We start from the raw sequence: 57200 nt of genomic DNA, 5'->3' as shown, positions 1-57200 counted from the left end.
CACGCTGGTGGCGCGCATCGAAGAAGGTACCAGCGAGGCGCGCACCGCGATCCTCGCCTGGCGACGCGCGGCCGGCGGCCGCGCCTGACGACAAGAGGGAGAGGCGACGAACATGGCACAGGTAAAAAGACTGGCCTACATCCAGATCGAAACCGAAGACGTGGCGGCATGGACCGCCTTCGCGCGCAATGTGCTGGCCTGTGAAGTGGTGGACGGCAGCAACGAGGCCGAGGCCTGCCTGCGGGTGGACGACCGCCCGTGGCGCATCCACCTGACCCGCGGACCGCGCAACGACATCGTTGCGCTCGGGCTGGAAGCAGACACCCTCGCGGACGTGGAAGCCCTGCACCAGGGGCTGGCCGCCGCCGGGCACGCGGTGGAGGTCGGTTCGGCCGAGGCCTGCAAGGCGCGCGGCGTGCAGGCACTGCGCCGGTTTGCCGACCCCGCCGGGCTTGCCGTCGAACTGTCCTGCGGATCACTCGTGCGTCCCCAGCAGCCCTTCCACGCGCCAGTGGCACACGGGGGCTTCGTCACCGGCGGCCAGGGCCTCGGCCATGTGATGCTGGTGGTGGAGAACGTGGCCGAGGTGCACGACTTCTACTGCCGCCTGCTCGGCTTCACCACCAGCGACTTCGTCTCCACCGCCGACTACGGCGGGCGCAAGGGCGACTTCGTCTTCATGCGCTGCAACGAACGTCACCACAGCCTCGCAATCGGCTATCTTCCGATCGGCAGGCGGCTTGGCCACCTCATGCTGCAGGTGCGCGAATTCGACGATGTCGGCCGCGCCCTCGACCGTGTGCATCGCCACGGGGCCAGGCAGACGCGGGCGCTGGGCCGCCATATCAACGACCAGATGTTCTCGTTCTACGTGCAAAGCCCGTCGGGCGCGCAGATCGAATACGGCTGGGGCGGCCTGGAAGTGGATGAAGGCAGTCACGAGGTGCGGACCTACGACGTCACCAGCGCGTGGGGCCACCAGCACCTGAACACCTGATGCAGCACCGGGCCGTTCGCGGCCCCGCCGGCCCGGGGCCGGCTTGCAGATCGCGCCTCCGGCATCGCCAGACCCGCAACGAGCGGGCAGGGGGCGCGCCCCTCAGAGAGACACGAGGAGTCAGACGTGGATTTGCATGGATGGGATGTCGGCCGCACCGACCACGCCGCGATGGCCAGCTTCGAACGCTTCCATACCCGCGACATCGAGGAGGCAAGGCGCTGGGGCACCCGCGTCTTCTGTGAAAACCAGCTGCGCAGCCTGGACGCGCGCAAGCCGGTCGATGCGCGGATGTACTACCGCAAGCTCAAGGGCATCGGCATTGGCCGCATGAGCTACGGCGGCGAGGTGACCATCGACCCCGGCCAGCTCGACACCTTCTATCTGGTGCAGATGCCGTTGTGCGGTGGCGAAAGGGTGGAGAGCGCCGGCGCGGTGACGATGTCCTCGCCCAACACCGGCACCGTGCTCAACGCCCACTGTCCGATCCGCATCCGCCACGGCGAGCGCACCGAGAAGCTGATCGTGCGGGTAGACCGCGACCTGCTCGAACGCCAGTGCAGCCAGCACCTCGGCCGCACGCTGCAGCGGCACATCACCTTCGACACCGCGATGCCGCTGGATACCGGCGGCGGCATCCGCTGGATGCGCACGATCGCGTGGCTGCTGGAGAACCTGCGCGACGAGGACGGCCCCGCGTCGCCGCTGCTGTCGGCCCAGATCGAGCAGATGCTCGTGACGATGCTGCTGGTGTGCCAGCCCAACAACTACTCCGGCGCGCTCCATGAAGATGTCCGCACCGTCACCCCGGCTTTCGTGCGGCGCGCGGAACACTACATCGACGAGCACGCGCACGAAGCGATCACCGTGTGCGATATCGCCGAGCACGTCGGCGTCAGCAGCCGCTCGCTGTACACCGGCTTCCGCAAATACCGCAACACCTCGCCCATGCTGTACCTGAAGGAAACCCGCCTGAACCGGGTGCGCGAACAGTTGCTGAGCACCGAACCGGGGCGCACCACGGTGACTGCGGTGGCCTACCAGTGGGGATTCGGCCACCTCGGCCATTTCACCACCGACTACAAGCGCCGCTTCGGAGAAAGCCCCTCCGAAACCCTGGCCCGCTAGCGCCCCTTGCCGGCCGGCACGAACACTGCTTGGATGCGGGCCGACGGCAACGCAGGAACCGGGGGAGGGCGGAGGCTCAGGACGATGGACAAGGGTATGCAGCTCAGCGGGCCGGCACCGGCCACCTACTGTTCCCGCGATGTGGATGAAACACGCCGCATCGTCGCGGGCATCTATTGCGATCACCGGCTCGAACAACTGCGCGGCAGCGAATGCCTCGACTATCACCACGTCCACCAGCGCGTGGGCGCGGTCAGCTTCAGCCAGATGCGCTACGGCGCCGACGTGATGGTGGCGCCCGGCAGCCTGCAGTCCTTCTTCCTCATCCAGGTGCCGCTGTCGGGCCGCGACCGGATGCGCATCGACGGTGCGGAACTGGACAGCGACCCCCGCCACGCCACGGTGCACGCGCCCCATAGCGGACTGACGATGAACTGGAGCGGCGACTGCACCAAGTTCGTGGTCCGGATCGAACGCGACGCACTCGAACGGCACGCCTCCGCGCTCGCCGGCCGCGACGTGAGTCGCACGATCGCCTTCTGCAATCGCGTCGACCTGCAGGACCCGATGGCGCGCAGCTGGGTCAGCACCGCCCAGCACCTGTTCGGCGAACTGCGCAGCAATCCCGCGCTGGCAGACCAGCCGCTGGTCAGCAACCACATCGAGCAGCTATTGCTCACCACCGCGCTCAACTGGCTGCCCGGCAGCTTTGCCAACGCCACCTCGGGCGGGGCGCGGCTGGTGCTGCCGCGTCATGTCCGCCGGGCGGAGGAGTTGATGCGCGGCTGCCCCGAGCAGCCGATCACGATGGAGTCGCTGGCGGCGCACGTCGGCGTCAGCGCACGCACGCTCTACGACGGCTTCCGCAATTTCCTCGGCGTCAGCCCGATGCGCTACCTGCGCGACCTGCGCATGGAACGGGCGCGCGCCGACCTGCTGGACCCCGCCCAGCCCGCCAGCGTCACCACCATCGCCACCCACTGGGGCTTCTTCCAGCTCGGCCGTTTCGCCGCGGACTACCGTCGCCGCTACGGCGAGCACCCGCGTGAAACGATGGCGCGGCGCGCCTGAGCGGGGCCGCCGCCACCGCGGTTTCTCATTTCTGCAATTCGTGCACGTCGGCTGCACTCCGCGCATATTGCGCGGCGCGCCGCTGGGTGAAATTGGCACCGTCTTCGATAACGAAGCCGCCACTTTCAACCCACGGAGCAAAGCCAGATGCGCAAGATCACCATCATCGGAGCCGGGCAGGCCGGCCTGCAGCTCGGCATTGGACTGCTGTCCAAGGGCTACCACGTCACCCTCGTTTCCAACCGCAGCGGCGAAGACATCGCGCGCGGGCGGGTGATGTCCAGCCAGTCGATGTACGACATGGCCGTCGGCTACGAACGGGCGCTGGGCCTGGCATGGTGGGACGACACCTGTCCGCCCATCTCCGGCGTTCATATGCGCGCCGGCAACAGCGCGGGCGAGACCTTCGTCGACTGGCGCTCGCGCATGCGCGCACCGGGGCAATCGGTGGACCAACGCATCAAGATGCCGGCCTGGATGCGCGAGTTCGAACGCCGCGGCGGCACGCTGGTGATCGAGGAAGCGGACCTTGCCGCGCTGGAGCGCTACGCGGAGTCTGCCGACCTGGTGCTGGTGGCCAGCGGCAAGGGCGAGATCGGCCAGCTCTTCGAGCGCGACGCCGAACGCAGCACCTTCGACCGCCCGATGCGGACCATCTCGCTGACCTATGTGCACGGCATGAAGCCGCGCAGCGACTACTCCGCGCTCAACATCAGCATCAACCCGGGCATCGGCGAGTACGTGAACTTTCCCAGCCTGACGCTCTCCGGGCCCTGCGACATCATCAATCTGGAGTGCATCCCGGGCGGTCCGATGGACCGCTGGAACGAAGTCTCGACCCCGGCCGAACACCTCGAGCTTGCGGTGGAGCTGATCCGCGAGTTCTTCCCCTGGGAGGCGCCGCGCTGCGAACGCCTGAGCCTCACCGATGACCTCGGCACCCTGGTCGGGCGCATTCCGCCCACGGTGCGCAAGCCGCTCGGCAAGCTGCCCTCCGGCCGCAAGGTGCTCGGCATGGCCGACGTGCTGGTGCTGAACGATCCGATCACCGGCCAGGGCTCCAACAACGCGAGCAAGTGCGCGATGCTCTACCTGGACGCGATCCTCGCCCACGGCCAGCGCCCCTTCGATGCCGACTGGATGCAGCAGACCTTCGAGCGCTACTGGGAGTACGCGCAGTGGGTGGCGCGCTTCACCAACACCCATCTGCTGCCGCCGCCGGATCGCGTGATGAAGGTGTTCGGCGCCTGCGGCCAGAACCCCGCGCTTGCCGGCCGCGTCGCCAACGCCTTCGACGATCCGCGCAGCCTGTCGCCCTGGTACTACGACGACGCGGAGGCCGACCGCTTCCTCGAATCGTTCGCGCAACCGGCATGAGCACCGCGACCTACGGCCCGGCAACGGGCACGCCCGCCTTCCTCAGGCGCGCGGGCGAAGCGGACGGCCCCGGCGCGGCCATCGAACCCGGCGCGCTGCGCCGCGCCTTCGGCCACTTTGCCACCGGCGTCACCATCGTCACCACGCGGGACGCCGGGGGCGCGCCAGTGGGCGTCACCGCCAGCAGCTTCAACACGGTGTCGCTGGCGCCCCCGCTGGTGCTGTGGAGCGTGGCGCGCAACGCCTACAGCTTCTCCGCCTTCGCGCAGGCCGATCACTTTGCGGTGCACGTGCTGGCGGCCGGCCAACGGGATCTGTCGGACCGCTTCGCCCGCCCCGCCACGGACAAGTTCGGCGGCCTGGCGCTGGGGCAGGGCCACGGCGGCGTGCCCTTGCTGCCGGGCGCGCCGGTGGTCTTCGAATGCGCGGCAGAACACCGCTACGAAGGCGGCGACCACCTGATCCTGGTCGGCCGCGTGCTGCGCATCACCGAGTCCGACGCCGCCGATGCGCCGCTGCTGTTTCATCGCGGGCGCTATGCCGGGCTGGCGCAAGCCGCCGGCTGAATCGCCCCGGCGGTCCCCGGCCTACGCCCGCTCACCCGTTCCCGCCGCTTTCTTGCGCTGTCGGGATAAACCCGGAACGGATGGGAGCGCGGGTGGGGCAGGGGCTGCCTAGCATGGTTTCCAACGCTGCGCCCCGGCGCAGTGCGCTTTCCTCACCCCCCGGGGCCCAGCCCCGCACCCAGATCCAGGAGATCGAGATGTCAGACGAACCGGTCATCCGCCGGCGCACCGTGGCGCAGGGACACGCGATCAGCGAGGCCCGCGTCAATAACACCCGCACCCAGAGCCAGTACCAACCCTACAAGGACGCCGCCTGGGGTTTCATCAACCACTGGTACCCGGCCGTGTTCAGCAAGGAACTGGCCGAGGACGAGGTCAAGGGCATCCAGATCTGCGGCATCCCCATCGTGCTGCGCCGGGTCGACGGCAAGGTCTATGCGCTGAAGGACCAGTGCCTGCACCGCGGCGTGCGCCTGTCCGAGAAGCCGATGTGCTTCAACAAGAAGACCATCTCGTGCTGGTACCACGGCTTCACCTTCGACCTGAAGGACGGCCGCCTCTCCACCATCGTCGCCAACCCGGACGACAAGCTCGTCGGCACCACCGGCATCACCAGCTACCCGACCGAAGAAGTCGCCGGCATGGTCTTCGTCTTCGTGCGCGAGGACGGCTTTCCCGATTCGGACGTGCCGCCGCTGGCCGACGACCTGCCGTTCCGCTTCCCCGAGAACAGCGAGCGCTTCCCGCATCCGCTGTGGCCGGCCGCCCCAAGTCTGCTCGACGACAACGCGGTCGCGCTCGGCATGCACCGCACCGGCTACGGCAACTGGCGCATCGCCTGCGAGAACGGCTTCGACAACGCCCACATCCTGGTCCACAAGGACAACACCATCGTCCATGCGATGGACTGGGTGCTGCCGCTGGGCATCCTGCCCACCCGCGACGACTGCATCACCGTGGTCGAGGATGAAAAGGGCCCCAAGGGCATGATGCAGTGGCTCTTCACCGACCGCTGGGCGCCGGTGCTGGAGAACAAGGAGCTGGGCCTCAAGGTCGAGGGCCTCAACGGCCGCTTCTACCGCACCTCGGTGGTGCTGCCCGGCGTGCTGATGGTGGAGAACTGGCCGGGCGAGCACATCGTGCAGTACGAGTGGTACGTGCCGATCACCGATGACCTGCACGAGTACTGGGAAGTGCTGGTCAAGGTCTGCCCGGACGAGAAGGCGCGCGCCGACTTCGACTACAAGTTCGAGCGCGTCTACAAGCCGCTGTGCCTGCACGGCTTCAACGACTGCGACCTCTACGCCCGCGAGGCCATGCAGAACTTCTACGCCGATGGAACCGGCTGGGACGACGAGCAGCTCGTGGCCACCGACATCTCCCCGATCACCTGGCGCAAGCTCGCCTCGCGCTGGAACCGCGGCATCGCCAAACCCGGCAAGGGTGTGGCGGGGGCGGTGAAGACGCACAGCATCCGGTTCAAGGACACCGCCGCGGGGAAACCGCCGGGGTACTTCGTGGAGCAGATCGAGGACTGAGCGGCGCCGTCACTCCCTCCCCTTGAAGGGGGCGGAGGCGGGGTTTCGCAGAGCACTGCTCTGCGCCGCCGAAGCGAAGACTCCCGGTCGGTTCTGTCCCTCCCCCTTCAAGGGGGAGGCTAGGAGGGGGATGGGGTTCCGTTCAGAGCTGAACCAAGCCCTTAACGCCTCAACCCCATCCCCACCCTAACCCTCCCCTTGAAGGGGAGGGGACAAAACCGCGGCGCTCCATCGTTCAGCGGACGGCAAACGATGTTTGCCGAAACCCCAGCTTCACCCCCTTGAAGGGGAGGGGACAAACCCAGCGCTCCGTCCTCACCGCTTGAAGGGAAGGTCGCCTCAGCGCCTCCCCCACTACCCCCCAAGACCAGAGAGCCCCCCATGACCGCCACCCATACCGTCAAGCTCCGCTTCGCCGACGGCGCCATCCGCGCGCTTGAAGTCGGTGCGGAGCAGACCGTGCTCGACGCGGCGCTGGCCGCCGGCGTGCCCTTGTTGCACCAGTGCCGCTCCGGCAGCTGTTCCAGCTGTCTGTCCCATCTCGTCGAGGGCGAGGCGCTGCCCCGTCCCGGATCGAGTTCGACCCTGCTTGCGAGCGAGTTTGCCGCCGGCCAGCGCCTCCTGTGCGTGACCCAGCCCAGGGGCGATTGCACCTTCGAACTCGGCTACGGCAGCGAGGAGGGCGCCCAGCCGGTGGTCGAGGCCCATGCCTTCGTCAATGCGATCGAGCCGATCGCCTCCAACGTCGTCAAGCTCTCGCTCGAACTCGCCGAAGGCAGCTGGCTCGCCTGCCGCCCGGGGCAGTTCATCCAGGTGGAAGTGCCGGGCGCCGGCGTGCTGCGCAGCTATTCGCCGGTCAGCACCGAGGCCGACCTGCCGCGGCTGGACCTGCTGATCCGGCTGCTGCCGCAGGGCGCGATGACCTCCTGGCTGACCTGCGGCGCCAAGGTCGACGACGTGGTGCGCATCACAGGCCCCTACGGCGCCTTCTTCCTGCGCGAAAAGCGCCGCGCGCCGCACATCTTCGTCGCCGGCGGCACCGGGCTTGCGCCCGTGCTGGCCATGATCGACCGCATCCGCCAGCTCGGCGGCCGCAAACCGCCGATGCTGCTGTCGTTCGGCTGCGCCACCCCCGACGTGCTGTTCTACCTCGACGAACTCGAACTGCGCCGCCAGTGGCTGCCGATGCTGGAAACGCGCATCTGCGTCGACCGCGGCAGCGAGGGCGACTTCCACGAAGGCAGCCCGGTGTCGGCGCTGACCGCCGCCGACGTGCGCGACCCGGACACCGTCGCCTACCTTTGCGGCCCGCAGGGAATGATCGACGCGGCGACCCAGCGCCTGATCGAGCTGGGCGTCGCGCCCGACAACATCTTCAGCGAGCAGTTCGTCCCCAGCAACTGACCCCACCCGGAGCCCAACACCGATGAGCCAGACCACGCCCGTTCCGTTTTCCGCACAACAGCAGCAATGGTACGAACAGGCCTGCGCCCGCATCGACGCGGAGCGGCTGAAGCAGTTGCTGTTCTCCATCACCGACATCCACAGCCCCACCGGCATGGCGCGCGCCGCCAGCGAATTCATGGCCGCGCGGCTGGCCACGGCCGGCCTCAAGTCGCGCTACATGCCGATGACCGAGACCAGCGGCAACGTGCTCGCCGAATACCGCGGCAGCGGCGGCGGAGCGGCGCTGATGCTGTACGCGCCGATCGACACCCATCTCGACTGCGACGACGCCGAGCGCGAATGGACCGGCGGCGCCACCGACGCCGACATGCAGCCGCGCGCCAAGCTGGTCGGCGACTGGGTGTACGGCCTCGGGTCGTCCAACCACAAGGCGATGGTGGCGACGCTCACCGAAATCGCCACCGCGGTGGTCGAATCAGGCGTTCCGCTGCGCGGCGACCTGCTGGTGGGCATGGCCGACGGCGGCATGCCGGTGGATATCTCCGCACGCCAGCACGCCGGCATGTCCAACGGCGTCCTCCACCTGCTCAACCGCGGCGCCGCGGCGGACTTCGCGGTGGTGATGAAGCCGTGGAACTGGGTCTATCACGAGGAGCCCGGCATGGGCTGGTTCAAGCTGCGGGTGCACGGCACCCTGGGCTACGCCGGCGTCCCGCGCGGCACGCCGGGTTTCCGCAGCTCGGTGGTCCCCGCCGCCGCGGTCATCGAGGAACTGGAACGCTGGCTGGTCGGCTACTCAGAGTGCAACACCTCCGGCGTGGTCGCACCGCACGGCTGGATCTCCGGCGTGCGCTCGGGCGACCCGGAACGCGCGGCCTTTCCGTCCGCCGTCACCGAGATCTTCTTCGACGTGCGCATCAATCCGCGCACCACCCCGGCCGACGTGAAGGCCCAGTTCGCCGCCTTCGTCGCCGACCTGCAATCCCGCCGTCCCGAACTGAAGCTGGACTGGGAGATGTACGGCTCCGTCCCCGGCGGCACCACCGACGAGCGCAACTGGGTGATCCAGTCCGCGCGCCGCGGCTGGGAACACATCGAAGGCCGCCCGCACGGCGTGCCCGACCTGCTCGGCGGCCAGACCGACGGCACCGCGCTGCGCCGCTACGGCGTGCCCACCGCCCGCATCGGCTGGCCGTGGCCGGCACAGGGGGCGACGGAGCCGGTGGCCGAAGGGCTGGGCGGGATGGGGGCGACCTACGTCCCGGATCTGCTGCCGTGCGCGCGAAAGATCATGTACGTGGTGATCGACACGCTGACGCGGGGGAGGGAGGAGCTGGGGTTGTGAGGGCGGCCGCGGTTTCACCCCCTTCAAGGGGGTGAAGCAGCGGTATCTGCATAGACGGTTCCAGCCCGATGAACGAAGGAGCAAATACGCCCGGGCTGGACCGATGTGCTCCCTCCCCTTCAAGGGGGTGAAGCGGGGGTTTCGGCAAACATCGTTTGCCGCCCGCTGAACGACGGAGCGCAGCGGAGGCTCCCGGGCGGGGGTGGGGATGGGGTTTGGTCCAGCGCGGGGCCAATCCCATCGCCCTACCAAGCCAAGCGCTTCGCTTCGTCGTTGGACAGGCGAGGGGGCCGCGCAAACCCCATCCCCACCCCAACCCTCCCCTTGAAGGGGAGGGGGAAGAACCCCAAACGCCGCCAACCGGAGAACAGCCATGCCCAGAAAAATCAAAATGATCTTCCCCGTCCCGATGAGCGACGCCACGCGTCCGATGGTGGAATCCCAGCTTCCGCCCGGTGTGCGTCGGCCCGACATCGAGGTGGAATTCGTCGGCGCCGGCCGGGTAATGACGCTGGCCGACAGCTACTACGACATGGCCATCATGGAGATGGCGGTGATCGAGGCCGGCATGCGGGCGCAGGACGACGGTTTCGACGCGGTGTGCATCAACACCGTCAGCGACTCCGGTCTTGCCGCGCTGCGCGCGCGGCTTTCCATCCCGGTGCTGGCGCCGGGGCAGAGCGCCTTTCACCTTGCGGCGATGCTCGGCCACCGCTTCTCCATCCTCACCATGTGGCCGCGCTGGTATCCGCTGTATCGCAAGACCATCAAGGAATACGGGCTGGAGTCGCGACTCGCCTCGATCCGTTCGATCGACGTGCGGCCCGACGCCTCCGCGCTGCTCTCCGGCAAGGAGGAGGTCTTGTTCGGCAAGCTGGAGGAGGCCGCGCGCGACGCCATCGCCAAGGACGGCGCCGACGTGATCGTGCTCGGCTCCACCACCATGCACCAGTCCCACGCCCATCTCGCCGCGCGCCTGCCGGTGCCGGTGCTCAACCCCGGCGTGGTCGCCTACAAGCTGTGCGAACTCTTCCTCGACCTCGGCCTCGCGCACAGCAAGCTCGCCTACCCGTCGCCCGAAACCCTCAAGGACGAGGCCTTCCACGCTGCAAGCAAGGAGGTGAACACATGAGCACCGCACACCTGGAGACGCCCGCAAGCCGCTTCGTCACGGTGGACGGCCTGCGCCTGCACTACCAGCAGATCGACGGCCCGCAGGACAGCCTGCCGGTGATCTTCACCCACGGCGGCGGGCCGGGCAGCACAGGCTGGAGCAATTTCCGCCTGTCGGCGCAGGCGTTCGCCAAGCACCACCGCTGCTACTTCCTCGACCTGCCGCAGTACGGCCAGTCCGACATGGTGGTGGTCGACGGGCCGGTGTTCAGCTGGCATGCGCAGAAGCTCCTCGGCTTCATGGACGCGCTCGGCATCACGCGCGCGCATCTGGTGAACCAGAGCTTCGGCGGCTGTGTCGCGATCCGCCTCGCGGTGGACCACGGCGAGCGCCTCGGGCGGCTGGTGATGATCGGTTCGCAGCCGGTGGCGCAGGGCGTCATCAACCCGCTGCCGCTCGCCAGCAAGCACGCGCGCGGCATCTTCCCGGACTACTTCCGCGACACCGGCGGCCCCAGCCTGGAGAAGATGCGGGCGCTGATCGCCCGCCTCGAATTCCACGACGACAGCCGCGTGGACGACGAGAACGTGCGGCTGCGCTACGAGGCCAGCATCAACCCGGCCTTCCTCGACCTGATCAAGACGCCGGGCTTCTTCGGCCGGCCGGAAGACCTCACCGCGCTGCTGCCGCAGGTGAAGGTGCCGACGATGATCTTCTGGGGCCTGCACGACTGGTTCGGCGGCATCGACGTGCCGATGCTGATGCTCAACCGCTTCCGCGATGCCCGGCTGCATGTCGTCGGCAATGCCGCGCATCACCTGCAGACCGAGCGGCCGGACGAGTTCAACGCCGCCGCGCTCGCCTTTCTCGGCGGGTACGCCGCATGAGCCGCACGGCCCCCGAACTGCATTACCTGGAGATCGCCGAACTCGCGCCACTGCTGCGCGCCGGCGACATCTCGCCGCTGGCACTGACGCGCCACATGCTGGCGCGCATCGACGCGCTCGACAGCCGCCTGCACGCGTATGCCCGCGTCACCGCGGACGAGGCCTTGGCCGCCGCCGCGCAAGCCGAGGCGGACATCGCGGCCGGCCGCTACCGCGGACCGCTGCATGGCGTGCCTGTCGCCGTGAAGGACCTGTTCTGGACGCGCGGCACCGTTACTGCCCGCGGCACCACGGTGCTCGCCGACTTCGTGCCCGATGAGGACGCCACGGTGGTGCGGCGCCTGCGCGAGGCGGGTGCGGTCATCCTCGGCAAGCTGCAGATGACCGAGGGCGCCTTCGCCACCCCGCATCCCGACCTCGCCGCGCCGCTCAACCCCTGGGGCGCGGACCACTGGACCGGCGCCTCCTCCAGCGGCTCCGGCGTCGCCACCGCCGCCGGCCTGTGCTTTGCCGCACTCGGCACCGACACCGGCGGCTCGATCCGCTTTCCGGCCGCGGCCAATGGGCTCTCCGGGCTGAAACCCGGGTGGGGCAGGGTGAGCCGGCACGGCGTGTTTCCGCTGGCGCCCACGCTGGACCACGTGGGCCCGATGGCGCGCAGCGTGCGCGACGTGGCGCTGATGTATCAGGCGATCGCCGGCCCCGATCCGCTCGACCCGACCTCGCTCGACGACGCGCCGCGGGCTGCTGGCCATAGCGGCCTGGCCGGCTTGCGGGTCGGCATCGACGCCGCCTGGAACGTGCGCGGCTCCGACGCCGAGGTGCTTGCCGGCTGCGCCCGCCTGCGTGAAGCCCTGGTGGCGGGCGGCGCCGAGATCGTGGAGCTCGAGCTGCCGGAGTCCTGGCCGCTCGCCGGCGCGTGGGAGCTGTTGTGCGGCGTGCAGACGGCGGTGGCGCACGCGGCCACCTATCCCGCCCGCGCCGCGGACTACGGCCCCGCGCTGGCGCGGCTGATCGAGGTCGGGCGCGCCGCCAGCGCGATGGACTATCACCGCGCCCAGCTCGCCGCGCTGGATTTTGGCGGACGGCTGGAGCGCGCCCTGGCCGGTGTCGATCTGCTGCTCGCGCCGGTCCAGCCCTTTGCGGCGCCCACGCACGCGCGGCTCGGCGAACTGGCGCAGAGCCCGGAACTGAACCAGCGCCTGATCCAGTTCACCGCGCCGCTCAACATCAGCGGCTCGCCGTCCCTCGCGCTGCCCTGCGGCAGCACCGCCGCCGGCCTGCCAGTGGGCTGCCAGCTGATCGCGCGCAAGGGCGGCGAAGCCACGCTGCTCGCGGCCGGCGCCGCGCTGCAGGCCATCACCCACTGGCACCGCGCGCACCCGCCGCTGTGAAACGCCCCGACCCCGCACACACAAGCCCCACAGGAGAAACCGCATGACCTCGACCCGCACCACCGAGGGCCCCGGCCTCGCCGCCGGGCCCACGCTTGCCGAAGCGGCGGCCCGCATCGCCGCCGGCAGCCTCAGCTGCGAAGCGCTGATGCGCGACTGCATCGCGCGCGCGCAGGCGCACCCGGAACTCAACATCTTCATCACGCTCGACGCCGACAACGCGCTCGCCGCCGCGCGGCGGGCCGACACCGCGCGCGCGGCGGGCCAGCCGCAGGGCCCGCTCGCGGGGCTGCCGATCGTCGTCAAGGACAACATCCACGCCGCCGGGCTGCCCGCCACGGCAGGCACGCCGGCGCTGGCGGACTTCGTTCCGGCCCAGGACGCGCCCACGGTGCGCAAGCTGCGCGAAGCCGGCGCGGTCATCCTCGGCAAGACCAACATGCACGAGCTGGCCTTCGGCGCCACCGGCTACAACCACGCCTTCCACCACCCGGACAGCGTGGGCGTGCGCAACCCCTACGATCCAACCCGCATCGCCGGGGGTTCGTCGTCCGGCAGCGCCGCCGCGCTCGGCGCGCGGATGGCGGTCGCGGCACTCGGCACCGACACCGGCGGCTCGATGCGGATTCCGTGCGCGCTCAACGGCTGCGCGTCGCTGCGGCCGTCGTGGGGCCGCTACTCCGGCCAGGGCGTGATCCCGATCGCCAACAGCCGCGACACGGTCGGCCCGATGGCGCTGTGCATGGCGGACGTCGCGCTGCTCGATGCGCTCATCAGCGGCGAGCAGGCGCTGCACCCGGTGCGGCTCGACAGCCTGCGTCTCGGCGTGGTGGACAGCTTCTGGGCCAACCTCGACGACGACACCCGGGCGCTGACCGACGCCGCGGTGAAGAAGCTCGAAGCGGCCGGTGTGCGCTTCATCGAAGTACCGGATGCGCGCTTGAAGGAACTCAACGAGCCGATCGGCTTCGCCGTGGTGTTCCACGAAGCCTACGACGACATGGTGGCCTACCTGCGCGAGCAGGGGCCGGGAATCAGCATCGAGACCTTGTACGAACAGATCGCCAGCCCGGACGTGAAGGGCCTGTACCGGGATCTGGTGCTGGCGCGCAAGACCTTCGGCCCCGGCGGCACCCTGGTGGATGTCGGCCCCGCCTACCAGGAAGCGGTGCGCCACGGCCGGCCCGCACTCAAGGCGCGCTACCGCGAGCTGTTCGAGCGCTACCAGCTCGACGCCTTCGTGTTTCCCACCACGCCCGTGGTGGCGCCGCTCGCACGCCCGGAGGTGAGCCTGCCGGAGAACTTCCAGGCGCTGATCCAGAACACCGAACCCGCCGCCAGCGCCTGCCTGGCGTCGATCCAGTTGCCGATCGGGCTGGGTCCGCGCACCGGGCTGCCGGTGGGCATGGAACTGGACGGCCCGGCGGGTGGCGACCGCCGGCTGCTGTCGATCGGCATGGCGCTGGAAGCGGTGCTGGGGCGGGTGGCGTCGGCGTTCTGATCCCGTGCCCGCACAAACACAGGCCCGCTGCGCCAACCGGCGGGCGGGCCTGTGCGCTTGAGTGGCGCTGTCTTTCTCCCTCCCCTTAAAGGGGGTGAAGCAGGGGTTTCGGCGAGCATGCTTGCCGCCTGCTGAACGACGGAGCGCAGCTGAGGCTCCCGGGTCGGGGTGGGGTTCGCGGCGCCCATTGACCCCATCCCCATCCCAACCTTCCCCTTGAAGGGGAAGGAGCGAGACAGCGATGCGCTGAATCGCCAATTCCCGTTTTCCCCTCTGAGAGCGATAACAATGCCCCACCCGACAGACCTGCAAGACAAAGTCATCATCGTTACCGGCGGCGGCAGCGGCATGGGCCGCGATGCCTGCCTGGCGCTGGCGCGCGCCGGCGCGCGCGTCGTGATCGGCAACCGCAGCGCCGAGGCGGGCGAGGCAGTGGTCGAAGCGGTCCGCGCACTCGGCGGGCAGGCGGTGTTCCGCGTCACCGACGTCTCGCGCGCGGCGGACTGCGCGGCCCTGGTGCGCTGCGCGCTCGACCACTACGGCCGGCTCGACGGCGCCTTCAACAACGCCGGCCTGCAGCGCGAATTCGGCGACATCCACGAGACGCCCGATGCCGACCTGTCCGACGTGATCGACATCAACCTCAAGGGCGTGCTCTACATGATGAAGTACGAGGCCGCGGCGATGCTCGACAGCGGAGGCGGCGCCATCGTCAACAACAGTTCGATCTTCGGCCTGAAGGCGATGCCGCGGCTGGCCTATTACGTCGCGGCGAAGCACGGCATCGTCGGCGCCACGCGCGCGGCCGCGCTGGATTACGCGGCGCGCGGCATCCGGGTGAACGCGGTGTGTCCGGGGCCGATCAAGACACCGAGCTACGACCGTGTCACGGGCGGCGACGACCACATGTACGACGAGGGCGTGCCGATGCGCCGGATCGGCATGCCGGGGGAGGTGAGCGCGGCGGTGCTGTGGTTGCTGTCAGGGCAGTCGTCGTATGTGAGCGGGGCAGCGCTGGCGGTGGATGGGGGGATGAGCGCGGGATAGGGGGAAAGGGCGCTACCGGGCGACGACGATCCAGCGTCCGCGAGCCAACTCCTTCCCCTTCAAGGGGAAGGCGGGGATGGGGATGGGGTTCCGGGCGATGGAACTGGCTCCCAAACTAACCCCATCCCCACCCCAACCCTCCCCTTGAAGGGGAGGGAGTAAATCGGTCCAACCCGGGAGCCTCCGCTGCGCTCCTTCGTTCAACAGGCGGCAAGCGTGCTTGCCGAAACCCCTGCCTCACCTCCTTGAAGGGGAGGGAGTAAATCGGTCCAACCCGGGAGCCTCCGCTGCGCTCCTTCGTTCAACAGGCGGCAAGCGTGCTTGCCGAAACCCCTGCCTCACCTCCTTGAAGGGGAGGGAGCAAATCGGCCCAACCCGGGAGCCTCCGCTGCGCTCCGTCGTTCAGCGGGCGGCAAGCGATGTTTGCCGAAACCCCCGCTTCACCCCCTTGAAGGGGAGGGAAAAACCCCGCAGCCCTTAGCGGGATTTCGACTCCCGGGCAGAAAGTAAAAAGGGGCACCCCGAAAACCCGGGGCACCCCTTATTACTGCAACCCGGACGGCGCCTGCGCGCCGCCCGTCACCCGGCTCAGCGACCCGCCGCCTGCAGCGTCTGCAGCGTGAAGTCCTTCTGGCTCATGCCGGGTACGTTGGTCTTCCACGAGCCCGAATCGACCAGGAACACCGTCGCATGGTTGCGCTGGAAGTCGATGATGGCGCCGCCGGCGCTGCGGACGTCGGTGAAGCCGTCTTCCGCCTTGGCCGGGTAGGAGTGGAATTCCATCATCTTCCAGAACTCGCCCTTGCGGTTGTAGGCCTCGCCGTAGTAGATGCGCGGGTACTTGGTATCCACGTACAGCACCTTCTTGCTGTACGGGTGCTCGGACGGCGTGGTGGCCTCGATGACGTACACCTCGCGCGGCTCATAGACGTTGCCGTTCATGTTCCAGAACGGCGCCTTGTTTTCCAGCACCGGGTACTTCTCTTCAAACGTCTTGCCGTTGCGGTTCCACAGCGGGGTCTTGCTGTGCGCCACCGCCAGCACGGTGCGCTTGCCCAGCATCTTGTAGCCGGTGTACCAGCACGGACGGGCGTTGAAGATCTCGAGGTCGTCCTGCAGCTGGTCGGACGAGCCCACCGGGTCCATCCAGGCGCCGCCGGAGAGCCGGCGCACGCGACGCACTGCCGGGATGTAGGCCCACACGTCCGGCACCTTGGCGTTGTCGTACATCACGGTGAAGGTGCCCAGGCCCTTCATGTCGGACGGGGCCTTGAAGTACAGCAGCTGGCGGCCGCGCTCGCTGCCGTCGCCTTCCACCGCGTCGCCGGACAAGCGGCCCTTCATCGAGTAGCGGATGAATTCGGCCACCGGCTCGGCGTGCACGCCCTTTTCGCCGTCGATCAGCACCTGGGTGAAGAAGGGCGCGTGGGCGAGGTCGCCGGAGAGCTGGCCGAGGTGCCAGTTCCAGATCACCTTTTCGGCGGCCTGCGGGTCCTTCATGTCGATGTCGGGGAAGGGCTGCCCGGCCTGCCAGCCATCCACCTGGCAGGTCTCGGCGTTGATCTTGGTCTTGCCGGCGTTGGCGGCGGAGGCCTTGACCCACTTCGGATCGAGCGGAATCTCCTTGGCCTTCGCCAGCGGCACTTTCATGCCGCTGTTGCGGATGCGCCATTCCATCTTTTCGGTCAGCAGGCTGGCGATGGTGTGGCCTTCGAAGGTGTCGTTCTTCACCTTGTCGATGTTCTCGGCCGAGATGACCGTGCCCGCCGGCAGTTCGGCGGCGTGCGCCAGCGCGCAGGCGGCAAGGGCGATGACCGCGGCGGCCGCGCGCAGCACAGGTTTCTTGATGTCGTTCATGAAGAGGCTCCGGGGGTCAGAACAGGTAGGTCAGGCTGGTGTAGAGCTGGTCGCGCTTGTGGAAGTAGCCGAACAGCGTGGTGCTGTCGCAGTTGCTGGCATTGGGCGCGGCGCACTTGTTGCTGTCGCGCCATTCGTCGTCCCAGAACTTGTCGTACTCCACCTTCCAGCGCCAGTTCTTGGAGAGTTCGACGGTGACCGAGGGCACCGCGAAGCCGCCGCCGTTGCTCAGGTCGGTGCCCACCACCAGTTCCGGACGGACGCGGCCGTTGTCATACGACAGGCCGAAGATGCCGGTGAGCAGGAAGGAGTGTTCCTTGGCCTTGCCGCCCCAGCCCACCGAATACAGCAGGCGCTCGTCCTTGTCGTAGCCCTGGATCCATTTGTCGAACAACTGCACCGAGAAGAACATCGGCTTTTCGGTGCCCAGCAGCGACTGGGTGAAGGCCAGGTTCTTGTCCATGCGGATCATCCAGGCGAGCACGTCCTTGTACTTCACGCCGTCGAAGCCCGGCGCCACCACCTGCGAACCGAAGGAGCCGGGAATCGACGAGAAGTTGTAGGGCGCGTCCTTGATATAGGCGACTTCGGTGCTGAACACCGCGTCCGCCCAGTCCGCGTAGCCGCTGGCGGTAAAGCCGAATACATCGACGGTCGGGTAGATGATGTCGCCGAACAGGCCGTTGGTATCGGCGCGGCCCTCGGTCTTGACCGGGCTGGTGCCGGGCATGCCGTTGAACTTGCTGGTGCCGTTCATGATCGGGCTGGCCCAGTAGGTCTTCAGGTAGGAGAGCGAATAGTTGATGTCGCCCGCCATGCCGCTCCAGCGGACGCCGCCGGTCACGTCGCGCACGTCGCCCTTGTCGTTGCGGTAGTCATAGGGGTCGATGTTGCGGAAATCGACGCCCGCCCACGGCTGGCTGGACCAGCGGCCGCCGTAGATTTCGAGTTCGGTGCCGATGTCGCTTTTGCGGTCCCAGCCCGGGCGGATGAACATCTCGAGGCCGCCGTCCAGTTCCGGCACGTCCACATTCACCTTGGCCATGATGTTGGCCTTGCGCAGTTCTTCGTTGGCCGGTTCCAGGAAGGAACGCCAGGTCCAGTCGAAGCCGTGCACGAGGTCGTTGGCGGCGAAGAAGTCGGTTTCGCCCCAGGCGATCTGCTGCTTGCCCAGGCGCACGCGGGTGCGGTCGCCAAGCGTGAAATCCACGTACAGCTCGCGGATGACGTCGCTGATGTGGTTGCGGTTGTACAGATCCATGATGTCGCCATCACGGTAGTTGTTGGCCCCCATCTTTTCGAGGTGGCGCAGGAAGGGCGTCTGCACTTCGCCCACCGCGCGCAGCTTGGCGACGACCGACACGTTCTCGGTGGCCTTCCAGTCCAGGTTCAGGCGGGCGGTGGTGCGCGCCATCGACAGCTTGCCGCGGTCGTTGTAGTTGGGCGTGTCTTCCCAGTCCTGCATGTTCCAGGACATCTCCTGGCGCAGGTAGCCGTCGACCTTGAGGTTGCTGTCGTCGGCGAAGGCGGGGAGGGCCGGCAGCGCAAAGGCGAACGCGATCGCGGTGCCGAGGAGGGCGCGGGCAGGTCTGGTCGTGCTGCTTCTCTTCTTCATGAATGCTCCCTGGAGGTGAGTCGAATGGGTGCTGCGCTGAGAGGGTGGAGAGGGTTCAGGCGGCCGCCGCTGCCGGGCGCAGGCCCGCGAGCACCGGCTTTTCCTGGCGGCCGAAGATGAAGGCGGGGCGGAAGACGTAGATCACCGAAGGCATCACGAACAGCGCCGAGGCGGCGGAGACGCCGAGCCAGATCGCCATCAGCAGGCCCATCTCGGCCTGAAAGCGCAGCGACGACGCCCACCACAGCAGGGTGCTGAAGATCAGCACGCTGGCGGTGACCAGCACGCCCATGCCGGCCGAGTGCAGCGCCTCGTGGATCGCGTGCTCCGGCGTGCTGCCGGCGGCGATCTCTTCCTTGATGCGGTCGGCCACGTAGAAGGCGTAATCGACGCCCAGCCCGATGCCGAGCGCGGCCACCGGCACGGTGTTGATGTTCATGCCGATGCCCTTCCAGGCCATGAAGCTGAAGGTGAGCGTGTTGGAGATGATCACCGGCACCATGAACAGCATGCCGGCCACGGTGGAGCGGTACACCACGGTGCAGATCACCACCAGCACGAAGAGGGCGAGCGCGATGTGCTCGATCTGGCTCGACAGGATCACTTCGTTCACCGCCGCCATCACGCCGATCAGCCCGCCGGCAAGCTGCCACTTGCCCTCGGCGAGCGGATGGGTGTCGATGAATTCCTTGATGCGCGCCACCGCGGTGCGGATGGTCTCGCCCTGCCGGTCGCGGAACATCATCGTCACGGCGCCGTTGGCGTAGGCGGTGTCGGTGAAGCGGTCCATGTCGCCCGGCTCCGATACCGAGTCGAGAATGGCCACCAGGCTGCCGTTCACCGCCTGGCTGTCGCCCAGTTCCAGGTAGCGCGGGTTGCCTTCGCGCAGCGTGCTGTTCACCACCGGGATCACGTCCGCGATCGACAGCGAGCCGCCCACTTCCGGCTGCGCCTCGATGAAGCGCTGGAAGCTGTTCATCGCGTGCAGCACCTCGTTGGACTTGACCAGGCCTTCCTTGCCGTCCTCGCCGATGACGATGAACATCCGGTCCACGCCCTGGAAGCGCGCATTGATGGCGGCGGAATCGACGTTGTAGCGCGCCTCCGGCCACAGGATGGGCGAACCCGGATTGGCGTCGCCGACCTTGAGGTGGAAGGCGTAGTAGCCGGACACCGCCATCACCACCACGCTGCAGCCGATCACCGCGTAGCGGAAGCGCGAGGTCGCCATCCACACGCCGAAGTCCAGCACCTTGCGCAGCAGCGGCGCGAAATCCACCGGATGCACCGTGCCGTGCGGGCGGCGGATGTAGGACAGCAGCACCGGGGTCAGGATCACCGCGCTGATGGTCAGCGTGGATACCCAGATCACCGACAGCAGCGTCAGCTTCTGCAGCATCGGAATCGGCGACAGCGCCACCACCGCCATGCACGCGGCATCGGCGATGACGCCCAGCATGCCGGGGCGGAAGAGGTCGGCGAGCGCCACCTTGGCGGCCACCCGCGCGCAGTCCGCGCCCGGCGGCAACACCGCGAGTTCGTCGTCGAAGCGATTGACGATCTGCACCGAGTGCGACACCGCCCGCGAGGTGATCAGCATCGCCACCACGATCACCAGCGGTTCGAAATGCACCTTCAGCAACTGGCAGATGCCGAGCGCCCAGATTGCGCTGACCACGCCGGCGAGCAGCGGCAGCAGCACGCCGCGCCAGGTGCGCAGCAGCACGAACAGCATCGCCAGCGTCAGCGCCATCGCGGCGGCGATCAGATTGATCGTCTCCGGCACGTAGTGGTTCACCCAGCCGTACAGCATCGGATCGCCGACCACGCGGATGCTCACCGAGCCGTCATCGACGCGCGCGATCAGGTCGCGGATCTCGCGGAACACGGTGGCGTAATCCACCTCGCGGTCGATGAAGTCGACCGTGATCAGGGTGGCCTGCAGGTCTTTGGACACATAGGGCCCATACACCAGCGGGTTGCGCAGCACCGAATCGCGCAGGGCGGCCATCTCCTCCGCATTGGCGGGCAGGTCGGGCCACATCAAGGGCTTGGTCTCGATGCCGTCGGTGGAGGCGCGCACCTCCTTCAGCTTCTTGGAGGCGAGCGAGGTGATCTGGTAGGGATTGACCGCCGACACTTCACGCAGACCCAGCGTGATGGTGCGCACCTTCTCCAGCACCTTGGCGTCGAAGATCTCGCCCTGGTCGACCTCGACCATGATCGTGACCATGTTCGAGCCGCCGAAGGTGTCCTTGAACTTCTGGTGGGTCTGTATGTACTCGTGGCGCGACGGCAGCATGTCCTCGAACACGGTGCGCACTTCCACATGAAGCGCGAACCAGGAGAGGACCAGGGTCAGCACGGCGAGCGCGCCGACGACCAGGTTGCGGCGGCGGATACAGAACTCCGCGATGCGTTCGATCATTTTTCTGCTCTCTGTTTTGGGGCGATCACGCGCGGGCGCGCGCTTCAGTTGCCGAGGGTGTTCCAGGCCTGGCCGTCCCAGCGGCCGATGTTGGCGCCGGCAAACCACGCCGGGCCGCCGGCCACCGGCAGCACGCGGGTGTGCCAGGAGAGATCGCGCTCGTGCAGGCGGCCGCTCTGCCACTGCGCCGCCTGCGCATCGGCGGCGATCCAGCGCCCGAGCGCGCCGGCGCCGACCCAGCGCTGCTGCGCGGCATCCCAGGCAATGTCGAAAAGGTGGTCGTGGAAGCCGAGCTCGGCCGCGGTCCAGGTGTGGCCGCCATCGCGCGTCTGCAGCACCACGCCTTCCAGGCCCACTGCCACGCCGTGGGTGGCGTCGCGGAAGGCGACCGCCATCAGCGAGCTGCCGACCGGCGCGGGCGGCTCCGTCCAGTGGCTGCCACCATCGTCGCTGACCAGGATGCGGCCGAATTCGCCCACCACCACGATGCGCGCCCCGCCGGGCAGTGCGACGTCGTTCCAGGCCAGGTCTTCCTCGTCACGCAGGCGCGACCAGGTGGCGCCGTAGTCGCGGGTGATCAGCAAGGCGCCCATTTCCCCGGTGGCGACAGCGAGGCCTTCGGCCCCGGTTTCCACCCGGGTGAGCTTGTTCGCCACCTCGGAGCGCGGCACCTCCGCCACCTGCTGCCAGCTCGCGCCGCCATCGCCGGAGACCAGGATCACGCCGTCGTTGCCGACCGCCGCCGCGCGGCCGGCATCCCAGGTGGCGACGTCCTGCAGCGTCTGCGTGGTGGGGGCGGGCACGCGGTCGATGCGGCCGGACGCGCTGTCGATGCGCAGGATCTTGCCGCCGGACCCCACTGCGAGCAGCCGGCCCTCGGGGCCGACCGCCAGGCCGTAGTAGTGATCGCGCCGCTCCAGCACCGGCGGCTGCAAGGTGGCGCCCACCGGCTGCGGCTTCACGAACAGGCCCGCCCACAACAGCCCGCCGATGATCGCCCAGGGCAGGGCGCTGACGACGTAGCTGGCCGCCGAGCGGGCGGGTTTGGAAGCGGCCGCGGCGGGCGGCGGCGAAAGGGAAGCGATCTGGTCTGGCATGCGGTCCATGTCGTTCTGTCGGGTGCGTTTGGGGGTTTCGCCTTGACGGCTTTTTGTGCCCTCTAAGCTAGAGCCCGCGCCCCACAGGGACTATCCGCCCACCGCATGCCTTATCCCTTGCGCGCAAGGGATTCCTCCGCGCTCCGCGCAGCCGCATCGTCCGTCCGGCCCGTTCGTGTGCGCTGTGCCCATCTCCCTGTGGCGTAAGCACTTTTCCGGTTCATGACGCTGGCAACAGCGCTCGCGCCTCGCGCGCATGGCGACATCCACCGCCTCCATCGCGGAGCGCCAGTCGCAGGCCGGCAAGTCGTGAAAATGCACGCGCCCCGGCACCGCGGCAGTCGCGTGCAGCGCGCGGGTGACGGGCGGCTTCTGGCGGCCATTTCATTCAATTTGGAATTGTTCTTGCTTAAACCACCCTGCTGCCGGTGAGGGCGGCGCGATCGGGCGGTAAACCGCCACGGAGCGCGCCGAAACAGGGCCGGCGAGGCACCACGCCCGGCATCGGCCGCACCCGGGTGGTGCAAGACCCCGCGCCGAAGCCGCCATCGCGCGCGCAACACAAAGACAGCGCCGACCCCGCAGGAGAACGACGTGATGCTTGCCACTGGAACCGCCCCTGAATTCGCCCCACCCGCCGACCCGGCGCTGGCCCGCTTCCCGCTGTTCGAAACCCGCGACGTGGACGAGGCGCGCGTGCGGGGCGCCCAGGTTTTCTGCGATCACAAACTGCAATTGCTCGACCGCCACAGCTCGATCGACGCCCGCATGTGCTTCAAGCGCCTGCGCGGCGTGGGCATCGGCCGCATGACCTACGGCGCCCACGTGGCCGTGGAGCCGGGCTGCCTGGAGGATTTCCTGCTGGTGCAGATGCCGCTGAGCGGCGCGGAAATCCTGCGCAGCGGTGACATCGTGGTGAATTCCAGCCGGCGCATCGCCACCGTCGCCAGCCCGCAACGTCCTTTCTCGCTGCGCCACGAAGCCGGCACCGAAAAGCTCTTCGTCCGCATCGACCGCGACGTGCTCGAACGCCACTGCCTGCAACACCTCGGCCACGCGCTGCGCCAGCCGCTGGAGTTTCGCCTCGACATGCCGCTGGATACCGCGGCGGGCCAGCAGTGGATGCGCGCGCTGCGCTGGCTGGTGGCCGAGCTGGACAGCGTGGCCGACGGCGAGGTGATCACCAGCCGCTACCCGCTGCTCGCGGCCCAGTTCGAACAGATGCTGATCTCGATGCTGCTGGTGTGCCAGCCGCACAACTACAGCGAACAACTGCAGGCCGATGCGCCGAGCATCGCCCCGGCCTTCGTCAAGCGCGTGGAGCGCTACATCGAGGACAACGCGCACGAACCGCTGACCATCGTCGACCTCGCCGCGCACGCCGGCGTCAGCAGCCGCTCGCTGTTCGCCGGCTTCAAGCGCTACCGCGACACCACGCCGATGCTGCATCTGCGCGAGGTGCGCCTGCGCCGCGTGCGTGAGGCCTTGCTGGAGGGCCGGCCGGGGCAGACCACGGTGACGAGCGAGGCGATGCGCTGGGGCTTCTCCCACCTCGGCCACTTCACCGCCGCCTACAAGCGGCGCTTTGGCGAAAGCCCGTCGGAAACCCTGGCGCGCGGTTGAGCACGGCGGCGCGGCCGTCTCAAAAAAAAGCGGCGAGGCACGCGGCCCCGCCGTTAAAAGTGCGCAGACTGTAGCCCGCGCACCGCCATGGAAGATGGGCTGCGCGAATCAGCGCGGCTGGGCGAGCGGATGACCGCGCCGCAGCGTCTTGCCGAGCGCGTAACCCTGCACTTGCGCCGCGCGCGTCACGAGCAGGAACTTGAAATGCCAGCCGGCCGCCACCGCGGGCAGGGCCGCAAGCGCTCCCAGCACCCCGGCGCCCGCAGGCCAGAGCAGCGCGGCGACGAGCGCGGCAACCGGCGCCAGCGTGCCCGCCAGCATCAGTCCGACGTGGGCGGGCGCCAGCGCGCGCCGCGTGGCCGGGGTCACGTCGCCTGCCAACAGGCGTCGGCGATAGCTCAACCAGCACAGCGCGCGCACCGCCACCACCGCGAGCAGCAGCCCACACAGCAGCGTCGACGCGGACCCGAACGCCAGCGACAGCAGGAGCAGCACGCCCGCGCCTTCCACCAGCCCGGTGGCGGCGATCAAGGGCACCACGCCGGGCTGGCGCCACGCGGGGATTCCCCGCGCGGCGCGCAGGATGCGCCCCTGGCAGTACAGGAAGAGCAGGGCCAGCGCGCCCGCGAGCCACGACACCCCGACCAGGCCCGTCGCCAGCGCGGCGGCGGCCGAAGCGAAGATCAGCGCCGCGACAAAGGCTTCGCGCGTCATCCACGAGGTTTGCGGGTGGAACAGCACGTTGAAGGCACGCAACGGGCGGCCGATCTCCGCCCATACGCAGAGCAGCCCGGCACCGATCAGCGCGAGGCCGGCGAGCAGCGCCCACAGCGGCGTCGCCCCGGGGTAGGCGGTGAAGGAGGCCAGCGCGATCAGCGCCGAACCGCTGCCGCCGCCGATGAAGTTGCCCGCGGCGCGCCAGTCCCAGCTGGTCTGGTGGGCGGTGCCGAAACGTCCGAACTTGCTTGGGTTCATTTCTCGTTCCACAGGTAGAAGAAGCCCGGCTCGGTGCCCAGTTCCTCGTGCATGCGGAACCAGGTGTTGTCGGTGAGCAGCTTCGAGACATTGCTGTCGGGGTCTTCGAGGTCGCCGAAGGTGAGCGCGTTGGCGATGCAGGCGTTGGCGCAGGCGGGTGTCGCATCCGGATCGACGCCGGGCTTCAAGCCGCGGGCGAGGCCGGCATCGACGCGGTCCGAACAGAAGGTGCACTTTTGCGCGACGCCGATGCGGCCTTCGTCGAAGCGGAGCGCCTCGGTTTCGGTCGGCTGCTCGCCGTAGGCGAAGCGCGGCGTTTCCACCTTGTAGCGCGCCTGGTAGGGGCAGGCCACCGCGCAGTACGAGCAGCCGATGCAGATGTCGTAGTCGATGGTGACGATGCCGTCCTTGCGCTGGCCGGTGGCGGTGCTGGGGCAGACCTCCATGCACGGCGGGTCGGAGCAGTGCTGGCAGCCGACCGGCATGAAGAGGCGTTCGACATTGGGGTATTCGCCCATCTCCACATCCAGCACCTTGCGCCACTGCACGCCCGGCGGCGTGGCATTGGTGTGCTTGCAGGCGGCGGTACAGGTCTGGCAGCCGACGCAGCGGTTGAGGTCGGCGACCATTACGTAGCGGGTCATCGCTTGCTCCCGATCTTCTTGATCTTGACGAGGACGGCGTCGACCGCCGAGCCGGTGCCATCCACCAGGTCCATGTTCATCGGCACCAGGTTGTTGAGGCTGGGCATGTCGAGGTCCTTGGCGTAAGGCGTTTTCCAGTGGCCGAACTGGCCGACCATCACCACCGTGTCGGGCCGCACGCCCTGGCGCAGCAGCGCGCGGCCGCTGGTGACGCCGACCGGCGAGGTGACCTCGATGCGGTCGCCCTGGGCGATGCCCATCTCGTCGGCCACCTTGGCGTTGATCATGATTCCGTCGTGGCCGGCGACGTTGGCGGCCACCTCGCGAATCATCTGCAGGCTGACGTTGCCGCCCCAGGCGTACTGCATGCTGCGCGCGGTGAGCAGCCAGAACGGGTAGTCGCTGGCCTTGATCTTGTAGGCGCGCTCGTAGGCGTCGGCCCACAGCTTGTTGAGGTCCTTCCAGGTGGGCAGCGGCTCGTATTCGTGCAGCTGGCGGTCCCACCAGGTGACGCCCTGCTCGTGCAGGCGCGCGGCGAGTTCCTGACCGATGCGCAACACGCGCTCCTGGTAGGGCAGTTCGAAACGCAGGCCCATGTCCTCCATCTTCGGGTAGAGGTACCAGTTGATCTTGGGGAAGGGTTTGACGCGGAAGCCGTTTTCCTTGAAGTAGGCGAGACCGTCGCTGGCGGCGCCATCGGTCACGTCGGCGCTCGCCGCGCGGCACACCGCGTCCCAGGTTTCCTCCACCGTATGCGGCTTGCTCACGTCGAGCGAGAAGTCGTACTTGTCGGTTTTCAGCGGCAGGCCGGCGGCGCCCATGTTGATCATGGTGTTGTAGGCCTCGAGCAGGCCGGTGCGCTTGGCCAGCTCGGTCGAGATCCAGGTGAAGTCCCTGGCCTCGCCGCGCGGCTCCACCACCGGCTGGCGCAGCACCCAGCCCTGGCTGTCCCAGAACTGCTCGAAGTAGTGGGTGCCACCGAGGCGGATGAGCTGGGTGCTTTCGAGGTCGATGGCCTCGGGCAGCACCAGGTCGGCGAAGTGGTTGGTCTCGTCCTGGGTGTAGGAGAAGGCGACGGTGAAGGGGAAGGTCGCCATCGTCTCGCCCATCTTGTCCGTCTCGGAGAACGAGATGTTCGGGTTGCAGCGATAGACGAACCACAGGTCGGGCGGCTTGGGCTGGCCCCAGCTGTCGGCCGCGCGGCCCTGCAGGCGCATCCAGGTGAGCACGGTGGAGCCCATCAGCTGGCTGGTGAGGCCGCCACCGATGATGGGGATCAGCGTGGTGTGGCCGTGGCGCACCTGCGGCTGCGCCGCCCAGTGCTCCTTGTCGGTGGGGTTGAAGGGGTAGTCGAGGAAGCCGTCCGGGCTGGGCGCGACCGAGCCCATGCGGTCGAAGTCCATGCCGGAGATGTGCACCGTGCTGCCGAGCAGCCCGCCCGGCACCTCAAGCCCGCCCACCAGCACCATCAGCATGGTGCGCGCCCACACGCATTCGTAGGCGCCCCAGCCGTTGTTCACACTTTTGCCCAGCATCACCGCCACCGGGCGGAAGGGCAGGGTGCGGCCTTCGAACTCGATGGTCTCGCCGATGCGGGCGTGCTCGACGAACTCATTGGCGATGCGGCGTATCGTCGCCGCAGGCACGTCGGTGATCGGGGCCGCCCATTCCGGCGTGTGCGGCGCCACCATCTCGCGCGTCACCTCGAAGGCGGTGGTCGCCTCGACCGCGCCGTGCATCCACTCCTTGCCGTCGGCGCCCACTTCCAGCCCGCTCAGGCTGTAGCGACCGAGCAGCGCGGGATCGGCCCCCGGCGTATCGAAGGGCACGGCGCGCTGGCTGCCCGCGTCCCAGATCAGCGGCTTGCGGCTGGCGGGATCGCGCAGGAAGAAGCCGTTGGGGCCGACCAGGTAGGGCGAGCCGGTGCGCGCCTTGAGGAAGGGGCGGTCGAGATCCGCCAGCGGGCGCTCGTGCAGCAGCACGTGCAGCATCGCGTACAGGAAGGCTGGATCGGTCTTGGGCCGGATCGGAATCCACTCGCTCGCGGACGCGCCGGTGATCGACAGGTGCGGCTCGATCTGCACCCGCTTGATGCCGCGCGCCCGTGCATCCGCATGGCGGCGCACGCTGGTGACGCCGCCCGAGGCGTCGATGTTGTTGCCGAAGGAGACGATGTATTCGCAGCGCGGCGTGTCCGGGCAGACGGTGAAGGCGCGGTGCCACAGCTCGCCGTAGACGTGCTCGGTGTGATAGCACTTGACCGTGCCGCCCGCGCCCAGGCTCTGATCCACCGGCCCCCAGGCGGCGAGAAAGGAGGCGAAGGTGCCCATGTAGAAATAGGGCGTGGCCGCGCCGCCGGTGGTGAAGGCGACGCGCGGATAGCCGTCCTCATCGACCAGGCTTTCGGCGCGGATGGCATTGAGCCTCGCGGCGATGGTGTCGAGCGCCTCTTCCCATTCGATCTCGACGAAGCCGGGGTCCTCGCCGCGGCCTTTGCGCGGGTTGGTCCGCTTCATCGGCTTGAGGATGCGGTTGGGGTTGTAGATCTTCTGCACCAGGCCGTAGGGCTTGACGCAGACCTTGCCGTCCGCCGGGTGGTAGCCCTTGGCGGCGAAATTGGGCGCCACCGTGGTCGCCACGCCGTCGGTCACCTCGACGGTGAGCATGTCCGGGCCATTGACGCACTGGTAGCAGTAGGTGGACACCTTGCGCGTGCTGCTCATGGGGCTGCGATGCTCCTTGCAGGTCGTTGGGATGCGGCCCCGGCCGAAACCGGGGGCACTACGGCAGGGAGCTTATGAACTGGCCGACCTGGCCACTATCCGCAGGCTGCAGCGCCTGTCCCGCCGCCGCAGCTTCCGCAGCGCAGTCCGGCTGCACACCGCCCAAAGCGGGGATAACCCGCCTGCGGCTATGGGAAAAGTAATAGACGGGCGGGAACGGCTTCTGTTTTAATTTAGATATAAACAATTCCTGCCATGACAGGAGCGATGGAGGAGACGCCATGGAACTGCAAGGCCACTTTGCGCCCGCGGGCGCAAGACCCCTGCTTGCCAACTTTCCGCTGTTCCGCACCTCGGACCTCGACGAAGCGCGCGACAAGGTGTCGCGGGTGTTCTGCGACCATCGCCTGCGGGTGGTGGACCGCAGCCAGCGCATCGGCGCCGAGATGTATCTGCGGCCGATACGCGGCATCGGCGTGGGGCGCATGCGTTACGGCGCCAGCGTGGCGATCGATCCCGGCCAGCTGGGCGACTTCACGCTGATCCAGATGCCGCTGCGCGGATCGGAAGTGGTGGAGCACGCGGGGCACACGGTCAATTCCAATACCGACGTGGCCTCGGTGGTCAGCCCCACGCAGGCGGTCAGCATTCGCCACGGGGCCGACACCGACAAACTCTTCATCCGCATCGACCGCGAAACGCTGGAACGTCACTGCCGCCAGCACCTGGGCGGCACGCTGCGCGAGCCGGTGGAGTTCCTGCCGGAGATGGCCCTGGGCAGCACCCGCTGCCAATCCTGGGTGCGGCTGATGAAGTGGCTGTGCGAGGAAATCGGCCACGAGAACCCGCAGGGCGAAGCGGTGCTCGATTCGCCGCTGTTCTCCGCGCAGGTGGAACAGATGGTGATCACCACGCTCCTGATGTGCCAGCCGCACAACTACTCCGAACGCCTCGCGCAGGATGGCCCGTCGATCGCGCCGCACTTCATCCGCCGCACCGAGCGCTACATCGAGGACAAGGCCCACGAGCCGCTCACCATCGGCGAACTCGCCGAACACGCGGGCGTCAGCACCCGCTCGCTGTTCGCCGGCTTCCGCAAGTACCGCGACACCACGCCGATGCAGTACCTGAAGGACGTGCGGATGCAGCGCGTCCATCAGGAACTGCTGCGCAGCGCCCCCGACACCACCACCGTGACCGACGTGGCGATGCGCTGGGGTTTCTCGCACCTCGGCCACTTCGCGGTGGACTACAAACGCTGCTTCGGCGAAAGCCCCTCGTCCACGCTCGGCCGCTGAGCAGCCCAGGCGATTTCTGCAACATCCGGATAGGCGCCAGAGTTTCGGGATAGTTCGCCACGTACCGCGTCACTAGATTGGGCACACCGGCCGCCAAGAGCCGGCCCCCAACAGACAGATGACAAGGACACGAACATGAGCGAACGCAGCAGCGGCTTCGTGCCGCCGGTACGCAACGACAACAAGTTCAAGCTCGGCTTCTTCGCCGCCAACTGCTCCGGCGGCATGTCGGTCACCCAGGTGCCCGAGCGCTGGCAGAACACCTGGGACAACAACCTGCGGCTGGCAAAGCTCGCCGACGCCGCGGGCATCGAGTTCATGCTGCCGATCGCGCGCTGGATCGGCTACGGCGGCGCCACCGATTTCCACGGCAACGTGCTGGAGACGATGACCTGGGCCGCCGGCCTGCTGGCGCACACCCGGCACATCAACGTGTTCGCCACCATCCACACCGCCTGCAACCACCCGGTGGTGGTCGCCAAGCAGATCGCCACCATCGACCAGATCGGCAAGGGTCGCGCCGGCCTCAACATCGTCTGCGGCTGGAACAAGCCGGAATACGACGCGATGGGGCAGACCCTGCCAGACGACCACGACACCCGCTACCGCATGGGGCAGGAGTGGTACGACATCATCGAGAAGCTGTGGTACGAGAGCGCGCCCTTCGACTGGGACGGCGAGTACTTCAAGCTGAAGGGCGCCTACGGCCAGCCGCATCCGGTGGTGGACCGCGTGCCCATCTTCAACGCCGCCGGCTCTGCCCAGGGCCGCGACTTCGCCACCCGCAACGCCGACTTCCTGTTCACCTCGGCGATCGACCTGGCGCGCTCCAGGGCGGAGATCGCCGAGATCAAGGCCATGGCCGCCGCCAAGGGCCGTGCCATCGACGTGCTGACCTTCTCCTACGTCGTGTGCCGGCCGACGCAGAAGGAAGCCGAGGACTACCACCACTACTACTCGCAGCAGCACGCCGACTGGGCGGCGGTCGACAACATCATCCGGCTGATGTTCGCCCACGCCGAGTCCTTCCCGAAGGACCAGCTCAAGCTGATCCGCGACCGCTTCTCCGGCGGCCACGGCGGCTATCCGCTGGTGGGCGATCCGCAGCAGGTGGCCGACGGCATCTGCGCCCTGCACGAGGCGGGCTTCGCCGGTTCGACGCTGTCCTTCGTCGATTACGCCGAGGAATTCCCGTACTTCCGCGACACCGTGCTGCCCATCCTGGAAGCCCGCGGACTGCGCAAGGCCTTCAAGGTGGCGCCATGAGCAGCGCGGTGCTGGAAGCGCCGCTGTCGGCGGAAGCCTTCAGGCGCGGCATGCGGCGGCTGGCGCTGCCGACCGCCGTGGTCACCACCGCGCACGACGGCGTGCGCGGCGGACTCACCGTGTCGTCGCTGTGTTCTGTCAGCACCCAACCGCCGCGGCTGCTCGTTTGCATCAACACCGCCGCCAGCGCCTTTCCGCTGCTGCGTGCGAGCGGCGTGCTCGCGGTCAACATGCTGGCCGAAGGGCAGGGCGCGCTGTGCATGCGCTTCGGCTCCAGCCGTTGCAGCGGCGAGGCGCGCTTTGCCGAAGGGCGCTGGGAGACCGCCCGCACCGGCGCGCCCCTGCTGGCCGACGCGCTGACGAGCTTCGATTGCCGTGTGGTGGAGATGCACGAATCCGCCACCCACGCGATCGTGATCGCCGATGTGGTCGAACTACGCACCGCGCCCGACGCGATGCCGCTGCTCTACCGCGACGGCGCCTTCGCCCGCCTGCACCCGGAAGCGGCGCCATGAGCGCGGCCGCGCGCCGGCCGAAACGCCGAGCAGCGCCACCATCACCGTGACGCAGCCCGCACCCGGCGGGCGCCGGCACCTGCGTGCCGTTTCCGGACAAGCACTGCAGTTGCCGGATAGCCCTTCGCCCGCCGGCCCGCTAGCTTCGGATCGCCCGCCGCCTGTGGCTGCGCGGCGGCCCGACCCTTTCACCGCCCGGAGGACATTCCGATGAAGCAAGACCCTCCCGACAGCGCGGGAGCCCCGCCGAAGGTCACCCGCCGCGGCGTGCTGAAGGCGGGCGCCGGCGCGGCGCTCGCCGCCCTTGCCGGGCCAGCCGCGGCCCGCGCGGCAGACGCCGCCACCCTGGACCGCCCGACGCTGGCGCGCTGGCGGGCGTGGGCCGAGGCCCTGGTGCCGGGCGCTGCCGCAGCCGGCGCCGCCGAATACCTGGCCGCGCAGCTCGCGCTGCCACGACATGAGAACACCCTTTTCCTGCGCTACATGGATTGGCCCGCCGGCCACGCCGCGTTCTACCGCGACGGCCTGGCCGCGGTGGATGCGCTTGCCCGGCGCCGTCACGGCCGCGGCTTCTCGGCGCTGGATGCCGACGCGCGTCGCAGCCTCGTCGATGCGGTTGCCAGCGGGCAGGCGGAGGGATGGGCCGGTCCGCCGGCCGGACTGTTCTATTTCGTGACCAAGGCCGATGCCGCCGACCTCGTGTTCGGCACCCGCCCCGGCATCGAACGGCTGGGCCTGGACTACCGCGCCCATGTGGAACCGCCCGCGCGCTGGCCGGGCGAAACTGCGGCGACGGGGAGGCTGCGCGGATGAGGACGCTGGACGCAACCGAAGTCGTCGTCGTTGGCGCCGGCCAGGCCGGCAGCCTCGTCGCCGCCAAGCTCGCCGCCGCCGGAAAGCAGGTGACGGTGTTCGAAGCCGGCGCCGCACGCGGCACCGAAGCGCTCGTGAGTTCGCAGATCTGGGCGCGCCGGCTGAAAGGCACGCCGGATCTCGCGGCCAGCGCCGGCGATCATCCGCTGGGCATCACGTTCAACACGGGGCAGGGCGCCGGCGGCACCGCCGCCCACCATTACGCGTGCTGGTTCCGCCTGCATCCGGAGGATTTCGAGATGCAGCGCCGCCACGGCGTGGCCGCCGACTGGCCGTTCGGTTACGACACGCTGCGTCCGCACTACGACGCGGTGCAGGAGGAGGTGGGCATCGCCGGTGACGCCGCGGCGGAACGCTGGCGCCCGCCCGGCGCGGAGTATCCGCTACCGCCGGTGCCGCGCTTCCGTCAGGGCGAAATCCTCGCGCGCGGTTTCGAGCGCCACGGCCTGCACGTCGCGCCGCTGCCGCTGGCAATCGCCACCGCGCCTTATCGCGGCCGCGAGGCCTGCATCTACGACGGCTGGTGCGACGCGGGCTGTCCCACCGGCGCGCTCGCGAACCCGCTGGTGACGTATCTGAAGTGGGCGCAGGCCGCCGGCGCGAAGCTGAACTACCGCCACCGCGTCGAGCGCATCGTCACCGACGCCGCAGGCACGCGCAGCATCGGCGTGATCGTGGCCCGGCCCGACGGCGAGCGGGTGTTCCAGCCCGCTGCGCTGGTGGTGCTTGCCGCCTTTGCGCTGGAGACGCCGCGCCTGCTGCTGGCCTCCGCCACCGACCGCCATCCGCAGGGGCTGGCCAACGCGTCCGGCACCGTCGGCCGCTACCTGCACACGCACGCAGCCGGGGGCGTCTTCGGCCTGTTCGACGAAGCCACCGACTGCCACCTGGGCGTCAGCGGCGGGCAGCTCGTCTGCCAGGACGGTTACGGCAAGGCGAAGCGCGAGGGCAAGGACTTCATCGGCGGCTACCAGTGGCTGATTGCGCACTCGACCAAGCCCAACGACCTGCTCGGCATCGCCTGCAGCCGGCCCGACCTGCACGGCAGCGCTTTCAACAGCTTCATGGGCCAGGCCGCCACGCGCTTCGCCTCGATGACGGCGGTGGGCGAAACCCTGCCGCTGGCCGAGAACCGCGTCGAACTTGCACCGGGCACCGACGGCGCCGGCATGGCGAAGATGCGCGTGGTCCATCGCTTCGACGACAACGCGCTGCGGCTGTACGCCCATGCGATGAAGGAGGGCGTGGCGATCTTCAACAGCGCCGGCGCGCGCGAGGCCTGGCATGGCCCGATGGCGAGCATGCATCTGATCGGCGGCACCCGCATGGGCAGCGACCCCGCAACTTCGGTTGCCGATGGCTGGGGCCGCTGTCACGAGCTGGCCAACGTGTTCATCGCCGGCCCCGGGCTGTTCCCCAGCGGCGGTGCGGTCAATCCCACCTTCACCGCGTCGGCACTGGCACACCGCACCGCTGCGCACCTGGTGGCGAACTGGAGCGATTACGCCCCATAGCCGCCCCGTGCGGCGGCGCGTCGATTGACGGTGTCAGGCGCACGTCGTACCGTGGGCGCCCCCAACGCCCGCAGGACACCGCCATGACCCAGCCGATTCCCACGCCCGCCCGCCGTCCGAGCATGGCTGGAGAACGCTGATGGCCGGCACCAGCCTGCTCGCGCTGATCGACGACATCGCGAGCGTGCTCGACGACGTGTCGGTGATGAGCAAGGTGGCGGCGAAGAAAACCGCCGGCGTGCTCGGCGATGACCTCGCGCTCAACGCCCAGCAGGTCACCGGCGTCAATGCCGACCGCGAGTTGCCCGTGGTCTGGGCGGTCGCGCTCGGTTCGCTGAAGAACAAGGCCATCCTGGTGCCGGCGGCGCTGGCCATCAGCGCCTTCGTGCCCTGGCTGGTAACGCCGCTGCTGATGGTGGGCGGCGCCTTCCTGTGCTTCGAGGGCTTCGAGAAGCTCGCCCACAGATTCCTCCACGCCCACGCGGAGGATGCGGCGCATCACGCCGAACTGGCGCAGGCAGTGGCAGACCCGGCGGTCGATATGAAGGCTTTCGAGAAGGACAAGATCCAGGGCGCGGTGCGCACGGACTTCATCCTCTCGGCCGAGATCATCGCGATCACCCTCGGCACCGTGGCCGACGCACCGCTCGGCACCCAGGTGGCGGTGCTGACGACGATTGCGCTGCTCATGACGGTCGGCGTGTATGGCTTCGTCGCCGGCATCGTCAAACTCGACGACGGCGGGCTGTACCTCAGCCGCAAGGCGGGCGAGGGCGGGCTTCCCCGCCTCCAGCGCGCCACCGGCCGCGGCATCCTCGCCGCCGCGCCGTGGCTGATGAAAAGCCTGTCGGTACTCGGCACCGCGGCGATGTTCCTGGTCGGCGGCGGCATCCTTACCCACGGCATTCCGGGCGCACATGACGTGATACATGGAGCGGCGCACGCGGTAGGCGGAGTGCCCGCGATCGGGCCGGTGCTGGAGGCAGTGGCGCCCACGGTGCTGGATGGCGTGGCGGGAGTGATTGCCGGAGCGCTGGTGCTGGCGGGGGTTACGGCGGTGGGTAAGGCGCTGCGGTCGGTGAGGGCGAGGGCTTAGAGGGTCTTGTTCCTCCCCCTCCAAGGGGGGCGTACCGGGGTTTGGCGGCACTGCCTGCCACCTGCGGAGCGGCAAGTCGGAGCCGAGACTACCGGCCCGGAGATTCAAGTTCCTCCCCCTTCAAGGGGGGCGGAGCAGGGGTTTCGGCGAGCACTGCTCGACGCCTGCAGAGCGGCGAGGCGAAGCCGAGACCACCGGTTAGGAGGGGGATGGGGTGGGGCTCACCGCAGCGCAAACCCCATCCCGTCCCAGCCGGGGCCTTACGTCCTGAATCGAGCCATCCGGCCACCGCACTTCTGTCTTCACCGCAATTCCAGTCAAACCCGCCTGAAAACGAGGGTTGCGAAGCACCTCACGCCGCGCAGCCCTCCGGCGTCGCCAGATAGCGCCCCCGGTGAAACAGCAGCGGCGGCCGTTCCTCGGTGTGGAAGCTCTCGACCCGTCCCACTATGATGATGTGGTCGCCGCCGTCGTAATGGCGTTCGGTACTGCACTGGAACACCGCGGGGCATCCCGTCAGCAGCGGCACCCCACCCAGCCCGGCGCTGGTCTTGACGTTGGCGAACTTGTCTTCCGAGGCGCGCGCGAAGCGGTTCGAGAGATCTTGCTGGTCCTCGGCCAGCACGTGGATCGCGAAGAATTCGGCGGCTTCGAAGGCAGCCACGCTCCACGCGTTGCGGGCGAGGCTCCACAGCACCAGCGGCGGTTCCAGCGACACCGAGGCGAAGCTGTTGATGGTGAGGCCGATCGCGCCGCCCTGGCTGTCTTTGGTGGTGACGATGGCGACGCCGGTGGCGAAATGCCCCAGCGCGTTGCGGAACTGTCGGGGGTCGAACATGGTTGTCTCCTTGGCCGCCGGGCCGGGAAGGTGCTCCCCACGGCCCGGCGATACCGATCCTTCTTTCTTGCAGACGACGACGCGGGAACGCTCAGGCGGCGAGCTTCTGCATCTCGCTGGCGATCAGGTTTTCCGCATCGGCGGCGTCGAACCAGTACTCGGCGTAGTCGCGCGGATCGTTGAATCCGTTGGCGATGCGGCTGGCCAGCGAGGGGGCCTGTTGCGCGGCGCCCAGCAGCTTGACGATGTGCTCGGGCGGCGGGAACAGCAGGCTGTTGGTCCAGCGCACCACCTTTTCCGCGTAGCCGTTGTAGAGCGCGTCGAAGGTCTGGCGCATCCAGGCTTCGTCGAAGGCGGCGGCGCCGCGGGCGAGGATGGCGTCGTAGTAGTGCTTGGCGCCCTTGGTCGCGTTGTTGGAGCCCTGACCGGTGATCGGGTCGTTCACCAGCACGGCGTCGCCCATGCCGAACACCTTGCGGCCGGAGGGCAGGGTCAGCACCGGGTTGCGCACGGTCGGCGTGATGCGGCCGGCGAGGATGCCGTTGGCGTCGGTCAGCTGGCAGTCGCGGCTGCGCTCGTATTCCCAGGGCACGAAGGTTTTGAGGATGTTGAGGCTGACCTCGAGGTGCTGCTCCGGGGTCTTGGCCTCGCCCCAGCAGTCCATCGGGCCGCCGGGCACGCCTTCGAACACCATGATGTCGCAGTCCTGGGTGCCGTCGGCGCCCTTGGTGGTCAGCGCCGGGAACACGAAGTACTCGCCCACGCCGGGGATGAGGTTGAAGTTCACGCACTCGTAGTAGTCGTGGCGCTTCATCCCGGTGACGTAGGTGAGCGCGAGCTGGCGCATCGGCTGCTTGACCGGCGAACGGCTCTCGTCGGTGCCGAGCAGTTTGACGATCTCGCCCTTGCCGCCGGCCAGCAGCACCAGTTCGTACTCGGCGGCAAGCTGGTCCAGCTCGGCCACGCCGACGTCGTCGAAGCGCAGTTCGCCGCCGCGGCGCTCGAATTCCTTCATCCAGCCCGGCATCTTCACGCGCTGGTCGACCGACTGCCCGTAGGCGTTGAGACGCGCATGCCAGTGGATGGCCTTGTTGCCGCTGCCGTCCGGCATCGGAATCGAGAAACTGATGCCCTCGGTCTTCATGCACTCGGCTTCCCACTGGTTCATGCCGAAGTCGCGCTCGATCTGCAGCGCCGGGTCGAAGATGAACTGCGAGGACATCACCTTGCCGTGCCAGACATCTTCGGCGCTGCGGTTGGTGACCATGGTGACGCTGTAGCCCTTGTCGAGCAGGGCGCAGCCGAGCAGCAGGCCGGCCTGGCCGGCGCCGACGATGGCAACGCTGCGCGGGGTGATCTTGTTTTCGGACGCATTGCTGGCGAGGTGCATGGAAGTCTCCTGATGGGTGCGGATGCTTGCTGAAGGGGGAGGAAAGGGGAGGTCAGGCCATCAGCCGGGTGATCGCGGCTGCGCTGCCTTCCGGCCCGAGCGCGGTGTAGCCGCCGTCGCAGGCGTAGTCGGCGCCGCTGACGAAGCTGGCGTGGTCGGAGAGCAGGAAGGAGACGACCTGGGCGACTTCCTCGGGCAGGCCGAGGCGGCCGAGGATGTGGTAGTCGGCCGCGACCTTGTCGGCCTTGGCCTTGTCGCCGCCGGAGAGCGTTTCGATGATCGACGACCACGTCCAGCCGGGCGACACCGAGTTGACACGGATGTGGTCGGCGGCGAGGTCGAGCGCGGCGCTGCGGGTGAATTGCTGGATCGCGGCCTTGCTCATCGGGTAGAGCCAGCGGCCGGCCTGGGCGGAGGTGGCAGAGATGGAGGCGAAGTTCACCACCGCGCCGCCGCCGCGCTTGACCATCTCCGGCCGGCAGGTCTGCAGCATCATCGCCGCGCCGGCCACATTCACGTTGAAGGCCTGCAGCCATTCGGCGCGCGTGGAGGCGGCGCCGTTATCGACGTAGGTGCAGGCGCAATTGACGAGGAAGTCGACGCCGCCGAAGGCCGCCACGGTGCCGGCCACGCAGGCGGCGATCGCGGCATCGTCGGTGACGTCGGTGCGGATGAAGCGGGCGGCGGCGCCCAGCCTGTCCGCCGCGGCGGCGCCCTTGTCGGCGTCGATGTCCGCCAGCACCACGCGGCCGCCGTGGGCGATCAGGTCACGCGCGACCGCCTCGCCGATCATGGTTGCGCCACCGGTGACGATGGCGACTTTGTTGTCCAGGCCCTTCATCTGCTGTGCTCCGTTGAGGTGACGCGCAGCGGCGTCGATGGAGCACAGTTTTCATTTCAGCCCGGTGACGGGCTATCCGGAATCCGTTCTGGACCTATCCGTTATGCGCTGTCCGACAGGGATCAGCAGCGCCGCGCGCGACCGACCGTCTGCGAGGGCGTTTCGCCGAAGCGCGCCTTGTAATACGCGGAGAAGCGCCCGAGATGGACGAAGCCGTAGCGATGCGCGACGTCGGTCACCGATTCGCTGCGGCCGGGCAGGGCCAGCAGGGCCTTGCGCGCGCGCTCCAGCCGCAGTTCGCGCAGATAGGCGAGCGGCGTGGTGTCGCAATACTTGCGGAAGCCTTCTTCGAGCGCCCGCACGCTGACACAGGCGGCGCGTGCGATGTCGCCCACGCTGATGCCCTCTTCGATGTGCGCCTGCACGTAGTCCATCGCGCGCTGGACGTGGCGCGGCTTGCCGGTGTCGCGCGGTGCGTTCAGGCAGTCGCTGTAGTTGTGCTGGTGAAGCTGCAGTAATCCGCGCAACAGACAATCCTCCAGGGCGGCGACGGTGGGGCGGAAGCGGAGCCAGTCGGCCCCGCACTGGTCGATGTTGGCCGCAAGGTCAGCGAGCATGCGGCACCAGCTGCGGGTCAGCCCTTCGTCCTGCGGCAGGCCGAGGTGGAAGGAGAGCGGGCGGTCCGGGCGTTCGCCCAGATGCTCTTCCAGCCGCCGCTCCAGGGCCTCGCGCGGAATCCACAGCAGCAGCTGGCGCGCATCGTGCTGCCAGCGCATCCGCGTTTCATCGTCCGGGCTGAGGATGGTGGCGAGCCGCGGCGAGGACAGCACCGCCTGCTCGCCGCAGCGGATATCGGCGCCGCCCGCCAGCGGCATCTGGACCAGATAGAAGCTTTCGAGGCGGCCGGGAAGGATGTCGACGTCGGTGCCGTAGGTCAGGAAGTTCAGCGCCGTCTCGTGCAGCCGCAGCATGTTGTGGCGCGAGGCGAACGGCCGCCTGCCCGTGACTTGGCGAAGTTCGTGCGGGCAGAATACGCGGGCGACGTGCTGGCGCGACTCCTCCGCATCGCTGGAGCGGAAGAAGGGATAGGCGGCCAGCGGCTCCGCCAGCCCGGCGTCAGGCGCGTTCAAGGCGGTAGGCCGGCAGCGGGCCGGTCGGCAGCAACGGGAGAACTGACATGGCGTGCACCCTCGCCCATAATGTATAGACCTAAATAATTTAAATGCAACAAAGTTCGAATCGCAAGCCTAAGATGCACCCATCGCTGCCAGATTCGGATTACCGCCCAAACCGCCCCAAACGGGTGCATTCCCACCCCTCAACCGGCACCATTCCGGAGCGCCCGATGTCGCTTTTCCCTCCACCTGAAGCCGCCGCGATCGCCACCGGGTCGGGCGAACGTTTCATCGACGGGTATCTCGCCTATCTGCTCGCCCAGGCAAGCAGCCGGATCTCCCACGAGTTCCACCGCGAGGTGAACGAAGCCGGTCTGTCCGTCACCGAATGGCGGGTGCTCGCCAGCCTGAGCGGCAGCGCCGGCGAGAGCATCGGCAGCCTCAGCCAGCTGGCGCTGACCAAGCAACCGACGCTGAGCAAGGTGGTGCAGCGCATGGAGCAGGAGGGCCTGGTGAGCCGCACGCGGGTGAAAGCGGACCGCCGCCAGACGGTGGTGGTGCTGACGCCCAAGGGGCAGCGGCTTACCGAAGGTCTGCGCGAACGGGCGTTGCAGCACCAGGCCGCGGTGCTACAACCCTTTGGCGCCGACAACGCGCGCATGCTGCTGGGCATGTTGCGCGAGCTGCTGACCCTGCATCCGCCCGATCTTTCCGCCGATCCGGGCGAGGAAAACTGACCCGTCCTACTTCCATGAAAATTCATAGATGCGCTTCTTGACTTAATAGTTTAGACATGAAATATTCCTCGCTAAATGAGGAACACTTTCACGTCCGCCGGACCTCAGGGCGGCAACAACTAAAGGAGAACAGCATGCGCATCGTGTGTATCGGTGGGGGCCCCGCGGGGCTGTATTTCGCGATCCTGATGAAGAAGCTGAACCCGGCGCATCAGATCACCGTGGTCGAGCGCAACAAGCCCTACGACACCTTCGGTTGGGGCGTGGTGTTCTCCGACGCGACCATGGACAACATGCGCGAATGGGACCCGGTCACCGCCGACGCGATCCAGGTCGCCTTCAACCACTGGGACGACATCGAGCTGCACTTCAAGGGCCGCACCATCCGCTCCGGCGGCCACGGCTTCGTCGGCATCGGCCGCAAGAAGATGCTCAACATCCTGCAGGACCGCTGCGTGGAGCTGGGCGTGGAACTGGTGTTCGAGAAGGACGTCGATTCCGACCTGGAATACCCGGACGCCGACCTGATCATCGCCTCCGACGGCATCAACTCCAAGATCCGCAACCGCTACAACGAAGTCTTCAAGCCGGACATCGTCACCCGCCCGAACCGCTACATCTGGCTGGGCACCAACAAGCTGTTCGACGCCTTCAACTTCATTTTCGAGAAGACCGAACACGGCTGGTTCCAGGCCCACATCTACAAGTTCGACGACACCACGACGACCTTCATCGTCGAGTGCCCGGAACACGTCTGGCAGGCCCACGGCCTCGACAAGGCCGACCAGCAGCAGTCCATCGAATTCTGCGAAAAGCTGTTCAAGGACCACCTGGACGGCTACCCGCTGATGACCAACGCCCGTCACCTGCGCGGCTCGGCCTGGCTCAACTTCCAGCGCGTCAAGTGCGAACAGTGGCACCACTTCAACGGCAAGAGCCACGTCGTGCTGATGGGCGACGCGGTACACACCGCCCACTTCGCCATCGGCTCCGGCACCAAGCTGGCGCTGGAAGACGCGATCGACCTGACCCGCCTGTTCAAGGAAGAGGGCGACAGCGCCGACAACATCCCCGCCGTGCTCGCGCGCTACCAGGAAGTGCGCAACATCGACGTGCTGCGCCTGCAGAACGCCGCGTGGAACGCGATGGAATGGTTCGAGGTCTGCGACGCGCGCTACTGCGATACGCTGGAACCCGAGCAGTTCATGTACTCGATGCTGACCCGCTCGCAGCGCATCTCGCACGAAAACCTGCGCCTGCGCGACGCCAACTGGCTGGAAGGCTACGAGCGCTGGCTGGCCAACAAGGCCGGCGTGCCCGTCGCCGCCGACCAGACCCCGCCGCCGCCGATGTTCACCCCGTTCAAGCTGCGCGGCCTGACGCTGGCCAACCGCGTGATCATGTCGCCGATGGCGATGTACTCCGCGGAAGACGGCCTCGCCAACGACTTCCACCTGGTCCACTTCGGCTCGCGCGCGCTCGGCGGCACCGGCCTGCTCTATACCGAAATGACCTGCGTCTCGGCCGACGCCCGCATCACCCCGGGATGCGCCGGCATGTACAAGCCCGAGCACGTCAATGCCTGGAAGCGCATCGTCGATTTCGTGCATGCCAACTCCGACGCAAAGATGGGCATCCAGCTCGGCCATGCCGGCCGCAAGGGCGCGACCAAGCTGGCCTGGGAAGGCATCGACCAACCGCTGGAATCCGGCGCCTGGGAACTGATCTCCGCCTCGCCGCTGCCCTACCTGCCGAACAGCCAGGTGCCGCGCGAGATGAACCGCGCCGACATGGACCGCGTCAAGGAAGACTTCGTCCGCTCCACCAAGATGGCCGCCGAAGCCGGCTTCGACATCCTGGAATTCCACTGCGCCCACGGCTACCTGCTGTCGAGCTTCCTGTCGCCGCTGACCAACCAGCGCAAGGACGAATACGGCGGCAGCGTCGAAAACCGCGCCCGCTACCCGCTGGAAGTGTTCAAGGCGATGCGCGCGGTGTGGCCGGCCGACAAGCCGATGTCGGTGCGCCTGTCGTGCCACGACTGGTTCCCCGGCGGCAACACGGCCGACGACGCGGTCGCCATCGCGCGCCTGTTCAAGGAAGCCGGCGCCGACATCATCGACTGCTCGTCCGGTCAGGTGTGGAAGGGTGAAAAGCCGGTGTACGGCCGCATGTTCCAGACCCCGTTCGCCGACCGCATCCGCAACGAAGTGGGCATCCCGACCATCGCCGTGGGCGCCATCTTCGAAGCCGACCATGTCAACAGCATCATCGGCGCCGGCCGTGCCGACCTCTGCGCGGTGGCCCGTCCGCACCTGGCCGACCCGGCCTGGACGCTGCACGAAGCCGCCAAGATCGAGTTCAAGGGCCAGGCCTGGCCGAAGCAGTACCTGTCGGGCCGCGGGCAGTATGAGACGAATCTGAAGCGGAGTTATTCGGCGGGGAAGTGAGCTGATTGCCCTTGGCGCAATCAGAGACGTCGGTTTTGGTCCCTCCCCCTTCAAGGGGGAGGCTAGGAGGGGGATGGGGTTAGGTTCAACGTCGCCCGACCCCATCCCCACCCCAACCCTCCCCTTGAAGGGGAGGGGGCAAAACCGAGCAGCTTGACCCTGACGGAGTGTGCCGACATCGGCGCCCCCCAAGAACCCTCAGGAAGGTAGCGCAATGAACGCACCCACCGACAACAGCAGAGAGACACATCCGCCGCTCGCCGGTCGCCACGCGGTGGTGACCGGTGCCGGCAGCGGCATCGGCGAGGCGATCGCGATCGAACTCGCCCAACTCGGCGCCACGCTCACGCTGGTCGGCCGCCGTGCCGAACCGCTTAACGCCACGCTCGACAAGCTGGCGGGGCAGGGACATGGCATCGCGGTGGCCGACATCACGGACCACGCCGCCATCGGCGCCGCGCTGGCCGAGGCCGCGGCAGCGCGCGGCGCCATCGCCATCCTCATCAACAACGCCGGCGCCGCCAAGAGCGCGCCGCTCGCCAAGACCGAGCCGGCGCTGTGGAACGAGATGCTGACGGTGAACCTCACCGGCACCTACAACTGCACCCACGCCGTGCTGCCGGGCATGCAGGCCGCACGCTGGGGCCGCATCGTCAATATCGCCAGCACCGCCGGCCTGGTGGGCTACGCCTATGTTTCGGCCTACTGCGCCGCCAAGCACGGCGTGATCGGCCTGACCCGCGCGCTGGCGCTGGAAGTGGCGAAGCAGGGCATCACGGTGAACGCGGTCTGCCCGGGCTACACCGACACCCCGCTGCTCGGCGGCGCGGTCGACAACATCGTCGCCAAGACCGGCCGCAGCAGCGACGACGCCAAGACCACGCTGGCCGCCAGCAACCCGCAGGGCCGGCTGGTTCAACCGGAGGACGTCGCCCGCACCGTCGGCTGGCTGTGCCTGCCGGGCTCGGATGCAATCCACGGGCAGTCGATCCCGGTAGCGGGGGGCGAGGTGATGGCCGGCTGACGGGAACCAACCCAAGGCGACGAAGCCCCGTGGCCGACACCGAGCGAACCCGGCTTCCCGAGGTGAGCGGAGCGACCCACCACCAAACGACGCGAAGCCCACCAACAGAAACAAGCACACGGCCGCTACGAACAGCAGCGAAGGGAAACGCAAGGACAGAGGCGAGCGCGCGGGGTGTTTATGCAGGGGCGAGGACTGTCCGAGCGAGCGCAGCGAGCGAGTTCCGCAGCCCCGGAAGAAACATCCCGCGTGATCGCCGGCCAGCAAGCGCGTGTGTGCATCACCGGAGAGCAGTACCGCAGGAACGCAGTCATCGCAGCCAAACGGAAGGCCACCGCGAAACCCGGCCGGCAAGCACGGCAGCGCAACACGGAACAAACCGCTAGAGAGCGGCAACCCGAATCCAATAAACCCAGCCAGGAAGCATAGGAGAGAGACCATGGCAGAACTTTCGATGAACGATCACAAGCGTCCGTTCAAGGACTACCAGGCCCGCCACTTCAAGTGGTCCTGCTCCGAGGACGGCCGCGTCGCCACCATCACGCTCAACCGCCCGGAGAAGAAGAACCCGCTCACCTTCGACTCCTACGCCGAACTGCGCGACCTCTTCAACAACCTCAAGTACGCCAGCGACGTGCGTACCGTGGTCATCCGCGGCGAAGGCGGCAACTTCTGCTCCGGCGGCGACGTGTTCGAAATCATCGAACCGCTCACCAAGATGAGCATGCCCGAACTCCTCGAATTCACCCGCATGACCGGCGACCTGGTGAAGACCATGCGGCGCGCCCCGCAACCCGTCATCGCCGCCATCGACGGCTTCTGCGCCGGCGCCGGCGCCATGGTCGCGCTCGCCGCCGACTTCCGCCTCGGCACGCCGGAAACCAAGACCGCCTACCTCTTCACCCGCGTCGGCCTCGCCGGCGCCGACATGGGCGCCTGCGGCCTCTTGCCGCGCATGATCGGCCAGGGCCGCGCCACCGAACTGCTGATGACCGGCCGCGTCATGAGCGCCGAAGAAGGCCGCGACTGGGGCTTCTTCAGCGCGCTGCACCCCAGCGCCGACCTCTTCGCCGAAGCCGACAAGCTCGCCCGCAACCTCGCCGACGGCCCCTGGTTCGCCCACACTATGACCAAGACCATGCTCAACCAGGAATGGGCCATGGGCATCGAGGAAATGGTCGAATCCGAAGCCCAGGCCCAGGCCATCTGCATGATGACCGGCGACTTCCGCCGCGCCTTCGAAGCCTTCGCCGCCAAGCAGAAACCCAAGTTCGAAGGAAACTGAGCACGCCATGGACCGCTCCATCCTCGACCTGCCGTTCTACGGCCCCGAACACCGCCAGCTGTCGGACGCGATCTTCGACTGGGCATCCACCGCGATGCCCCACGTCGATCACCACGACACCGACAATGCCTGCCGCCAGCTCGTCGCCGCGCTCGGCAAGGCCGGTTTCCTGCGCTACGCGGTGCCGGCCGCCTACGGCGGCGCGCTCGCCGAACTCGATTCGCGCTCGCTCTGCATCGCCCGCGAAACGCTCGCCTACCACGACGGCCTCGCCGACTTCGCCTTCGCCATGCAGGGCCTGGGCACCGGCGCGATCACCCTGTCCGGCAGCGAAGAGATCAAGCGCCACGTGCTGCCCAAGGTGGCCGCCGGCGAATGGATTTCCGCCTTCGCGCTGACCGAACCGCTGGCCGGCTCCGACGTCGGCGCGATGTCTTGCGAAGCGCGCCTTGAAGGCGACCACTACGTCATCAACGGCGAGAAGACCTGGATCTCCAACGGCGGCATCGCCGATGTGTACTGCCTCTTCGCCCGCACCGGCGAGGCGCCGGGCACGCGCGGCATCTCCGCCTTCGTGGTCTATCCCGACATGCCCGGCTTCGAAGTCGCCGAGCGCCTGGATACGATCGCGCCGCATCCGCTCGCCCGCCTGCGCTTCACCGACATGAAGGTGCCGGTGGCCAACCGCCTCGGCGCGCCGGGCGAAGGCTTCAAGGTGGCGATGCGCACGCTCGACATCTTCCGCGCCTCGGTCGCCGCCGCCGCGCTCGGCTTTGCCCGCCGCGCGCTCGACGAAGCCCTGAACCACGCCCGCCAGCGCCCGATGTTCGGCCACACGCTCGCCGACTTCCAGCTGACGCAGGCCAAGCTCGGCGACATGGCCACCGACATCGAAGCCGCCGCGCTGCTCACCGCGCGAGCCGCCTGGCGCCGCGACGTGCAGAAGCTGCCGACCACCCGCGAAGCCGCCATGGCCAAGATGACCGCCACCGAGAATGCCCAGCGCGTGATCGACGCCGCGGTGCAAATCCACGGCGGGCAGGGCGTGCGCATCGGCGTCATGGTCGAATCGCTCTACCGCGAAATCCGCGCGCTGCGCATCTATGAAGGCGCGACAGAAGTGCAGAAGCTGATCGTCGCCCGCGAACTGTTGAAGTAAGCCTACCCCCAGCCCCGACCCCAACCCCTACGGAGCCGAACAGAGCATGAGCAAAGTCCAATTCAACTGGGAAGACCCCCTCCACCTCGACAGCCAACTGACCGACGTGGAGCGCATGGTGCGCGACACCGCACGCGCCTACTGCCAGGAAAAGCTGCTGCCGCGCGTGCAGGAAGCCTTCCGCCATGAGCGCACCGACCGCGAGATCTTCAACGAGATGGGCGAACTCGGCCTGCTCGGCCCGACGATTCCCGAGCAGTACGGCGGCGCCGGCATGAACTACATCAGCTACGGCCTGATCGCCCGCGAAGTCGAACGCGTCGATTCCGGCTACCGCTCGATGATGAGCGTGCAGTCCTCGCTGGTCATGGTGCCGATCAACGAATTCGGCACCGAAGCGCAGAAGCAGAAATACCTGCCCAAGCTCGCCACCGGCGAATGGGTGGGCTGCTTCGGCCTCACCGAACCGAACCACGGCTCCGACCCCGGCAGCATGATCACCCGTGCGAAGAAGGTGCCGGGCGGCTACAGCATCTCCGGCGCCAAGATGTGGATCACCAACAGCCCGATCGCCGACGTGTTCGTGGTGTGGGCCAAGGACGACGAAGGCCAGATCCGCGGCTTCGTGCTGGAGAAGGGCTGGAAGGGCTTGTCGGCCCCGGCGATCCACGGCAAGGTCGGCCTGCGTGCGTCGATCACCGGCGAGATCGTCATGGACGAAGTCTTCTGCCCGGAAGAGAACGCCTTCCCGACGGTGCGCGGCCTGAAGGGTCCCTTCACCTGCCTCAACTCCGCCCGCTACGGCATCGCCTGGGGCGCGCTCGGCGCGGCCGAAGCCTGCTACGAAACGGCCCGCCAATACACCATGGACCGCAAGCAGTTCGGCCGTCCGCTCGCGGCCAACCAGCTGGTGCAGAAGAAGCTCGCCGACATGCTCACCGAGATCACGCTCGGGCTGCAGGCCTGCCTGCAGGTCGGCCGGCTCAAGGACGCCGGCAACGCGCCGGTGGAGATCACCTCCATCATCAAGCGCAACTCCTGCGGCAAGGCGCTCGACATCGCCCGCACCGCGCGCGACATGCTCGGCGGCAACGGCATCTCGGACGAGTTCTGCGTGGCGCGTCATCTGGTGAATCTGGAAGTGGTGAACACCTACGAGGGTACGCACGACATCCATGCGCTGATCCTCGGCCGCGCCATCACCGGCATCGCCGCTTTCAGCAACTGAGCAAGGAGCCCGTCGTGACCCAGCACCCCGATTCCGATACGGCTCGCGAAGCGGCGCGTTTCGTCGTCGAGCGCCGCGTGCGCTTCGAGGACTGCGACCCGGCGGGCATCGTCTTCTTCCCCAACTACCTGCGCATGTTGAACAGCGTGGTGGAGGACTGGCTGGAATCCCTCGGCTACCCCTGGACCGAACTGGTGAGCGTGCGCCGCATGGGCACGCCCACCGCCCAGCTCGACACCCGCTTCCTCGCCCCCTCGGTGTTCGGCGAGACGCTGCGCTGGGAACTGAGCATCGAAAAACTCGGCAACGCCTCGCTGGTGCTCAATCACCTGGCCAGCGGCAAAGACAAGCCACGACTGAGTGCGCGCCAGGTCATCGTCGCCACCTCGCTCGACAATCACAAATCGATCGCGTGGCCGGACGACGTCCGCGGCGCGATTGCCCGTTTCATGGAGAACAGAGATGCATAAGACCCTGCAACCCGAAGGTTGGCTCGCCCCCCGCGGCTACGCGAACGGCATCGAAGCGCGCGGCCGGCAGATCTACGTCGGCGGCCAGATCGGCTGGAACGGCCAGTGCAAGTTCGAGAGCGACGACCTCGTGCAGCAGATTTTCCAGGCGCTGCGTAACATCCACGACGTGCTCGCCGTGGCCGGCGCCGGCCCGGAGCATATGGTCCGGATGACGTGGTACCTTAAGGACAAGAAGGAATATAACGCTCGCCTCAAGGAGATCGGTGCAGCCTACCGCGAGGTCATGGGCAAGAATTTCCCGGCGATGACCGCCGTCCAGGTTGCAGACCTCGTCGAGGACGAGGCCAAGGTCGAGATCGAGGTCACCGCCGTCATTCCAGACTGAGAGGAAGGATGACAGACAAGGCTTACCTGCCCGGTGAGGGCGTGATCGTGGCCGGCCCCGATGCCGGCGTGCTCGAAATCCGGCTGGATCGTCCGCAGGCGAAGAACGCATTGTCGACGCCGCTGCTGCGCAGCATCGTCGCGCTGCTGGAGCAGGCGGAACACGACGACGCGGTGCGCTGCATCGTCCTCACCGGCGGCGATCAGGTGTTCGCCGCCGGCGCCGATCTGGCCGAGATGGCCGCCAAGGACATGCAGGCGGTGCTGCTAGAAGAGCGGCCCCGGCTGTTCGGCGCGATCGCACGCTTTCCCAAGCCCATCATCGCCGCCGTGTGCGGTTACGCGCTGGGTGGCGGCTGCGAGCTGGTGATGCATGCCGACATCGTCATCGCCGGCGAGTCGGCCCAGTTCGGTCAGCCCGAAATCAATCTCGGCATCATCCCCGGCGCCGGCGGCACCCAGCGCCTGACCCGCGCGGTCGGCAAGTCGGTGGCGATGAAGCTGGTGCTGGCGGGCGAGTTCATCCCGGCGCAGGAAGCGCGCGCCGCCGGGCTGGTGGCGGAAGTGGTGGCCGACGAGGCCTGCATCGCGCGCGCCCACGAGTTGGCCGGCAAGATCGCCAAGAAGGCACCGCTGGCGGTGCGGCTGGCCAAGGATTCGGTGCTGCAGGCCTTCGAGACGCCGCTCGCCGCGGGGCTGGCGATCGAGCGCCGCAACTTCGTGGTGCTCGCCGGCACCGAGGACCGCAACGAGGGCGTCAAATCCTTCCTGGAAAAGCGCAAGCCGGTCTGGAAGGGCCGCTGAGTACCCCCGCGGCGGGGGTGCGACGGGCGTAACGCACGCCTGTCCACCCGCCGCGCTTACTGCGGCTGGCGATCGGCCAGCCGGTCGATATCGGCCACGCTGTTCAGCGGGGCATACATCGGGTTGTCGCGCTGCGCGCTGCGCTGCCATCCCAACTGCATCTCGCCGATCGCGCGGCGGGTCATCTTCTTCAAGCGGGTTGCGGTCAGCGCCCGCGTCTGCGCCGTCATTGCGCCCGCGGGCTGAAGCCGCGCGGTGGACACGATGGACACCCGTTGGTCGGGCACGTGCCACGAGAACAGGAAGCGGTTGTTGCGCGCACGCGCATTGATGTCGCGCGCCGTCAGCAATACATAGCTCGTCTGGCTGCCGCGTCCGGGCAGATGCTCCAGCGCAGGCAAGGTCACATGCAGCAGGTCTTCCGCGGGAAACTGCCGCGTGCCTGAGAAGGGCAGGGCGCGGCGTGCGCTCAGCGGCGCCGAGGCGCGAATCTCCATGCCGAATTCCGCCGCCATCTGCGCGGCCAGCGTGTTGGCCTGCGCACCGTCGAAGTCGTCCAGCGGCACCAGATACACCTGCACCGCCTGCATCTGCACGTTCGCGGGCGCTTCCACCGTGGCGGCGGTGCTCGCCGAACCGGCCCCGGGATCGGCCGGGGTGGCACAGGCTGCCACCAGCACCGCGGAAAGAACGGCGAGGCCGGGCAGCGCAATCCGGCGTCCGATGGACCACAGCCCGCCGCGGCCGGGCCGCGAAGCGTTCGCTCTCTCCGCGACCGCGCCCGCCGGTTTCGCAGCAGCGCCGGAATTCAGCTTCTTCATGTCGTCCACACTCCATCTTGCGTCCGCCGTGGAGGGGCGGATTCTCGTGGCCGGCTGCGCCAGTGGAAGCGCCGCGGCAAAGTCCGCAAGCATAGTGCAAGCGTCATGCAGGATTGACGTCGTCCTTGCCTGAATATGCGGAGGAATTCTCGTTTTCTGCATAACGCGCGGTCTCCTCGACCAGCCAGGCGCGAAAGGCGCCGAGCGCGGCATGCTGCGACTTGCGTTCCGGCACGATGAAGTAATAGGCCCGCTCACTGCGCTGGGCGTGCGGCGTGGGCGTGATCAGCAGGCCCGCGTCGAGTTCGTGACGGATCAGGAAGGGCGGTATCAGCGCCACGCCCAGGCGCTGGATCGCAGCTTCGGCCAGCATCGAGAACAGCTCCAGCCGCGGGCCGCTCATGTCTTGCGAAATGCTCATGCCGAGCGATTCGAACCAGTGCCGCCACGCATACGGCCGGGTGGTCTGCTGCAGCAGCGGCAGCTGGGCGATTTCCGCCGGGCTCATGCTCGGCTTGGCGCCGGGTAGCAGCGGGCTGCACACCGGCACGGGATACTCGCGCATCAGGAAGTGCGCCTCGGTGCCGGGCCACCCGGCGTCGCCGAAGTAGATCGCGGCGTCGAACTCGGTTTCGTCGAACAGGAAAGGGCGCGTGCGGGTGCTGAGATTGATCGTGACATCCGGGTGCTGCGCCAAAAAGCCCGGCAGCCGCGGCAACAGCCATCGGGTGGCGAAGGTGGGCACCGTCGCGATTTCCAGCGTGGCGCCACTGTCGCGCTGCGCCATCACCGCCAGCGTGTCACGCTCCACCGCGTCCAGCCGGGCCGCGACCTTGCGGCTGTAGTTGAGCCCCGCCTCGGTCAGCCGCACGCCGCGCCGGGTGCGGCGGAACAGGGCGACACCGAGGAAATCCTCCAGCCCGGCGATCTGGCGGCAGATCGCGCTCTGCGTCAGCGCAAGCTCGTCCGCTGCGCGGGTGAAACTCTCGTGGCGCGCAGCGGCATCGAAGGCCTGCAGCGCGGCGGTGCTCGGAATTTTTCGGCGCATTGCTCTGTTCGCATTCCGTCCGCGGGCCACACCAGCAAAGAAGCCCGTTACGGTCGCTTCGGAGTGAGTAAAGCGCACAGTTTACTTCCAAATACTCGTTTGCCGGGACGAAGGACGATCCCTAGTATTGGCGCATCCGCGGCCCGAACCAACGGCCGCCCCGACACCGTGAAAAAGGAGACGACATGGCTTCCAACAAGGCGACCTTCGACTGGGCAGACCCGCTTTTCCTCGACAGCCAGCTGACCGACGTGGAGCGCATGGTGCGCGACACCGCGCGCGCCTACTGTCAGGAAAAGCTGCTGCCGCGCGTGCAGGAAGCCTTCCGCCATGAACGCACCGACCGCGAGATCTTCAACGAGATGGGCGAACTCGGCCTGCTCGGCCCGACCATCCCCGAGCAGTACGGCGGCGCCGGCATGAACTACATCAGCTACGGCCTGATCGCCCGCGAAGTGGAACGCGTCGATTCCGGCTACCGCTCGATGATGAGCGTGCAGTCCTCACTGGTCATGGTGCCGATCAACGAATTCGGCACCGAAGCGCAGAAGCAAAAATACCTGCCCAAGCTCGCCACCGGCGAATGGGTGGGCTGCTTCGGCCTCACCGAACCGAACCACGGCTCCGACCCCGGCAGCATGATCACCCGCGCCAAGAAGGTGCCCGGCGGCTACAGTATTTCCGGCGCCAAGATGTGGATCACCAACAGCCCCATCGCCGACGTGTTCGTGGTGTGGGCCAAGGACGACGAAGGCCAGATCCGCGGCTTCGTGCTGGAAAAGGGCTGGAAGGGCCTGTCGGCCCCGGCGATCCACGGCAAGGTGGGCCTGCGTGCGTCGATCACCGGCGAGATCGTCATGGACGAAGTCTTCTGCCCGGAAGAGAACGCCTTCCCGACGGTGCGTGGCCTGAAGGGTCCCTTCACCTGCCTCAACTCCGCCCGCTACGGCATCGCCTGGGGCGCGCTCGGCGCGGCCGAAGCCTGCTACGAAACGGCCCGCCAATACACCATGGACCGCAAGCAGTTCGGCCGTCCGCTCGCGGCCAACCAGCTGGTGCAGAAGAAGCTCGCCGACATGCTCACCGAGATCACGCTGGGGCTGCAGGCCTGCCTGCAGGTCGGCCGGTTGAAGGATGCCGGCAACTCCCCGGTGGAGATCACCTCCATCATCAAGCGCAACTCCTGCGGCAAGGCGCTCGACATCGCCCGCACCGCGCGCGACATGCTCGGCGGCAACGGCATCTCGGACGAGTTCTGCGTGGCGCGTCACCTCGTGAATCTGGAAGTGGTGAACACCTACGAGGGTACGCACGACATCCATGCGCTGATTCTGGGGCGGGCGATTACCGGGATTGCGGCGTTCGGTAACTGAGCGGGATTGTTTTGTTCCTCCCCCTTCAAGGGGGAGGTTAGGAGGGGGATGGGGTTGGGCGCGCCGCAGAGCTTGACCCCATCCCCACCCCAGCCCTCCCCTTGAAGGGGAGGGGGAGGAACATGGCGGCTCCCCGTCACGCATCTCAATTTAGCGCCGGTTTACCAAAGCGCACATTGCCCCACCGCCAGCGGTCGGGCGGGGTGTTTGTGGAGCCGGGCGAGGACTGTCTGAACGAGCGCAGCGAGTGAGTTCCGCAGCCCGGCGGAACAAATACCCCGCGCGAGGCGCCAGTCGATCCGAAGGCTTTTAACAGACGCAGCGCATCACCCACGTCACCACAGGACAGCAAGAGCCCCCCACCATGCCCGGCGCACTCTCCCACATCCGCGTGCTAGACCTCTCCCGCATCCTCGCGGGCCCTTGGGCCGGCCAGTTGCTCGCCGATCTCGGCGCCGACGTCATCAAGGTGGAACGCCCCGGCGCCGGCGACGACACCCGCGGCTGGGGTCCTCCCTTCCTGAAAGACGAACAGGGCGAAAACACACCGGTCGCCGCCTACTACCTCTGCGCCAACCGCAACAAGCGCTCCATCACCATCGACATCACCCGGCCGGAAGGCCAGGCGCTGGTGAAACAGCTCGCTGCCGAATCCGACGTGGTGCTGGAAAACTTCAAGCTCGGCGGGCTCGCCCAGTACGGCCTCGACTATGCCGCGCTGAAGGCGATCAACCCGCGCCTCATCTACTGCTCCATCACCGGCTTCGGCCAGGACGGCCCCTACGCACCGCGCGCCGGCTACGACTTCCTGATCCAGGGCCTCGGCGGGCTGATGAGCCTCACCGGCCGCCCGGACGACGAAGAGGGTGGCGGGCCGATGAAGGTCGGCGTCGCGCTCACCGACATCCTCACCGGCCTCTACGCCACCAACGCCGTGCTCGCCGCGCTCGCCTGGCGGGAGAAAAGCGGGGAAGGGCAGTTCATCGACCTCGCGCTGCTCGACGTACAGATCGCCTGCCTCGCCAACCAGGCGATGAACTACCTCACCACCGGGCAGAATCCTAAGCGGCTGGGCAACGCCCACCCCAACATCGTGCCCTACCAGGACTTCCCGACGGCCGACGGCTACATGATCCTCGCCATCGGCAACGACGGTCAGTTCGCCCGCTTCTGCACCGAAGCCGGCGCCCCGGAACTCGCCGCCGACCCGCGCTACGCCACCAACAAGGCGCGGGTGGAAAACCGCAACACGCTGATTCCCGCGCTCAAGCGCCTGACCATCGAGCGCAGCACCGCCGACTGGGTCGCCGCACTCGAAGCGCTGGCCGTGCCCTGCGGCCCGATCAACACGCTGGCCGACGTCTTCGCCGACCCGCAGGTGCAGGCCCGCGGCCTCAAGGTCACGATGCCGCATCCGCTCGCCGGCGAAGTGCCGCTGGTCGCCAACCCGCTACGGCTTTCGGCCACACCGGTCGAGTACCGCAACCCGCCCCCGCTGCTCGGCCAACATACCGAGCAGATCCTCAGCACCACGCTCGGCCTCAGCGCAACGCAGATCGAAAAATTGCGCGCCGCGGGCGTGATCTGAAACGACAACCCCAGGAGAAAGCGCGCTTGAAGATCCTCGTACCCGTAAAACGCGTGGTCGATTACAACGTGAAAGTCCGCGTGAAGGCGGACGGCAGCGGTGTCGATCTGGCCAATGTGAAGATGAGCATGAACCCGTTCGACGAGATCGCGGTTGAAGAAGCGGTGCGTCTGAAGGAAGCGGGCGTGGCGACCGAGGTGGTCGCGGTGAGCTGCGGCGTGGCGGCCTGCCAGGAAACGCTGCGTGCGGCGATGGCGATCGGCGCGGACCGCGGCATTCTGGTGGAAACCGATGTGGAGCTGCAGCCGCTGGCCGTGGCGAAGCTGCTGAAGGCGCTCGCCGACAAGGAAGAGCCGACGCTGGTGATCCTCGGCAAGCAGGCGATCGACGACGACTCGAACCAGACCGGCCAGATGCTGGCGGCGCTCAAGGGCTGGCCGCAGGCGACCTTCGCCTCCAAGCTCACGCTGGCGGATGGCAAAGCGACGGTGACGCGCGAAATCGACGGCGGTTTGGAGACCGTGGCGATCAGCCTGCCGGCGGTGGTGACCACCGACCTGCGCCTGAACGAGCCGCGCTACGCGACGCTGCCCAACATCATGAAGGCGAAGAAGAAGCCGCTCGACACGGTGAAGCCGGCCGATCTGGGCGTCGATGTCGCGCCGCGTCTCGCCACGCTGAAAGTGACCGAGCCGCCCAAGCGCAGCGCCGGGGTGCGGGTCGCCGATGTGGCCCAGCTGGTCGACAAACTGAAGAACGAAGCGAAGGTGCTCTGATGGCCATTCTTGTCCTTGCCGAACACGACAACCACACCCTCAAGGCCGCCACGCTCAACACGGTGACGGCCGCCGCCAAGATCGGCGGTGACATCCATGTTCTCGTCGCGGGCAGCAACTGCGCCGGCGCGGCCGAAGCCGCTGCCAAGGTGGCGGGCGTCGCCAAGGTGCTGGTGGCCGACGCCCCGCATCTGGACGCCCAGCTCGCCGAGAACGTGAGCGTGCTGCTGCAGACGCTCGCGCCGGCCTACAGCCACGTGCTCGCGCCGTCGACTTCCGCCGGCAAGAACACGCTGCCGCGCGTGGCCGCGCTGCTCGACGTCGCGCAGATCAGCGACATCGTCGGTGTGGAAGCGGCCGACACCTTCGTGCGCCCGATCTACGCCGGCAACGCGCTGGCGACGGTCAAGAGCGCCGACGCGGTCAAGGTCATCACCGTGCGCACCACCGCCTTCGAAGCAGCAGGCGAGGGCGGTAGTGCCGCGATCGAAGCAGTCGCCACCGGCGCGGATGCCGGCCAGTCCAACCTCGTCGGCCGCGAGATCACCAAGAGCGCGCGCCCCGAACTCGGTGCCGCCAAGATCATCGTCTCCGGCGGTCGCGGCCTGGGCAGCGGCGAGAACTACACCACGCTGCTCGAACCGCTCGCCGACAAGCTGGGCGCCGCGCTCGGCGCGAGCCGCGCGGCGGTCGATGCGGGCTACGTGCCCAACGACTACCAGGTCGGCCAGACCGGCAAGATCGTCGCGCCGCAGCTCTACATCGCGGTCGGCATCTCGGGTGCCATCCAGCACCTGGCCGGCATGAAGGACTCCAAGGTGATCGTGGCGATCAACAAGGACCCCGAAGCGCCGATCTTCCAGGTGGCCGACTACGGTCTGGTGGGTGACCTGTTCGAGGTGGTGCCGGCGCTGACCGCGGCCTGAACGTTTTTCCGCTCCCGACGGGTGCAGCTTCTACTCCCTCTCTCCGCACCTGTCGGTTTCTTCGCCGTCCCGGTTTGCCGGGGCGGCGTCTTTTCCGGGCCTTCCGTCCGGGACTCTCCCTTGCATCGGATTGGGCTGTGGCGACAGTCCGGGGATAATGCTGGCCGATTGACGCAGGCCCGCTGCAGTCACCCGGTTTGGAGGACCCTCCCATGCAACTCAAGGATCAATCCCTGCTGCTCGACGCCGCCTTCATCGACGGCGAGTGGATCGCGGCCGACGACGGCGCCCGCTTCGATGTGCGCAACCCTGCCGATGGCAGCCTGGTGGCCACGGTGCCGGACATGGGTGCGGCAGAAACGCGACGCGCCATCGCCGCCGCCGACGCCGCGCTGCCCGCCTGGCGCGCGCGCACTGCCAAGGACCGCGCACTCATCCTGCGCAAGTGGTTCGACCTGATCCTCGCTCATCAGGAAGACCTGGCCCAGCTGATGACCGCGGAGCAGGGCAAGCCGCTGGCCGAAGCGCGCGGCGAAGTGGCCTACGGCGCCTCCTTCATCGAGTGGTTCGCCGAAGAAGCCAAGCGCATCTACGGCGACGTCATCCCCGGCCACGGCCCCGACAAGCGCATCATCGTGATCAAGCAGCCGATCGGCGTGGTGGCCGCGATCACCCCGTGGAATTTCCCGATCGCGATGATCACGCGCAAATGCGGGCCGGCACTCGCGGCGGGGTGCACCGTGGTCGTCAAACCCGCGGAGGACACGCCGCTGTGTGCGCTCGCGATCGCGGAACTCGGCCGCCGCGCCGGGCTGCCCGCCGGCGTGCTCAACGTGGTGACCACTTCCCGCGCGCCGGAGGTCGGCACCGAACTCGCCACCAACCCGATCGTGAGGAAGCTCTCCTTCACCGGCTCGACCGCGGTCGGCAAGCTGTTGATGGCGCAATGCGCCGGCACGGTGAAGAAGGTTTCGCTGGAACTCGGCGGCAACGCGCCTTTCATCGTGTTCGACGACGCCGACCTCGACGCAGCAGTCGCGGGCGCGATCGCCTCCAAGTACCGCAACGCCGGGCAAACCTGCGTGTGCGCCAACCGCCTGCTGGTGCAGGACGGTATCTACGAGGCCTTCGCGGCCAGGCTGGCCGAGGCGGTGGCGAAGATGAAAGTCGGCCCCGGCGTCGAAGCCGACGTGCAGCAGGGACCGCTGATCAACGACAAGGCCGTGGCCAAGGTGGAAGAACTGCTCGCCGACGCCACCGCAAAGGGCGCGCAGGTGGTGATCGGCGGCGAACGCCACGCGCTCGGCCACGGATTCTTCCAGCCCACGGTGCTGACCGGCGTGACCCCGGCGATGCGGCTCGCGCGCGAGGAGATCTTCGGGCCGGTCGCGCCGCTGTTCCGCTTTTCCACCGAGGACGAGGCGGTACAACTGGCCAACGACACGGAATACGGTCTCGCCGCCTACTTCTACGCCGGCAACATCGCGCGCGTCTGGCGCGTGGCCGAACGGCTGGACTACGGCATCGTCGGCATCAACGAGGGCATCATCTCGACCGAGGTCGCGCCGTTCGGCGGGGTCAAGGAGTCCGGCATCGGGCGCGAGGGGTCGAAGTACGGCATCGAGGACTACGTCGAGATCAAATACCTTTGCCTCGGCGGCATCCGCTGAGGGGCGCGCCCCTCAGCCCTGCGGCGCGGCAATCCGCCGCGCCACTTCCTCGCCGATTGCGAGCGCCGCGGTAAGCCCCGGCGATTCGATGCCCAGCAGGTTGATGAGCCCAGGCACGCGATGCTCGGCGGGGCCATCGATCTGGAAATCGGCGTCCGCCTCGCCGGGGCCGACGATCTTGGGTCGCACGCCGGCATACGCGGGCTGCAGCCGTTCCGGCTCCAGGCCCGGCCACCATTTGCGGATCGCCGCGGCGAAACGCTCCGCCCGCGCCGGGTCCACCGTGTAATCGGGCGTGTCGATCCACTCCACGTCCGGGCCGAAGCGGGGCTGGCCGCCCATGTCGAGCGTGAGATGGATGCCCAGGCCGCCGG

Annotated in this window: 49 protein-coding genes (2 of these 49 running past the window's edge); 35 read left to right on the top strand and 14 right to left on the bottom strand. The window is 68.0% G+C overall.

Annotation, left to right across the window (positions count from 1 at the left end):
- From dqs_RS10425 to dqs_RS10360, 14 genes are all read left to right on the top strand, one after another.
- On the top strand, positions 1–88 hold the 3' end of the coding sequence (locus dqs_RS10425; protein ID WP_065340434.1) for a lipocalin-like domain-containing protein. It extends 356 nt beyond the left edge of the window; the window shows 88 of its 444 coding nt (coding positions 357–444); the start codon falls outside the window, past its left edge; the stop codon is at positions 86–88.
- A gap of 24 nt (positions 89–112) precedes the next feature.
- A complete protein-coding gene (locus dqs_RS10420) occupies positions 113–997 on the top strand; it encodes a VOC family protein (RefSeq protein WP_065340433.1) in 885 nt (294 codons plus the stop codon).
- A gap of 126 nt (positions 998–1123) precedes the next feature.
- Positions 1124–2125, top strand: a complete 1002-nt coding sequence (locus dqs_RS10415; protein WP_011765698.1) for an AraC family transcriptional regulator — start codon at positions 1124–1126, stop codon at positions 2123–2125.
- An 84-nt stretch (positions 2126–2209) separates the two neighbouring features.
- Positions 2210–3196, top strand: a complete 987-nt coding sequence (locus dqs_RS10410) for an AraC family transcriptional regulator (RefSeq protein WP_011765697.1) — start codon at positions 2210–2212, stop codon at positions 3194–3196.
- A gap of 147 nt (positions 3197–3343) precedes the next feature.
- Positions 3344–4573: a styrene monooxygenase/indole monooxygenase family protein gene (locus dqs_RS10405; RefSeq protein ID WP_065340432.1), complete on the top strand. Its 1230-nt coding sequence runs from the start codon at positions 3344–3346 to the stop codon at positions 4571–4573.
- Entirely contained in the window at positions 4570–5139 is a 570-nt protein-coding gene (locus dqs_RS10400) for a flavin reductase family protein (protein WP_084018421.1), read from the top strand. The genes dqs_RS10405 and dqs_RS10400 overlap by 4 nt, the downstream gene beginning before the upstream one ends.
- A gap of 197 nt (positions 5140–5336) precedes the next feature.
- Positions 5337–6677, top strand: coding sequence for a Rieske 2Fe-2S domain-containing protein (locus dqs_RS10395; protein WP_065340431.1), 1341 nt, complete (start codon positions 5337–5339; stop codon positions 6675–6677).
- A 381-nt stretch (positions 6678–7058) separates the two neighbouring features.
- Positions 7059–8081 (top strand): FAD-binding oxidoreductase, encoded by a 1023-nt coding sequence (locus dqs_RS10390; RefSeq protein ID WP_065340430.1) that lies wholly within the window; start codon positions 7059–7061, stop codon positions 8079–8081.
- A gap of 22 nt (positions 8082–8103) precedes the next feature.
- The gene (locus dqs_RS10385; RefSeq protein WP_065340429.1) at positions 8104–9429 is read left to right on the top strand and encodes a M20 family metallopeptidase; all 1326 of its coding nucleotides are present in this window, start codon (positions 8104–8106) and stop codon (positions 9427–9429) included.
- Between the two features lie 391 nt (positions 9430–9820).
- The gene (locus dqs_RS10380) at positions 9821–10561 is read left to right on the top strand and encodes an aspartate/glutamate racemase family protein (RefSeq protein ID WP_236778677.1); all 741 of its coding nucleotides are present in this window, start codon (positions 9821–9823) and stop codon (positions 10559–10561) included.
- Positions 10558–11430 carry an alpha/beta fold hydrolase gene (locus dqs_RS10375; RefSeq protein ID WP_065340427.1) on the top strand — a complete coding sequence of 291 codons (873 nt, stop codon included), beginning with the start codon at positions 10558–10560 and terminating at the stop codon, positions 11428–11430. Before dqs_RS10380 ends, dqs_RS10375 begins: the two co-directional genes overlap by 4 nt.
- Positions 11427–12824: an amidase gene (locus dqs_RS10370; RefSeq protein WP_065340426.1), complete on the top strand. Its 1398-nt coding sequence runs from the start codon at positions 11427–11429 to the stop codon at positions 12822–12824. The genes dqs_RS10375 and dqs_RS10370 overlap by 4 nt, the downstream gene beginning before the upstream one ends.
- Positions 12825–12867: 43 nt before the next feature.
- Entirely contained in the window at positions 12868–14325 is a 1458-nt protein-coding gene (gene iaaH, locus dqs_RS10365) for an indoleacetamide hydrolase (protein ID WP_065340425.1), read from the top strand.
- Positions 14326–14613: 288 nt separating this feature from the next.
- Positions 14614–15372, top strand: coding sequence for an SDR family NAD(P)-dependent oxidoreductase (locus tag dqs_RS10360; RefSeq protein ID WP_065340424.1), 759 nt, complete (start codon positions 14614–14616; stop codon positions 15370–15372).
- A 588-nt stretch (positions 15373–15960) separates the two neighbouring features.
- On the opposite strand, the gene dqs_RS10355 is transcribed toward dqs_RS10360, so the two are convergent.
- From dqs_RS10355 to dqs_RS10340, 4 genes are read right to left on the bottom strand one after another with little or no spacing between them, the layout of a single operon-like run.
- On the bottom strand, positions 15961–17229 hold the full coding sequence (locus tag dqs_RS10355) for a DUF1329 domain-containing protein (RefSeq protein WP_065340423.1): 1269 nt from the start codon (positions 17227–17229) through the stop codon (positions 15961–15963).
- Positions 17230–17245: 16 nt separating this feature from the next.
- Entirely contained in the window at positions 17246–18844 is a 1599-nt protein-coding gene (locus tag dqs_RS10350; protein WP_065340422.1) for a DUF1302 family protein, read from the bottom strand.
- Positions 18845–18899: 55 nt separating this feature from the next.
- Positions 18900–21272 (bottom strand): efflux RND transporter permease subunit, encoded by a 2373-nt coding sequence (locus dqs_RS10345; RefSeq protein WP_065340421.1) that lies wholly within the window; start codon positions 21270–21272, stop codon positions 18900–18902.
- A 44-nt stretch (positions 21273–21316) separates the two neighbouring features.
- Complete coding sequence (locus dqs_RS10340; RefSeq protein ID WP_065340420.1) at positions 21317–22378, bottom strand: WD40/YVTN/BNR-like repeat-containing protein; 1062 nt, start codon at positions 22376–22378, stop codon at positions 21317–21319.
- Positions 22379–22966: 588 nt separating this feature from the next.
- Between dqs_RS10340 and dqs_RS10335 the strand changes: the two genes are divergently transcribed.
- Positions 22967–23992 (top strand): AraC family transcriptional regulator, encoded by a 1026-nt coding sequence (locus tag dqs_RS10335; protein ID WP_011765682.1) that lies wholly within the window; start codon positions 22967–22969, stop codon positions 23990–23992.
- A 108-nt stretch (positions 23993–24100) separates the two neighbouring features.
- Here dqs_RS10335 and dqs_RS10330 read toward each other — a convergent pair whose 3' ends face one another.
- From dqs_RS10330 to dqs_RS10320, 3 genes are read right to left on the bottom strand one after another with little or no spacing between them, the layout of a single operon-like run.
- The gene (locus dqs_RS10330; RefSeq protein WP_065340419.1) at positions 24101–24967 is read right to left on the bottom strand and encodes a DmsC/YnfH family molybdoenzyme membrane anchor subunit; all 867 of its coding nucleotides are present in this window, start codon (positions 24965–24967) and stop codon (positions 24101–24103) included.
- Positions 24964–25611: a 4Fe-4S dicluster domain-containing protein gene (locus tag dqs_RS10325; RefSeq protein ID WP_011765680.1), complete on the bottom strand. Its 648-nt coding sequence runs from the start codon at positions 25609–25611 to the stop codon at positions 24964–24966. The genes dqs_RS10330 and dqs_RS10325 overlap by 4 nt, the downstream gene beginning before the upstream one ends.
- Positions 25608–28334 (bottom strand): molybdopterin-dependent oxidoreductase, encoded by a 2727-nt coding sequence (locus tag dqs_RS10320; RefSeq protein ID WP_065340418.1) that lies wholly within the window; start codon positions 28332–28334, stop codon positions 25608–25610. Before dqs_RS10320 ends, dqs_RS10325 begins: the two co-directional genes overlap by 4 nt.
- A gap of 281 nt (positions 28335–28615) precedes the next feature.
- Here dqs_RS10320 and dqs_RS10315 point away from each other — a divergent pair, with 281 nt between their 5' ends.
- From dqs_RS10315 to dqs_RS10290, 6 genes are all read left to right on the top strand, one after another.
- The gene (locus dqs_RS10315; protein ID WP_065340417.1) at positions 28616–29632 is read left to right on the top strand and encodes an AraC family transcriptional regulator; all 1017 of its coding nucleotides are present in this window, start codon (positions 28616–28618) and stop codon (positions 29630–29632) included.
- 135 nt (positions 29633–29767) lie between these two features.
- The gene (locus tag dqs_RS10310) at positions 29768–30898 is read left to right on the top strand and encodes an LLM class flavin-dependent oxidoreductase (protein WP_065340416.1); all 1131 of its coding nucleotides are present in this window, start codon (positions 29768–29770) and stop codon (positions 30896–30898) included.
- Positions 30895–31413, top strand: a complete 519-nt coding sequence (locus tag dqs_RS10305) for a flavin reductase family protein (protein WP_084018418.1) — start codon at positions 30895–30897, stop codon at positions 31411–31413. Before dqs_RS10310 ends, dqs_RS10305 begins: the two co-directional genes overlap by 4 nt.
- Positions 31414–31623: 210 nt before the next feature.
- Complete coding sequence (locus dqs_RS10300; RefSeq protein ID WP_065340415.1) at positions 31624–32226, top strand: gluconate 2-dehydrogenase subunit 3 family protein; 603 nt, start codon at positions 31624–31626, stop codon at positions 32224–32226.
- Entirely contained in the window at positions 32223–33800 is a 1578-nt protein-coding gene (locus tag dqs_RS10295; RefSeq protein ID WP_065340414.1) for a GMC family oxidoreductase N-terminal domain-containing protein, read from the top strand. Before dqs_RS10300 ends, dqs_RS10295 begins: the two co-directional genes overlap by 4 nt.
- A gap of 139 nt (positions 33801–33939) precedes the next feature.
- Positions 33940–34896 carry a DUF808 domain-containing protein gene (locus dqs_RS10290; protein ID WP_065340413.1) on the top strand — a complete coding sequence of 319 codons (957 nt, stop codon included), beginning with the start codon at positions 33940–33942 and terminating at the stop codon, positions 34894–34896.
- 352 nt (positions 34897–35248) lie between these two features.
- On the opposite strand, the gene dqs_RS10285 is transcribed toward dqs_RS10290, so the two are convergent.
- The 4 genes from dqs_RS10285 to dqs_RS10270 form a co-directional block, all read right to left on the bottom strand.
- Positions 35249–35734: a flavin reductase family protein gene (locus dqs_RS10285; RefSeq protein ID WP_011765672.1), complete on the bottom strand. Its 486-nt coding sequence runs from the start codon at positions 35732–35734 to the stop codon at positions 35249–35251.
- Between the two features lie 91 nt (positions 35735–35825).
- Positions 35826–37124: a styrene monooxygenase/indole monooxygenase family protein gene (locus dqs_RS10280; RefSeq protein ID WP_065340412.1), complete on the bottom strand. Its 1299-nt coding sequence runs from the start codon at positions 37122–37124 to the stop codon at positions 35826–35828.
- 52 nt (positions 37125–37176) lie between these two features.
- Positions 37177–37965: an SDR family oxidoreductase gene (locus tag dqs_RS10275; RefSeq protein WP_065340411.1), complete on the bottom strand. Its 789-nt coding sequence runs from the start codon at positions 37963–37965 to the stop codon at positions 37177–37179.
- Between the two features lie 122 nt (positions 37966–38087).
- Complete coding sequence (locus dqs_RS10270) at positions 38088–39095, bottom strand: AraC family transcriptional regulator (protein ID WP_084018415.1); 1008 nt, start codon at positions 39093–39095, stop codon at positions 38088–38090.
- Between the two features lie 215 nt (positions 39096–39310).
- Here dqs_RS10270 and dqs_RS10265 point away from each other — a divergent pair, with 215 nt between their 5' ends.
- The 9 genes from dqs_RS10265 to dqs_RS10225 all read left to right on the top strand — a co-directional run bounded on the left by dqs_RS10265 (position 39311) and on the right by dqs_RS10225 (position 48624).
- The gene (locus dqs_RS10265; RefSeq protein ID WP_065340410.1) at positions 39311–39817 is read left to right on the top strand and encodes a MarR family winged helix-turn-helix transcriptional regulator; all 507 of its coding nucleotides are present in this window, start codon (positions 39311–39313) and stop codon (positions 39815–39817) included.
- A gap of 134 nt (positions 39818–39951) precedes the next feature.
- Positions 39952–42267: a bifunctional salicylyl-CoA 5-hydroxylase/oxidoreductase gene (locus tag dqs_RS10260; RefSeq protein WP_065340409.1), complete on the top strand. Its 2316-nt coding sequence runs from the start codon at positions 39952–39954 to the stop codon at positions 42265–42267.
- A 214-nt stretch (positions 42268–42481) separates the two neighbouring features.
- Complete coding sequence (locus tag dqs_RS10255; RefSeq protein WP_065340408.1) at positions 42482–43291, top strand: SDR family NAD(P)-dependent oxidoreductase; 810 nt, start codon at positions 42482–42484, stop codon at positions 43289–43291.
- A 439-nt stretch (positions 43292–43730) separates the two neighbouring features.
- Entirely contained in the window at positions 43731–44576 is an 846-nt protein-coding gene (locus dqs_RS10250) for an enoyl-CoA hydratase family protein (RefSeq protein ID WP_065340407.1), read from the top strand.
- Positions 44577–44583: 7 nt separating this feature from the next.
- Entirely contained in the window at positions 44584–45735 is a 1152-nt protein-coding gene (locus dqs_RS10245; RefSeq protein WP_011765664.1) for an acyl-CoA dehydrogenase family protein, read from the top strand.
- Between the two features lie 46 nt (positions 45736–45781).
- On the top strand, positions 45782–46963 hold the full coding sequence (locus dqs_RS10240) for an acyl-CoA dehydrogenase (RefSeq protein WP_065340406.1): 1182 nt from the start codon (positions 45782–45784) through the stop codon (positions 46961–46963).
- Between the two features lie 14 nt (positions 46964–46977).
- Entirely contained in the window at positions 46978–47433 is a 456-nt protein-coding gene (locus dqs_RS10235; protein ID WP_011765662.1) for an acyl-CoA thioesterase, read from the top strand.
- Positions 47426–47821 (top strand): RidA family protein, encoded by a 396-nt coding sequence (locus tag dqs_RS10230; RefSeq protein ID WP_011765661.1) that lies wholly within the window; start codon positions 47426–47428, stop codon positions 47819–47821. The genes dqs_RS10235 and dqs_RS10230 overlap by 8 nt, the downstream gene beginning before the upstream one ends.
- Before the next feature lie 8 nt (positions 47822–47829).
- Positions 47830–48624 carry an enoyl-CoA hydratase-related protein gene (locus tag dqs_RS10225; protein ID WP_011765660.1) on the top strand — a complete coding sequence of 265 codons (795 nt, stop codon included), beginning with the start codon at positions 47830–47832 and terminating at the stop codon, positions 48622–48624.
- A 56-nt stretch (positions 48625–48680) separates the two neighbouring features.
- Here dqs_RS10225 and dqs_RS10220 read toward each other — a convergent pair whose 3' ends face one another.
- Positions 48681–49445, bottom strand: coding sequence for a zinc metalloprotease (locus tag dqs_RS10220; protein ID WP_065340405.1), 765 nt, complete (start codon positions 49443–49445; stop codon positions 48681–48683).
- A gap of 103 nt (positions 49446–49548) precedes the next feature.
- Positions 49549–50493, bottom strand: a complete 945-nt coding sequence (locus dqs_RS10215; protein ID WP_065340404.1) for a LysR family transcriptional regulator — start codon at positions 50491–50493, stop codon at positions 49549–49551.
- A 185-nt stretch (positions 50494–50678) separates the two neighbouring features.
- On the opposite strand from dqs_RS10215, the gene dqs_RS10210 reads away from it, so the two are divergent.
- The 5 genes from dqs_RS10210 to dqs_RS10190 all read left to right on the top strand — a co-directional run bounded on the left by dqs_RS10210 (position 50679) and on the right by dqs_RS10190 (position 56826).
- Positions 50679–51866, top strand: a complete 1188-nt coding sequence (locus dqs_RS10210) for an acyl-CoA dehydrogenase (protein WP_065340403.1) — start codon at positions 50679–50681, stop codon at positions 51864–51866.
- Between the two features lie 364 nt (positions 51867–52230).
- Positions 52231–53454: a CaiB/BaiF CoA transferase family protein gene (locus tag dqs_RS10205; RefSeq protein WP_065340402.1), complete on the top strand. Its 1224-nt coding sequence runs from the start codon at positions 52231–52233 to the stop codon at positions 53452–53454.
- Between the two features lie 26 nt (positions 53455–53480).
- Complete coding sequence (locus dqs_RS10200) at positions 53481–54230, top strand: electron transfer flavoprotein subunit beta/FixA family protein (RefSeq protein WP_011765655.1); 750 nt, start codon at positions 53481–53483, stop codon at positions 54228–54230.
- Complete coding sequence (locus dqs_RS10195; protein WP_065340401.1) at positions 54230–55156, top strand: electron transfer flavoprotein subunit alpha/FixB family protein; 927 nt, start codon at positions 54230–54232, stop codon at positions 55154–55156. Before dqs_RS10200 ends, dqs_RS10195 begins: the two co-directional genes overlap by 1 nt.
- Before the next feature lie 212 nt (positions 55157–55368).
- Positions 55369–56826 (top strand): NAD-dependent succinate-semialdehyde dehydrogenase, encoded by a 1458-nt coding sequence (locus dqs_RS10190; RefSeq protein ID WP_065340400.1) that lies wholly within the window; start codon positions 55369–55371, stop codon positions 56824–56826.
- A gap of 12 nt (positions 56827–56838) precedes the next feature.
- Here the strand turns inward: dqs_RS10190 and dqs_RS10185 are convergent, their stop codons facing one another.
- Positions 56839–57200, bottom strand: the final stretch of a protein-coding gene (locus dqs_RS10185) for an NAD(P)/FAD-dependent oxidoreductase (protein ID WP_011765652.1). The gene runs 748 nt beyond the window's last position; only the last 362 of its 1110 coding nucleotides appear in the window; its start codon lies off the right edge, out of view; the stop codon is at positions 56839–56841.

Source organism: Azoarcus olearius, from assembly GCF_001682385.1.
In the GTDB taxonomy this organism is placed as follows: Bacteria; Pseudomonadota; Gammaproteobacteria; order Burkholderiales; family Rhodocyclaceae; genus Azoarcus; species Azoarcus olearius.
This window is presented reverse-complemented; position numbering and strand designations above follow the sequence as displayed.

What these genes read in the sequence shown, in the direction of transcription:
- dqs_RS10360 (WP_065340424.1), top strand. Translation starts at nt 14,614, where the DNA reads ATGCCCCACCCGACAGACCTGCAAGACAAAGTCATCATCGTTACCGGC.
- dqs_RS10230 (WP_011765661.1), top strand. Translation starts at nt 47,426, where the DNA reads ATGCATAAGACCCTGCAACCCGAAGGTTGGCTCGCCCCCCGCGGCTAC.
- dqs_RS10290 (WP_065340413.1), top strand. Translation starts at nt 33,940, where the DNA reads ATGGCCGGCACCAGCCTGCTCGCGCTGATCGACGACATCGCGAGCGTG.
- dqs_RS10205 (WP_065340402.1), top strand. Translation starts at nt 52,231, where the DNA reads ATGCCCGGCGCACTCTCCCACATCCGCGTGCTAGACCTCTCCCGCATC.
- dqs_RS10265 (WP_065340410.1), top strand. Translation starts at nt 39,311, where the DNA reads ATGTCGCTTTTCCCTCCACCTGAAGCCGCCGCGATCGCCACCGGGTCG.
- dqs_RS10370 (WP_065340426.1), top strand. Translation starts at nt 11,427, where the DNA reads ATGAGCCGCACGGCCCCCGAACTGCATTACCTGGAGATCGCCGAACTC.
- dqs_RS10250 (WP_065340407.1), top strand. Translation starts at nt 43,731, where the DNA reads ATGGCAGAACTTTCGATGAACGATCACAAGCGTCCGTTCAAGGACTAC.
- dqs_RS10285 (WP_011765672.1), bottom strand. Translation starts at nt 35,734, where the DNA reads ATGTTCGACCCCCGACAGTTCCGCAACGCGCTGGGGCATTTCGCCACC.
- dqs_RS10255 (WP_065340408.1), top strand. Translation starts at nt 42,482, where the DNA reads ATGAACGCACCCACCGACAACAGCAGAGAGACACATCCGCCGCTCGCC.
- dqs_RS10280 (WP_065340412.1), bottom strand. Translation starts at nt 37,124, where the DNA reads ATGCACCTCGCCAGCAATGCGTCCGAAAACAAGATCACCCCGCGCAGC.
- dqs_RS10410 (WP_011765697.1), top strand. Translation starts at nt 2,210, where the DNA reads ATGGACAAGGGTATGCAGCTCAGCGGGCCGGCACCGGCCACCTACTGT.
- dqs_RS10390 (WP_065340430.1), top strand. Translation starts at nt 7,059, where the DNA reads ATGACCGCCACCCATACCGTCAAGCTCCGCTTCGCCGACGGCGCCATC.
- dqs_RS10260 (WP_065340409.1), top strand. Translation starts at nt 39,952, where the DNA reads ATGCGCATCGTGTGTATCGGTGGGGGCCCCGCGGGGCTGTATTTCGCG.
- dqs_RS10215 (WP_065340404.1), bottom strand. Translation starts at nt 50,493, where the DNA reads ATGCGCCGAAAAATTCCGAGCACCGCCGCGCTGCAGGCCTTCGATGCC.
- iaaH (WP_065340425.1), top strand. Translation starts at nt 12,868, where the DNA reads ATGACCTCGACCCGCACCACCGAGGGCCCCGGCCTCGCCGCCGGGCCC.
- dqs_RS10195 (WP_065340401.1), top strand. Translation starts at nt 54,230, where the DNA reads ATGGCCATTCTTGTCCTTGCCGAACACGACAACCACACCCTCAAGGCC.
- dqs_RS10295 (WP_065340414.1), top strand. Translation starts at nt 32,223, where the DNA reads ATGAGGACGCTGGACGCAACCGAAGTCGTCGTCGTTGGCGCCGGCCAG.
- dqs_RS10325 (WP_011765680.1), bottom strand. Translation starts at nt 25,611, where the DNA reads ATGACCCGCTACGTAATGGTCGCCGACCTCAACCGCTGCGTCGGCTGC.
- dqs_RS10385 (WP_065340429.1), top strand. Translation starts at nt 8,104, where the DNA reads ATGAGCCAGACCACGCCCGTTCCGTTTTCCGCACAACAGCAGCAATGG.
- dqs_RS10275 (WP_065340411.1), bottom strand. Translation starts at nt 37,965, where the DNA reads ATGAAGGGCCTGGACAACAAAGTCGCCATCGTCACCGGTGGCGCAACC.
- dqs_RS10300 (WP_065340415.1), top strand. Translation starts at nt 31,624, where the DNA reads ATGAAGCAAGACCCTCCCGACAGCGCGGGAGCCCCGCCGAAGGTCACC.
- dqs_RS10420 (WP_065340433.1), top strand. Translation starts at nt 113, where the DNA reads ATGGCACAGGTAAAAAGACTGGCCTACATCCAGATCGAAACCGAAGAC.
- dqs_RS10405 (WP_065340432.1), top strand. Translation starts at nt 3,344, where the DNA reads ATGCGCAAGATCACCATCATCGGAGCCGGGCAGGCCGGCCTGCAGCTC.
- dqs_RS10320 (WP_065340418.1), bottom strand. Translation starts at nt 28,334, where the DNA reads ATGAGCAGCACGCGCAAGGTGTCCACCTACTGCTACCAGTGCGTCAAT.
- dqs_RS10310 (WP_065340416.1), top strand. Translation starts at nt 29,768, where the DNA reads ATGAGCGAACGCAGCAGCGGCTTCGTGCCGCCGGTACGCAACGACAAC.
- dqs_RS10245 (WP_011765664.1), top strand. Translation starts at nt 44,584, where the DNA reads ATGGACCGCTCCATCCTCGACCTGCCGTTCTACGGCCCCGAACACCGC.
- dqs_RS10350 (WP_065340422.1), bottom strand. Translation starts at nt 18,844, where the DNA reads ATGAAGAAGAGAAGCAGCACGACCAGACCTGCCCGCGCCCTCCTCGGC.
- dqs_RS10225 (WP_011765660.1), top strand. Translation starts at nt 47,830, where the DNA reads ATGACAGACAAGGCTTACCTGCCCGGTGAGGGCGTGATCGTGGCCGGC.
- dqs_RS10340 (WP_065340420.1), bottom strand. Translation starts at nt 22,378, where the DNA reads ATGGACCGCATGCCAGACCAGATCGCTTCCCTTTCGCCGCCGCCCGCC.
- dqs_RS10330 (WP_065340419.1), bottom strand. Translation starts at nt 24,967, where the DNA reads ATGAACCCAAGCAAGTTCGGACGTTTCGGCACCGCCCACCAGACCAGC.
- dqs_RS10400 (WP_084018421.1), top strand. Translation starts at nt 4,570, where the DNA reads ATGAGCACCGCGACCTACGGCCCGGCAACGGGCACGCCCGCCTTCCTC.
- dqs_RS10345 (WP_065340421.1), bottom strand. Translation starts at nt 21,272, where the DNA reads ATGATCGAACGCATCGCGGAGTTCTGTATCCGCCGCCGCAACCTGGTC.
- dqs_RS10335 (WP_011765682.1), top strand. Translation starts at nt 22,967, where the DNA reads ATGCTTGCCACTGGAACCGCCCCTGAATTCGCCCCACCCGCCGACCCG.
- dqs_RS10395 (WP_065340431.1), top strand. Translation starts at nt 5,337, where the DNA reads ATGTCAGACGAACCGGTCATCCGCCGGCGCACCGTGGCGCAGGGACAC.
- dqs_RS10355 (WP_065340423.1), bottom strand. Translation starts at nt 17,229, where the DNA reads ATGAACGACATCAAGAAACCTGTGCTGCGCGCGGCCGCCGCGGTCATC.
- dqs_RS10220 (WP_065340405.1), bottom strand. Translation starts at nt 49,445, where the DNA reads ATGAAGAAGCTGAATTCCGGCGCTGCTGCGAAACCGGCGGGCGCGGTC.
- dqs_RS10210 (WP_065340403.1), top strand. Translation starts at nt 50,679, where the DNA reads ATGGCTTCCAACAAGGCGACCTTCGACTGGGCAGACCCGCTTTTCCTC.
- dqs_RS10240 (WP_065340406.1), top strand. Translation starts at nt 45,782, where the DNA reads ATGAGCAAAGTCCAATTCAACTGGGAAGACCCCCTCCACCTCGACAGC.
- dqs_RS10380 (WP_236778677.1), top strand. Translation starts at nt 9,821, where the DNA reads ATGATCTTCCCCGTCCCGATGAGCGACGCCACGCGTCCGATGGTGGAA.
- dqs_RS10305 (WP_084018418.1), top strand. Translation starts at nt 30,895, where the DNA reads ATGAGCAGCGCGGTGCTGGAAGCGCCGCTGTCGGCGGAAGCCTTCAGG.
- dqs_RS10315 (WP_065340417.1), top strand. Translation starts at nt 28,616, where the DNA reads ATGGAACTGCAAGGCCACTTTGCGCCCGCGGGCGCAAGACCCCTGCTT.
- dqs_RS10190 (WP_065340400.1), top strand. Translation starts at nt 55,369, where the DNA reads ATGCAACTCAAGGATCAATCCCTGCTGCTCGACGCCGCCTTCATCGAC.
- dqs_RS10375 (WP_065340427.1), top strand. Translation starts at nt 10,558, where the DNA reads ATGAGCACCGCACACCTGGAGACGCCCGCAAGCCGCTTCGTCACGGTG.